Origin of the sequence: Roseateles sp. (genome assembly GCF_965262435.1) — a bacterium.
Taxonomy (GTDB): Bacteria; Pseudomonadota; Gammaproteobacteria; order Burkholderiales; family Burkholderiaceae_C; genus Paucibacter_A.
In genome coordinates, this window is sequence record NZ_OZ253537.1 from 2112234 (window position 1) to 2168742 (window position 56509).

Below are 56509 nucleotides of genomic sequence, written 5' to 3' on the forward strand. Positions count from 1 at the left end.
AATGCTGCCCACCAGCGTCTGCTGGTCTTGCTGCTGACCTTGTTCGCCATGGCGCTGACGGCCCGGCTTGGCTGGTGGCAGCTCGACCGCGCGGCCGAGAAGAAGGCCTTGCAGGCGGCTGTCGAGGCGCGTGGCCAGCAGCCCAGCTTGCTGGGCGCGGACTTGGCCGCAAAGGCTCCGGAGGCGCAGTTGCACCGGACCGTTCGCTTGCGCGGGCATTGGCTGCCGGAGCACACAGTCTTCCTGGACAACCGGCCGATGAACGGGCGTGTTGGCTTCTATGTCGTGACGCCTTTTCAAATCAGCGGCCGCAGCGAGCTGATTCTGGTCCAGCGCGGCTGGGGCCCGCGTGATGCGCGCGAGCGCAGCCGGCTGCCGCCGGTGCAAACGCCTGAGGGCGAGATTGAGCTGCTCGGGCGTTTGACCGCAGCGCCTTCGCGTGCATACGAGTTCAGCGCGGCGGGCGAAGGAGCGATCCGGCAGAATCTCGAACCGGCAGAGCTGGCGCGCAGTCTGGGCCGCGAAATGCTGCCCTTGACCGTGCTGCAGCTGTCCGATGCCGCAGCCAGTGGGCCGGCCGTTGACGGTTTGACGCGGGACTGGCCCGCGCAAGATGTCGGTCTGCAGAAACACTACGGTTACGCTTTTCAATGGTTTGCGCTTTGCGCGCTGCTTCTGGGTCTTTATGTCTGGTTCCAAACAATCCGCCCCCGCATCCGCTCCCGCCGCAGCCAAGCTCGCTCCTGAGGCGGAAGGCTTGACCCTGACGGTCCACAGCCTGCCGACATCGCAAGGCTTGGCCGAGGCGCAGCGCAAGCGCGGCGGCCGCCTCCGCATGCTGATGGTGCTGGCGGCCTGTGCCGCGCCGGTGCTGGCGTCCTATTTCACTTTCTATGTGGTGCAGCCTAGCGGCCGTGCCTATGCCGACCTGATCGTGCCCACGGTTGATATTCCGAGCACGCTGCATCTGCAGGACCTCCAGGGCAAGCCGGTCACCGCTGACAGCCTGAAAGGCCAGTGGCTGCTGACCCTGGTTCAGGAGGGCAGCTGCGACGAGGCCTGCGAGCGCCGTTTTTTCCTGCAGCGCCAGTTGCGCGAGATGCTGGGCAAGGAGCGCGACAAGGTCGACAAGCTCTGGCTGCTGCCTGAGGACTCGCCCCTTCCCCGGCCGGAGCTGCTGAAGGCGCTCAACCAGGGTGTGGGTGTGACCATCTTGCGTGCGCCGCGCGCCGAGTTGCAGGCCTGGCTCAAGCCGGCCGAGGGTCAGACCTTGCTGGATCATGTCTTTCTGGTGGATCCGATGGGGCGCTGGATGCTGCGGGCGCCGCCCCAGCCGGATCCGTCCAAGCTCAAAGCTGATTTGAGCCGTCTGCTCAAGGCCAATGCGGGCTGGGACAAAGAGGGCCGCTGAGGCTGCGACGCGCAATGACGACGGCAACGGTTGATCTTTCCCCTTTGTGGCAGTTGGCGGGCCTGGGTGTCTTGCTGGCTTGTGTACCCCTGCTCTGGTGGCATTTGCGTTCGCGCTCGGCCACGGCGCAGGAACGGCTGCGTGCCCTGACCCTGCTGACCTTGTTCCTGACCTTTGACTTGGTCCTGTTTGGTGCCTTCACGCGCCTGACCGATTCCGGCCTCGGCTGCCCGGACTGGCCGGGCTGCTATGGCAGCGCCAGCCCTCTGGGTGCGCGCGAGGAGATCCATGCCGCCCAGAGTGCCTTGCCGAGCGGCCCGGTCACGCATGGCAAGGCATGGATCGAGATGATCCATCGCTACCTGGCCAGCAGCGTCGGCTTCCTGATCCTGGTGCTCTGCGTGCAGAGTTGGCGTCAGTGGTGGCGGCAACGCAGTCAGGCTGAGGGCGTGTCTGTGTCGCCGGGCTGGGCCAGTCTGACCTTGGTCTGGGTCTGCATGCAAGGTGCCTTTGGCAAGCTGACGGTCACCATGAAATTGTTCCCGGCCATCGTGACCCTGCACCTGCTGGGAGGTTTGGGCTTGCTGGTCCTGCTGGCCTGGCAGGCACAGGGCTACCGACCGCAGCCCATGGTCGTGAGCCGTGGCTTGCGCTGGGCGGGCTGGGGCTTGCTGCTGCTGAGTGTCATGCAGGTCAGCCTAGGCGGCTGGGTCAGCACGAATTACGCCGTGCTCGCCTGTTCCGAGTTCCCGACCTGTCACGCCGGTCAATGGTGGCCGGCCATGGACTTCACCCACGGCTTCACCCTGTGGCGCGAGTTGGGTGTCGGTGCCGACGGCGGCTGGCTGCCGTTTGAGGCCCTGACCGCCATCCACATGAGCCACCGGCTCGGGGCCCTGGTGGTGTTCACGGCCTTGCTTCTGTTTGTCTGGCGCTTGCGCGCCTCCCCTGAGGCCGGCCACTGGCCGCGCCGGCTGCTGCTGGTGGCGGCCTGGCAGTTGCTCAGCGGCATGTCCAATGTGGTGCTTGACTGGCCCATCCTTGCGGCCTTGGCGCATACCGGCGGTGCGGCCATGCTCTTGCTGCTGCTGGGTTCCATGCTGGCCCAGATGCAGCAGGGCCGAGGGCTGCCGCAGCGCTCTGCGGCGTTCGCCAGCAAACAAACTGCCCTTGATTCAAGAATCTCGATACCCTGAGCCCTTATGTCTTCCACTCCCTCCGTCACTGCGCCCGGGCTCTCGAGTTCGCGTTGGCAGCAGTTCTACCAGCTGACCAAGCCTCGGGTGGTTCAGTTGATCGTGTTCTGTGCCGTCATCGGCATGGCCCTGGCCGTGCCCGGCCTGCCGAGCGCTGACCAGTGGCTCAGCATCCTGGCCGCCACCGCAGGCATCTGGCTGGTGGCCGGTGCGGCGGCCGCTTTCAACTGCCTGATCGAGCAACAGATCGACGCCAAGATGAAGCGCACCGCCTGGCGCGCCACGGCCAAGGGTCAGTTGAGCCGGGTGCAAACCTTGACCTTCTCTGCCCTGCTGTGCGGACTGGGCTCGGCCATTCTGTGGTTTTGGGTCAACCCATTGACCATGTGGCTGACCTTCGCCACCTTTGTCGGCTACGCGGTGGTCTACACCGTGATTCTCAAGCCGATGACGCCGCAGAACATCGTCATTGGTGGCGCATCGGGCGCCATGCCGCCGGTTCTGGGTTGGGCCGCGCTGCGCGGTGAAGTGGGCCCCGAGGCGCTGATCCTGTGCCTGATCATCTTTCTCTGGACGCCACCGCATTTCTGGGCCTTGGCGCTCTACCGGGTCGAGGACTACCGCAAGTCCGGCCTGCCCATGCTGCCTGTCACTCATGGCGGTGAGTACACCCGGCTGCAGATCTTTCTCTACACCTGGATTTTGTTGGCGGCCACGCTCTTGCCTTTCATGACCGGCATGAGCGGCTGGATCTATCTCATCAGCGCCTTGGCTCTGGGCCTGGGTTTTTGCGCCTACGCCTGGCAGCTCTGGCGCGAGTATTCCGACGAACTGGCGCGCGCCACCTTCCGCTTTTCCATCTGGCATCTGTCGCTGTTGTTCGCGGCGCTCTTGCTCGATCACTACCTGCTGCCTTGAACGGACCCGAGAGATGAAACCGATGTGTTCCAAACGCGCTTTGCTACGTCTGTCTGCGGGCGTTCTGTTGGCAGGCAGTCTGACCGCTTGTGATCAACTGGGCCTAGGCGGCGCCAGCAAGCCGGTGTTCAAGGGTGTGGACCTGACTGGGGCCGAATATGCGCGCAGCCTGAACCTGCCCGATCTGGATGGCCGCAACCGCAGCTTGGCGGACTTCAAGGGCAAGGTGCTGGTGGTGTTCTTCGGCTACACACAATGCCCCGATGTCTGTCCGACCACCATGGCCGAGTTGGCTGAGGTCAAACGCTCACTAGGAGCTGATGGTGATCGGGTTCAGGGCATCTTTGTCTCGGTCGATCCCGAGCGCGACACCGCTGCCTTGTTGAAGGCCTATCTGGCCAGCTTTGACCCCAGCTTTGTGGCGCTGCGTGGCAGCGAGGAGCAGGTCAAGGCGGCTGCCAAGGAGTTCAAGGTCTACTTCGCCAAGGTGCCAGGCAAGACGCCCGAGACTTACACCATGGACCACACAGCCGCCAGCTTCATCTTTGACACCCAAGGACGGGTGCGGGTGTTCTCGCGCTATGGCTCGGGCGCGCAGGCCTTGACCGACGACATCAAGATGCTGCTGGCCGAAAAGGGCTGATCCGCGCAGACAGATCCACCATGAGAAACGGCCCCGCAAGGGGCCGTTTGCTTTGGCAGGCGCCGCGCTCGATCAGGCCGGCGTCAAGGCCTTGCGCATCTTCTTCATGGCTGCCACTTCGATCTGGCGAATCCGTTCGGCGCTGACGCCGTACTCGGCTGCCAGTTCGTGCAGGGTCATGCCGCCCGAGGAGTCGTCGTTGACCTTGAGCCAGCGCTCCTCGACGATGCGACGGCTGCGCTCGTCCAGCGCCTCCAGAGCGCGGCTGATGCCGTCGCCAGCCAGCGCATCGCGGGCCTGGGCTTCCAGCACCCGGGTCGGCTCTTGGCTTTCATCCGCCAGATAGGCGATGGGGGCAAAGCTCTCGCCGTCCTCGTCGCTTTGCGGCTCAAGCGCCACATCGCCGCCGGACATGCGGGTTTCCATTTCCAGCACTTCTTCCGGCTTGACGTTCAGCTCGCGGGCCACATGGGCCAGCTGCGCTTCGCTGAGGCTGTTGCGGTGCGTTTGGTCGTCCGCCTGGTCTTCCTTCATGCTGTGCTTCATCGAGCGCAGATTGAAGAACAGCTTGCGCTGGGCCTTGGTCGTGGCGACCTTGACCATGCGCCAGTTGCGCAACACGTATTCGTGGATCTCGGCCTTGATCCAGTGCATGGCATAGCTGACCAGACGCACGCCTTGATCGGGGTCGTAGCGTTTGACGGCCTTCATCAGGCCGACATTGCCTTCCTGGATCAGGTCGCCCTGGGGCAGGCCATAGCCCATGTACTGGCGCGAGATCGACACCACCAGGCGCAGGTGCGAGAGCACCAAGCGACCGGCGGCCTCGAGGTCCCCGCTTTCGCGCAGGCGGCGGGCAGCCGAGCTTTCCTCTTCCGGGGTCAGCAGGGGCAGGCGGTTGACGGCGGAGATGTATGCATCCAGATTGCCCAAAGAGGGCACCAGCGCCCAAGGGTCGCGTACCGTCAAAGCAGTGGGTGTAGACAAAGTCATCGCTTTCTTTCGCAAGCCGAACCACTTCGGTTTCTTGGAAGCAATATTAGCACTCCCTTGAAGTGAGTGCCAATCGTCTGGGGCTATTCAAGAAACGATCGATTCACGGGGATTTCAGCGAGAGTGCTCGCTAACTTGATGCGAGAAGCTTGGGGTGGCCTCAGTCCAGCAGACCGAAATCCGGGCTCACGACCATGGTGTCAATGTCGAGCAGGATCAGCATGCGGTCGCCGATCTTGCCCAGGCCGGTGATGAAACGGGCATCGAGCGCGGCTGCCACCTCGGGCCGTGGCTTGATCTCTTCGGCCTTCAGTTCCAGCACATCTGAAACCGAATCGACGACCACGCCGACGATGCGCTGCGCCACATTGAGCACGATCACTACGGTGAAAGCGTTGTACTCGCCGTTCTGACCCAAGCGCATGCGCAGGTCGACGATGGGTACGATGACGCCGCGCAGATTGACCACGCCCTTGATGAAGCTGGGCGAATGGGCGACGCGTGTGGGCGGCTCATAGGAGCGGATTTCCTGCACCCGCAGGATGTCGATGCCGTATTCCTCGCCGCCGATGCGGAAGGTCAGGAATTGCTGGGTGTCATGCCGGGTTTGGTCGGTGGGCTGCAGGGCTTGTGCGCCAGAGGCGGGAACCAGTTCGTTAGAGCTCATGGATCGGTGGGCTTGTCTGCGGTTGAGGCGGGGAGGGCCGGGCAAAGTTAACTTCGTGAGGCCATTTTGCAGCCATTGTGCGCCGCGTCATCTCTCGATCTGCCGCCGCCTGGCCGGGTAATTTCCCCCATGGTCGCCCAAAGCGGCCGGCGAAGGCACGAAAAAAAGCCCCGCTGTAGCGGGGCGTGTCGGAGCGGGCGGTCGAGATCGGCCGCGTTCGGCGTCTGCGGCCGATCGATCAGACGTTGAACAGGAAGTTCAGCACGTCGCCGTCCTTGACCACGTATTCCTTGCCCTCAGCGCGCATCTTGCCGGCGTCCTTGGCGCCTTGCTCACCCTTGTAGGTGATGAAGTCCTCATAGGCGATGGTCTGGGCGCGGATGTAGCCACGCTCGAAGTCGGTGTGGATCACGCCGGCCGCTTGCGGGCCGGTGTCGCCCTTGTGGATGGTCCAGGCGCGCACTTCCTTGACGCCGGCCGTGAAGTAGGTCTGCAGGCCCAGCAGGCTGAAGCCCGCGCGGATCAGGCGGTTCAGGCCCGGCTCGTCCTGGCCCATTTCTGACAGGAACATGGCGCGGTCTTCATCGCTCATTTCCGACAGCTCAGCCTCGGTCTTGGCGCAGATGGCCACCACGGGGCCGTTCTGGGCGGCGGCGTATTCCTTCAGGCGGTCCAGGAAGGGGTTGTTCTCAAAACCGTCTTCCGAAACATTGGCCACGAACATGGCCGGCTTGGCGGTGATCAGGCACAGGGGCTTGAGCAGCACCAGTTCTTCCTTGCTGAAGTCGATGGTGCGCACCGGCTTGGCTTCGTTCAGCGCGGCTTCGCACTTCTCCAGCACTTTGACCAGGGCGATCGCCTCCTTGTCACCGGCACGCGCCACCTTGTTGTAACGGTGCAGGCTCTTTTCCACCGTGCCCATATCGGCCAGGCAGAGTTCGGTCTGGATCACCTCGATGTCGGAGATCGGGTCCACGCGGCCGTTGACGTGCACGACATTGCCGTCTTCAAAGCAGCGCACCACGTTGACGATGGCGTCGGTCTCGCGGATGTGCGAGAGGAACTTGTTGCCCAGGCCTTCGCCCTTGGAGGCGCCAGCGACCAGGCCGGCGATGTCCACAAACTCCACCACGGCCGGCAACACGCGCTCTGGCTTGACGATTTCGGCCAGGGCCTGCAAACGCGGGTCGGGCAGCTCCACCACGCCGACATTGGGCTCGATGGTGCAGAAAGGGTAGTTCTCGGCGGCGATGCCGGCCTTGGTCAAGGCATTGAACAGGGTGGACTTGCCGACATTGGGCAGGCCGACGATGCCGCATTTGAGGCTCATGGAGGGCTTTCTGGGGAGCTGGGTTGGGGGCCGCAGAGCGGCCGCTGAACAAGGCGGTCTGGGAGCCGGCTGCCGGCTGACAGCGGCGGGTGGCTCGAAGCTGGGCATGATTTTAGGCCATGACGGCGCCAGCGCTTGGCCCGACGGCTCGCAGGGCCGGCCCGGCGCCGGTGCGCCGTGGCTCAGAGCCTGCCTACAATGCCGCGATGCAAACATATGACGTCCTGGTGCGCGGCAGCGGTTGTGTCGGCCGCAGCCTGGCTCTGGCCCTGGGGGCCCAGGGCCTGCGCGTGGCATTGCTGGGCACGGTCGATGCCAGCGAAAGCCAGCGCGAGGACCTGCGCAGCTATGCGCTGAACGCGGCGTCAGTAGCTTTGTTGCGCAAGCTCAAAGTCTGGGATTCGCTGCCTGCGGCGGCCATCAGCCCGGTCTACGACATGAAGATTCACGGCGATGCTGCCGGTGCGCTCCTGGAGTTTTCGGCCTGGAGTCAGGGTGTGGCCGAGCTGGCCTTCATCGTCGACGCCGCGGCCCTGGAGCAACAGCTGGCCACCGCATTGCGCTTCGCGCCCCATGTGCAGGTGGTCGACGCACCGGTGCCGGCCGCCTTAACGGCCTTGTGCGAAGGGCGCGCCTCGGCCGCACGTGCCGAGCTCGGCGTGCGCTTTGACGTGAAGAGCTACGGCCAGCGGGCCATTGCTGCGCGCCTGCGCAGCGAGCAGCCCCACCAGGGCCAAGCGCAGCAATGGTTCCGGTCGCCGGATGTGCTGGCCCTTCTGCCCATTGAGGCGCCTGAGCCGGGGGCCTCCTATGGCCTGGTGTGGTCCTTGCCTGAGGCGCGGGCCGACGAAATGCTGGCCTTGGATGTCCCTGAATTTGAAGCGGCTCTGAACGAGGTCTGTGGCGGCGCTGTCGGGGGCTTGAGCCTGGTCAGCGGCCGCGCCGCCTGGCCTTTGGCGCTGGCGCGCGCCGAGCCCTTGCAAGGCCCTGGCTGGGTCCTGCTCGGCGATGCGGCGCACCTGGTCCATCCGCTGGCCGGCCAGGGCCTGAACCTGGGCCTGGCCGATGTGGCCGCGCTGACCCGGGTGTTGGAAGCGCGCGAAGCTTGGCGTCCTTTGGGTGACGAGCGGCTGCTGCGCCGCTATGTTCGCGAACGCCAGCTGGACACTTGGGCCATGGGTGAGTTGACCGATGGTCTGCTGCGAGTCTTCGCCAGCGAGGCCGCACCGCTGCGCCAGTTGCGCAACCGTGGCTTGAATGCCTTGAATTCTGTGTCTCCCTTGAAGCGCTGGTTGACAGCACGGGCGCTTGGCGCCTGAAACCTCGAATCTCGAACCTCTCTATGAGTCTGAATCACATGCTGAACACGAAGACCTTGTTCCTGGCCGGTCTGGCCCTCAGTCTGCCGCTGCTGGCTCAGGCCAATGAAGCCGTCATCCGCAAGAGCCTGGCGGAGAAGTTGGCCGGCTTGCCCAAGATCGAGGATGTGCGCCCCAGCGCCATGGCCGGCCTGTGGGAAGTGCGCATCGGCAATGAGATCCGCTATACCGACCCGACCGGCAACTACCTGATCGAGGGCGAGCTGATCGACCTGCGCACGCGCAAGAACTTGACCGAGGAGCGGGTCAACAAGATCAACCAGATCGACTTCGCCAGCCTGCCCCTGAAGGACGCTGTGGTTTGGAAGAACGGCAATGGCAAGCGCAAGATTGCGGTCTTCGCCGACCCCAATTGCGGCTACTGCAAGCGCTTCGAGCGCGCCCTGCAGGATGTCAAGGACATCACCGTCTACACCTTCCTGGTGCCGATTCTCGGCGGCGATTCGCCCGAGAAGTCGCGCTCGATCTGGTGCGCCAAGGACGCTACGGCCAGCTGGCAGGCCTGGATGCTGGAAGGCAAGGCACCGAGCAAGCCGACCGGTGCCTGCGATGACAGCGCGGTCGAACGCAATGCCGCCATGATGCGTCGCTACCATATCAACGGCACACCGGCCATCATCTTTGAAGATGGCAGCCGCGTGCCGGGTGCGCTGGGTGCCGACCAGCTGGAAAAGCGCCTGCAAGCTCTGCCCAGCAAGTCTTGATCGAAGCGGGCGTGGTCCGGGTGGCAATGCCCCAGCGGTGCGCCCGTTCGCTTGTTCCGTCCTTCTCAGTCCCGTTCAGCACCGGAGCATCACCGCATGTCCGCCGCCGTTTCTGCCGCACCGCCGTCGCCCTTGTCGCTCCACCCCGTGGCGCTCAAGCTCGGCCATCTCGGCTTGCTGCCTTTCGCCCTGGGTGCGCTGCTGATCTGGTTGATCGGTGACCGCAATCTCGAGGCGCATGCCTTCGTGACCCTGGGCACATCGGCCTATGCCGCCTTGGTGATCTCATTTCTGGGCGGCATTTACTGGGGCTTTGCCTTTCGCATGCCCGAGACCACAGCCCAGCCTTTCATCTGGGGCATCGTGCCCTCGCTGGGCGCCTGGGTGGCCGTGGTCATGCCGGCCTATGCCGGCCTGGTCTTGCAGGGCGTGATGCTGATCGTTTGCTACCTGGTCGATCGCCGGCTCTACCCGATGTACGGCGCAGCCGCCTGGCTGACTCTGCGTTTCCGGCTCAGCGCCGGCGCTGCCCTGTGCTGTTTCCTGGCTGCGGCGGGGAGCTGAGCGCGTGGCCGATATTCGCTACCGGGTCGAAATCGACTCGGCCCACGATCACCATTTCCAGCTGACGCTGACGATTGCCGCACCTGCTGCCGAGCAGCACATCAGCTTGCCGGCCTGGATTCCAGGGAGTTACCTTCTGCGCGAGTTCGCCCGCCATCTGAGTGGCTTGAGCGCCAGCCAGGGCAGCCGGCAGCTGGAGTTGGAGCAGTTGGACAAGGCCACCTGGCGCGTCGCCTGCAGCGGCCGCAGTGCCCTGGTGCTGCGCTACCGTGTCTATGCGTTTGACCCCTCGGTGCGCGCTGCATTTCTGGACGCGCAACGTGGCTTCTTCAACGGCAGCAGCTTGTGCCTGCGTGTTCATGGCCGCGAAGACCAGCCCCATGTGCTGGAGCTTGGACGTCTGCCCGAGGGTTGGCAGGTGGCCACGGCCATGCCGAAGCAGGCCGACGGCAGCTACCGGGCGGCCGATTACGACGAACTGCTCGACCATCCCTTCGAGCTCGGCCATTTCTGGCAAGGCCAGTTCCTGGCGGGCGGTGTTGAACACCAGTTGGTAGTCAGCGGGGCCATGCCGTCTTTTGACGGCGAGCGTTTGCTGGCCGACACCCAGCGCATCTGTGAGGCGCAAATCCAGTTCTGGCATGGCGCAGCGGCCAAGCGGCGCGGTCCCGTTCCTTTCCAGCGTTATGTGTTCTTTCTGAATACCGTGGACGAGGGCTATGGCGGGCTGGAGCACCGAGCGAGCACGGCCCTGCTGTCGCCGCGCCGCGATCTGCCGCGTCAGGGCCAGAGCGAAAGCAGCGATGGCTATGTGCGCTTGCTGGGTTTGATCAGCCACGAGTACTTCCACACCTGGAACGTCAAGCGACTGAAACCGTCCAACTATGTTCGCCTGGATTACGCCCAGGAAAACTACACCGAGCTGCTGTGGTTCTTCGAAGGCTTCACGTCGTATTACGACGAGCTGATCCTGGTGCGCGCCGGCCTGATCGATGAGGCCCGCTACCTGAAGCTGCTGTCGAGCACGCTCAGCGGTGTGCTGGCGACGCCCGGGCGCAAGGTGCAAAGTCTGGCAGAAGCCAGTTTTGATGCCTGGATCAAGTACTACCGCCAGGACGAGAACTCCCCCAACAGCAGCATCAGCTATTACGGCAAGGGCGCTTTGCTGGCGCTGGCGCTCGACCTCAGCCTGCGCCTGCGCCATGCCGATGGTGAGGCCGCGACCAGCCTGGACGAGCTGATGCGCGGGCTTTGGCTGCGCCATGCTGTGGGCGAGGGCGCCAGCGGCGGCATCAGCGAGGCCGATATCTTGGGCCTGCTGGCCGAGCTCGGTGGCCCGGCTCTGGCCCAGCAGCTGGGCGAGTGGGTCCACGGCACCGAGGACCTGCCGCTGCCGCCCTTGTTTGAGCGCATGGGCGTGCAGCTGCGCGCCGACAAAGCGTCGCTGGCGCAGCGCTTGGGCCTGCGCCTGAATGACAGCGCCGGCGGCCTGCTGATCAAGCAGGTGCTGGCCGGTTCGCCCGCGGCGGTCGCCGGCTTGTGCGCGGGCGATGAGGTCCTGGCCTGCAATGGTTGGCGCCTGCGTCGGCTCGATGAGGCGGTGCTGACCCTGGCGCCGGGCGAGTTCCAGCTGCGTCTGCTGGTGGCGCGCGATCAGCGCATCGTCGAGCTGCAGGCCGAATTACCCGCGACGTCCGCCCCCGGCGGCGCGGCCGTGGGGGCGAGCAGCACGCCGGTTCAACTCTGTCTGGCCGACAAGGCGCCGGCGCGCGCACTCAGCCTGCGCCGGGCATGGTTGGCCGGCTGAGTCCGCTCGGCACCGCCACGCCAGCTGCGCCTGCCAAGGCGCGGCGCCGTGCCTGGCTGCTGCTGGCCCTGGCCTTGCCGGTGCTGGCTTTGCATGCCTGCATCGGCGATGCGGTGTCCGAGCTGAGGCAGGGTTGGAGCGAGCTGGCCGAGATGCCGCCACGGCTCAGCGTCAGCTATGTGCGTGAGCTGCAGCAGAGCCGGCCGGCGCCTGCGTCACCGACCGCGCCGCCACGACAGCATCGCAGCGAGCCGGCGGCCCCGCCGGTCAGTCCGCCCGGTCCGGCCCGCTCGGCGTCGGCTGTCGAATCACCGCAAGTGCCCGAGGCGGCCGAGGCGGTCGAGCACGCTGCCAGTGCGCCCGAGCGAGCCCAGCCGTCGCTGGAGCCCGTCATGCCTGAAGTTGCCTTACCGGTCCGGCCTGCGGCCAGCTCTCCTGTGGACCCGGTCCCAGACACGGCAGCTGCGCCCGGCCCCGAGTGGCCGCCCTCGACCCGTCTGCGCTACGAGCTGACTGGCAATTACCGCGGTGCTGTCACCGGCGAGGCCCAGGTCGAGTGGATCCGTGAAGGCAGCCGTTACCAGGTTCACCTCGATGTTTCGGTGGGTCCGAGCTTCGCCCCGTTGATTTCGCGCCGCATGAGCAGCGACGGCCGCCTGACGACCCAGGGCATCGAGCCGCAACGTTACGACGAAGACACCCGCGTGTTGTTCAGCAGCCGGCGCCGTGTCAGCGTGCTGTTCCAGGGCGAGCAGCTGACCCTGGCCAATGGCCGGGTCGAGGCGTCCGCTCCGGGCATGCAGGACGCGGCCAGCCAGTTTGTGCAGCTGACCTGGCTGTTCCTGACCGGCCGCGAGACTTTGCGTGAAGGTTTGATCCTGGAGCTGCCCCTGGCCTTGCCGCGCCGCCAGTACCGCTGGCGCTACGAGGTGCTGGGGCGTGAAACGCTGGCCACGCCCATGGGTGAGTTGGAGACCTGGCATCTGAAGCCGACGGTGACGGCGGGCGGTGGCGACCTGACGGCCGAGGTCTGGCTTGCACCGACTCTGCAATACCTTCCCGTACGCCTGCGCATCCGGCAGGACGAGCAGACCTTCATTGACCTGATGCTCAAGGCGCCACCAGCCCAGGCCGCACCACCTATCGGTGTGCCGCCTATAGTGAAGCCCAGGATCGAAGCCCCGAACCCCCAAACTTCCCTGAAGGAGTGACCCAGCCATGAGCTACGAATGCATCATCACCGCCGTCCACGGCGAGGGCCCGCGCAAGACCGCCCTGATCACCCTCAACCGCCCCAAGGCCTTGAACGCCCTGAGCGACCCCTTGTTCGATGAACTCGGCGAAGCATTGCTGGCCTTCGACGCTGACGACAGCATCGGGTGCATCGTGCTGACGGGCTCCGAGCGTGCTTTTGCCGCCGGTGCCGACATCCCGACTTTGGCCCAGCACGACTTCCAGAGCGCCGTGCGCACCGACATGATCACGCGCAATTGGGAGCACATCCTGCGCGTCAAGAAGCCGGTGATCGCGGCCGTGGCAGGCTTCGCGCTGGGCGGCGGCTGCGAGCTGGCCATGATGTGCGATTTCATCATCGCCGCCGACACCGCCAAGTTCGGCCAGCCCGAAGTGAAGCTCGGTGTCACGCCGGGTGCCGGCGGTACCCAGCGCCTGCCGCGCGCGGTTGGCAAGGCCAAGGCCATGGACCTGCTGCTGACCGCCCGCATGATGGACGCGGCGGAAGCCGAACGCAGCGGCCTGGTCTCGCGCGTGGTGCCGGCGGACAAGTTGATGGAAGAAACCTTGGCCGCGGCCGAAACCATCAACGGCTTCAGCGCCCCGGCCCTGCAGCTGATCAAGGAGCTGGTCAATCGCAGCTTCGAGAGCGGCCTCAAGGAAGGCGTGACCTCCGAGCGCCGCGTCTTCCATGCTGTCTTCGGCACTGACGATCAGCGCGAGGGCATGGATGCTTTCCTGAACAAGCGGCCGCCGGTGTTTCGGCACGGCAAGCGCTGAACAGACTGTGAGCTAATAAAAAAGGGAGGCCGTGGCCTCCCTTTCTCTATTCGGCATGCCGGCCGATCAAGCTTCGCGGCGCAGCGCCGGGAACAAGATGATGTCGCGGATGCTGGGCGAATCGGTGATCAGCATCATCAGACGGTCGATGCCGATGCCGCAGCCGCCGGTCGGGGGCATGCCGTATTCCAGGGCGCGGATGAAGTCGGCGTCGAAGAACATCGCTTCCTCGTCGCCGGCGTCCTTGTTGGCCACTTGCGCGTGGAAGCGGGCGGCCTGGTCTTCGGCGTCATTCAGCTCGGAGAAGCCATTGGCGTACTCGCGGCCGGTGATGAAGAGCTCGAAGCGTTCGGTGATCTTGGGGTTGCTGTCCGACGCTCGGGCCAGGGGCGAGACCTCGACCGGATAGTCGATGATGAAGGTCGGCTGCCAGAGCTTTTCTTCCACCACGGCCTCGAACATGCCGAATTGCAGCTCGGGCAGGGTCCAGTGCTTGGGTGCTTCTTCACCCAGTTCCTTGAGCTTGGCGCGCAGCAGCTCGGCGTCGTCGGCCTCAGCCTCGCTCAAGCCGGCGTGCACGACCAGGGATTGGCGCACCGAGAGGCGAGCAAAGGGCTCGTCCAGATGCACGTCCTTACCGGCGTAGCTGACGCGGGCATTGCCGGTGGCGGCGCGCGCGGCGTGGCGCAGCACTTCCTCGGTGAAGTCCATCAGATCATGGTGCGTCCAGTAGGCCGCATAGAACTCCATCATTGTGAACTCGGGGTTGTGTCGAACCGAGATGCCTTCGTTGCGGAAGTTGCGGTTGATCTCGAACACGCGCTCGAAGCCGCCCACGATCAGGCGCTTGAGGTAGAGCTCGGGCGCGATGCGCAGGTACATCTCCTGGTCCAGCGCATTGTGGTGGGTGATGAAAGGCTTGGCGTTGGCTCCACCCGGGATCGGGTGCAGCATCGGCGTTTCCACTTCCAGGAAGCTGTGCTCGACCATGAAGCTGCGGATCGAGGACACGGCCTTGGAGCGGGCGATGAAGCGAGCGCGGGCGTGTTCGTCGGTGATCAGGTCGACATAGCGCTGGCGGTATTTCTGCTCCTGGTCGGCCATGCCGTGGAATTTGTCCGGCAAGGGGCGAAGGCTCTTGGTCAAAAGGCGCAGATTGCTGACGCGCACCGACAGCTCGCCGGTCTTGGTCTTGAACAGCTGGCCCTCGGCGCCGACGATGTCGCCCAGGTCCAGGTGCTTGAAGGCGTCGTAGCTTTCCTCACCGACGCCGTCCTTGGTGACGAACAACTGAATACGGCCGGTCGCGTCTTGCAGGGTGCCGAAGGAGGCCTTGCCCATCACGCGCTTGAGCATTAGGCGGCCGGCCACCGAGACGGCCACGGCCTGCGGCTCCAGGGCCTCATTGTCCAGATCGCCATAGCGCTGATTCAGCGGCAGGGCGCGGTGCTGGGGTTTGAAATCGTTGGGGAAGGGGACGGCGGTCTTGGCGCGCAGGGCGGCCAGTTTCTCGCGGCGTTCGGTGATCAGCTGGTTCTCGTCCTGGGCTGCAGGGGCGTGGTGCGGAGCGGGAGGGGTGTGCTGGGTCATCATCAACTCGTTGAATTTGCGCTGATTTTAGGCGCTTATCGAGCCGGGATTTCCGGCGCCCTAGAATGCCGACCATTCGCAACCACAGGTACCCGATGAGCGGGGGCCTTCCCATGAGCGCAACTTTTCCCATCCTGGATCGACCCATTCGATTTGCTTTGGTCGGCTGCGGCCGAATTGCCAAGAACCATTTTGAAGCTCTTGCCAAGCATCGAGATCGTGCTGAGTTGGTTGCAGTTTGCGATGTCCTGCCCGATGCGCTCGCTGCGGCGACGGCTGCCACCGGTGCCAAAGGTTTCAGCAACTACAGCCAGATGTTGGCTGAAAGCAATGCCGACATTGTGGTGTTGACCACGCCAAGTGGCTTGCATCCACTGCAAGCTATCGAGGCAGCGCGTGCCGGTTTCCACGTGCTGAGCGAGAAGCCGATGGCCACGAAGTTCGAGCAGGGCATGGCCATGGTGCAGGCCTGCCGTGACGCTGGCGTGAAGCTTTTCGTGGTGAAGCAAAATCGCTTGAACACGACAGTGCAGTTGGTCCGAAAAGCTATCCAACAAGGCCGTTTTGGGCGCATCTTTTTAAGCACAGTCAATGTGTTCTGGACGCGGCCTCAGAGTTATTACGACGCAGCGAAATGGCGCGGGCGATGGGATCTGGATGGCGGCGCCTTCATGAATCAGGCAAGTCATTACGTGGACCTATTGGATTGGTTGGTGGGCCCGATCGACAGCGTCCATGCCTACACGGCCACACTCGATCGTGACATCGAAGCAGAAGACACAGGGGTCCTGAGCGCTCGTTTGCGCCATGGTGGCCTTGCTTCGATCAATGTGACCATGCTGACCTATCCCCAAAACCTCGAGGGCTCCATCACCATCCTTGGTGAAAAGGGGACGGTCAAGATCGGCGGCACCGCGGTCAACAAGATCGATCACTGGCAATTCTCTGAGCCGCATCCGGACGATGAACAGATCAAGAACGCCAGCTATGACACTGGCAGTGTTTACGGCTTCGGCCATCCGCTGTACTACGACAACGTGATCAAGACTTTGCGCGGCGAAGCTCATGCAGAAGTCGATGGTTATGAGGGCTTGCGCTCGCTGGAAGTATTGGTTGCTGCCTATCGGAGTGCCCGGGACGGTCAGCGTGTCGGCCTGCCGTTGGTGTTCTGAGCATGAGTTACTGGAAACATGAAAGTGCCATCGTGGACGATGGAGCCGAGTTGGGAGAAGGCACCAAGGTCTGGCATTTTGCGCATGTAAGTCCGGGCGCAAGAATTGGCGCGCGTTGCGCATTGGGGCAAGGTGTCTATGTGGGCAATGACGTTCGCATCGGCGACAACGTACGCGTCCAGAACAATGTGTCGGTCTACGACGCAGTGACCTTGGAAGACGATGTCTTTTGCGGGCCCAGCATGGTGTTCACCAATGTCTATAACCCCCGAGCGGCTGTGGCGCGCAAGAACGAGTACCGCCGCACGCTGATTCGTCAGGGCGCGACCTTGGGCGCCAACTGCACCGTCGTGTGCGGCAACACGGTGGGGCGCTACGCCTTTGTCGGCGCAGGTGCCGTGGTGCAAAGAGACATCCCTGACTTTGCCCTGGTCGTCGGCGTCCCGGCCCGGCGCATTGGCTGGATGAGCCGCTTTGGCGAGCGCTTGAATCTGCCTTTGCAGGGCGAGGCGGAGACGATATGTCCGCACACGGGTGATCGGTATCGCTTGCAGGGTGAGCTGTGTGAACTGATTGAAGAGGGAACAAAGGAACAATGAGCAATTTGCCTTTCATCGACCTCAAGGCGCAGTACGCTGCCTTGAAGACCCGCATTGATGCACGTATCCACGCGGTGCTTGACCATGGCCAGTACATCATGGGCCCCGAGGTCAAGGAGCTGGAGACAAAGCTGGCGGCTTATGTCGGGAGCAAGCATTGCATCACCGTATCCAGCGGCACCGAGGCGCTGCTGATTGCGCTGATGGCCCTCGATCTGAAGCCCGGCGACGAGGTGATCACGACTCCCTTTACTTTTGCGGCCACGGCCGAGGTGATCGTGCTTCTGGGCGGCGTGCCTGTGTTCGTGGACATCGAGCCCGACACCTGCAATATCGATGTGCGCCTGATCGAGGCCGCCATCACGCCGCGCACCCGGGCCATCATGCCGGTCAGCCTGTATGGCCAGGTCTGCGATATGGACGAGATCAACGCCATTGCCGCCCGTCACGGCGGCATGGCTGTGATCGAGGATGCCGCTCAGAGCTTTGGCGCCAGCTACAAGGGCAAGAAGAGTTGCGGCCTGTCCACCTTCGGCGCCACCAGCTTCTTCCCCAGCAAGCCGCTGGGCTGCTATGGCGACGGCGGAGCCTTGTTCACCGATGACGACGCGCTGGCCCAAGCAGCGCGTGAGATCCGCGTGCATGGCCAGAGCCAGCGCTACACCCACACCCGGCTGGGTGTCGGCGGCCGCATGGACACGCTGCAATGCGCCGTCGTGCTGGCCAAGCTGGAGCGCTTTGATTGGGAGATTGAGCAACGCCTGAAGATCGGTGCACGCTATCAAGCTTTGCTGGCCGATCTGCCGGTGCAGCGTCTGGCCGTGCGAGCCGATCGTGACTGCGTGTGGGCCCAGTTCACTTTGCACCTCGATGCGCGTGAAGCCGTGCAGCAGGCCTTGCAGGCCGCTGGCGTGCCGACGGCGATTCACTACCCCAAGCCCATGCACCAGCAGCCCGCCTATGCCGCCTACGGCCGCGGTCAGAGCTTCCCTGAGGCGGAGAAGGCCGCACGCCGGGTGATGAGCCTGCCGATGAGCGCGGACTTGAGCGAGGCGCAGCAGGACCAGGTGCTGGCGGCGCTGCGCCAGGCGCTGAGCGCCTCGGTCTGATCGCACGCGGCAGGGCTGGCCATGCTGCGTGATGCCTTGCTGCATGCGGGGGCCAGTGCCTTGACCTTGGTGCTGGTGACCGCCTTGGGGCTTGCAGTTGCATGGCTGCTAGGCCCCGAGGCTTTCGGCCGCTTCGCGACCTTGCAGGCCTTGGGCGCGATGCTGGCACCCCTGGTGGCTTTGCGGCTGGATACGCGTGTGGCTGCCTGCGATTCCGCGACGGATCTTCAGGACGTATTGGCTGGCTCGGTCGGTGGAGCGCTGGGCTTCTCGCTTCTGGGGCTGATGGTGGCCGCCGCTTGTGCCGTGGCGCAGCCGGACGTTGTGTGGCTGGTCTTGGCGGTGCTGTCGATGGCTGTGCTCAGCTGCTTGTTGGATGCTTGGGTGAATGGTTTGGCTTTCTTAGGGCTGCGTAACCGTTTGATGGCCTATCGGACTGGCCGTCAGGTTTTGCCGGTGGCCGGCGCCTGCGCGGCAGTCGCCGTGAAGCCCAGCGTGGACGCAGCGGCCTTGGGTTGGGTGTTTGGCGCCTTCGTCTGCGCGGCATGGGCCTGGTTCTGCTTGCCCGTGCAGGGCCCACTGACCCTGGCGCGTTGGCGTCGCAGCTGGGTACAGCATCGTCATGGTTTGTCTGCTTCGCTGAGCTTGGGCGTGCTCAACACGGTGTGGCTGAATGGGCTTTTGCCCGCGCTGCAAGCGCTGGGGCTGTCCGCAGTGGCGGGGCAATATGCGCTGGTGCAGCGCTTACTGGGCGCGCCGCTGGGCGTTGTCTCCGTGACCCTGAATGCCCTGCTGATGAAGTCCAGCAATGTCCTGCATCGCCAGCCTTGGCGGCTGCTTGGGTTGGCGCTGGGTTTGTTCGTTCTGGCCTCAACGACGGGGGCGATCATTCATATGGCCTCAATCGGCGTCTTGCCCTGGCAGTTGCCTGAGCGGTGGCGCATGGAGGGTGACATGTTTTGGCCGGCGGTGTTCTTCTTGTCTGCCTCGTTTGCTGTGGGCGGTTTGAGCATCGTGAGCATTCGCTTGAAGGACGAATGGTTCCTCACCGGGTGGCAGGCCGTGGCCTTGGCATCTTGGGGTGGCGTGTTGCTTCTGATGCCCTCCGTCGAGGCGTTTCGATGGATGCTGTTGCTGGGTGGATGCGCCTATGGCGTGCTCCTGTTGCGCTGGGTCTGGCGTGCTCAGCCAGAGATGAGGCTCGTCCCATGAATGCCACGTGGAAGACGCGTTTGCGCGCATGGCAGAGGGCCTTGCTGTTGCGTCTGCCTTTCTTTCGCGCTTTTGCAGAAACGGCGGGAACCGGCTGCCCGGTGAATGCGCGCTATATGTTCTTTCAGAAGGTGCTCGGCTTCAATCGCCGGGTGCCTTGGCCGGTGCATTTCACGTCGGTGGTAAGTGGCTCCAATTACATGCGCATCGGCGTCAATACGGCGCCCGGCGCGTCCATCGGTAACTACATCTTTGCCAGCCCGGAGGCGCCCATTCACTTCGGTGACTTTTGCGTGATTGCGAGCAATGTCTGTATTGGTTCCTTCAACCACGACGCCTACAACATCAGTCGCTACACACACAAAGGCGGCATCACGCTGGGCAACTATTGCTGGGTGGGCGCCAACGCGGTGATCCTCTCGGGTGTCGCGCTCGGCGATCACACGGTGGTGGCCGCTGGCGCTGTGGTGACCCGCTCATTTCCCGAAGGCCATTGCGTGTTGGCCGGTAGCCCGGCACGCGTGATCAAGACCTTGGACCGTGATCGGGTTGAGCGCTTCCTGCCACCTTATCTGTACCGCGGCTATCGGCGCTTGGGGCCGACGCCGCAAGCCGTCTCGCGCGGCGCACTGGGGCAGGGCTGCCCGGACGGGGGCCACTGAGATGTGCGGCATTGTTGTCGTGCTGACCCCGCAGCAACCGACCCCGCTGGCGGCGGTGCAGGGGATGAACACGCGCTTGCGCCATCGCGGCCCGGATGACGAGGGCTATCTCGTGCTGGATGGCGACGGACTGCAATGCCTGGGCGGGCCAGACACACCGCCGGGTGTCTGGCAACTGCCCACCGGGTTTGAGCCGACAGCGTCTATTGCCGACCAACCGCGCCGTGCCGTGCACCTGGCCTTGGCCCATCGACGATTGGCCATCGTGGATCTCTCGCCTTGGGGGCATCAGCCCATGCGCAGAGGTGCTCGGTATGCCGTGGCCTTCAATGGTGAGATTTACAACCACGTTGAACTGCGTCTGGAACTGGAGGCCTTGGGTCACAGCTTCCGTTCGCACTCGGACACCGAGGTGCTGCTCGCGGCCTACCAGCAATGGGGCCCGCAGGCACTTTCGCGTTTCAACGGGATGTGGGCGTTCGCCCTGCTGGACCTGGAGCGCGGACAGCTATTCATCGCCCGAGATCGCTTCGGCGTGAAGCCGCTTTACTTCTGGACGGACGAAAAGGGTCAGGTCTTGCTGGCCAGTGAGATCAAAGCTTTGCTGATGCATCCCTTGGTTCGCAGCGACGTGGATCTGGCCGCCTGTCAGAACTACATCACCGAGGGTGCGCAGGCCTGGACCTCAGGGACCTTGTTTCGTGGCATCCAACGCTTTCCGGCCGGTCACTTTGCGACGGTGCAGATCGACAGGCCGCAAGCGCTGCAGCCGCAAGCGTATTGGCGCACGGATGCTGCCGATGAAGTGGCCTTGCAGCGTCCATTTGATGCCCGCGAGGCCGATGACTGGGCGCAGCGTTACCGAGACCTGATGCAGGACGCGGTGCGCTTGCGCATGCGCATGGACGTGCGCTTCGGCACGGCTTTGTCTGGTGGCCTCGACTCTTCTCAAATTGCCGCATGGGTGAATCAGGAACTGGCCAAGCGCGGCCAGGGTGAGCGGCAGGAGGTGTTCTCCAGCGTCTATGCGCAGCCCCAAGGCCAAGAGGGGCAAGACCGGGCCTTGCTCGCAGCGGACGAGAGCTTCTACATCGGCCAAGTGGCAGAGCGACTGGGCGTGCGCTCCAACACCATCCAGCCGCAGTGGCAAGGTGTTCCGGCCGCGCACGAGCGCATGATTTGGGCCCTGGACTTGCCGCCGGCCAACACCTTGATGTCCAGCTGGCACACCTATGCCTTGGTGGCCCAGCGTGGTGTGGTCGTGACGCTGGACGGGCAGGGTGCGGACGAGCAAATGGCGGGTTATTTGCGTTTCCTGCGCAACCATTTGGCGCACGCCCCCTTGGTGCGCAGTGTTGGAGAAGCCCTGGCCTTGGCTCGCACGACGACGGGTTGCTCCCGGACCGTCGCACTGGGCTTGGCAGGGAACTTGGCCCGCCACTTGGGGGGGCAACCAGCCATGAATGCCCTCGAAGCCCGAGTCGCTCGAGCTGTTGGCATGGGCATGACCTTGCAGCAGGCACTCACGGCGGATGTTCAAACCGGCTTGCAGACCTTGCTGCATTACGCGGATCAATCCGCCATGGCTTGGTCGGTGGAGTCGCGGATGCCCTTCATGGACTACCGCGTGATGCAGTTCCTCGCGCAGGTGCCGTATGCCTACCGCGTGCATGCCGGCTGGACCAAATGGTTGGCGCGACATGCCGCGAATGACATGCTGCCATCCACGGTGCTCTGGCGCCGTGACAAGCTGGGTTGGGCCATCCCGGAGCAGGCTTGGTTTGGGGCAGGCGCTCCTTTGGCGGGCTGGTTTGACGAGCAACTCTCGGGCAGCTCATTTGTCCAGAACTTGGCGCGGACGATGGGTCGCGATCTCCGCGCTGTACCCGCGGCGGAGCGCGTGCGCTGGCTCAACCTCGCGGTGTGGCATCGCTTGTATCAAGAAGAGCCCGATCGACCGGGCCGCAGTTTGGGGCGGGCGCAGGCATGAGTCAGCCGCGCATGGTGTTTCATCACCCCCACCCGGTGCGAGCCGGGGCGCAAACCGCGAGCGGCGTGCGGCCGTTTCGAATGTTGGAGGCCTTTGCCGCTCTGGGCTATGCCGTGGATGCAGTGGTGGGCACCGCGCGTGAACGAGCGCAGGTCATCGCAACGGTGCGAGCTCGTTTGCGCGCTGGGGAACGCTACGATTTCATGTACTCGGAAAGCTCTACCGAGCCGACGCTGCTGACCGAGCCTCATCATCTTCCCTTGCACCCGACGCTGGACTTTGGCTTCATGCGGCAACTCAAGGCCGCGGGTGTCCCGCTGGGGCTGTTCTACCGTGATGTGTATTGGCGTTTTCCTGGCTACGGCGTGAACCTGCCGAGGTGGAAGCGTGCAGCAGCGCTGTGGGCGTATCACCATGATTTGCGGCAGTACCGGTCTTTGCTGGACAGGCTCTACCTCCCGTCCCTGCCGATGAGCGCCTATGTCCCCGAGATTCCAATCGAACGCGTGCGCGCCTTGCCGCCAGGACATGGGGACTTGGCGCCGGTGGCCGCCCGCTCCAGGAAGTCGGGTGAGCCTTTGCATCTGCTGTATGTCGGCGGCATGGGGGCTAACTATCCTTTGCATCGGCTGCTTGAAGCCGTTCACCAATTGCCGCAGTTGCGCCTGACCGTCTGCACGCGGGAAGCGGAATGGCGGGCTGTGGCTGCGCAGTACCCGCTGCCAGACGGGGAGCGCGTGCGTATCGTTCATGCGTCGGGCGCGGGTTTGATTCCCCTGTACGAAATGGCTGACGTGTGCGTGCTGTTCGTGCAGCCCCAGCCTTACTGGACATTTGCGGTACCCGTGAAGCAGTTCGAGTACATCGGCATGGGTTTGCCCATACTGGCCAGCGAAGGCACCTTGAGTGGAGACTTCGTTCGTGATCACGGCGTGGGCTGGACTTTGCCCTACGACACCGATGCCTTGCTGCTGCAGTTGCAGCATTTGGTCCAGACGCCGGACGCAGTGGCCGCGCGCCGGGCACAAAGTTTGGCCTTGGCCCCGCATCACAGTTGGTTGGCTCGGTCTCAGCAAGTGGCGTCGGACTTGCGGAGGCCTGGGTGAGAGTCGCCCTTCTCGCGCCTGCCAACTCCATACATACCGTGCAGTGGGTGAATGGCTTGGCGAGTCGTGGGCTCTCGGTGCATCTGCTCAGCGTGCATCCGGCTTTGGCTGGCGTCGATCCGACGGTGACTGTCCATGCACTTCGGCCCCAGGGCGGGCTGGGCTATGTTGCTGCGGTTCCTGCCATGCGGCGCGTCTTGAAGCGCTTGCAGCCGGATCTGGTTCATGCCCATTACGCCACCGGTTATGGCGCCATGGCCGCTGCAGTCCGAGGGTTCCCTGTGCTGCTGTCCGCCTGGGGCAGCGATGTCTATGACTTCCCCGATCGTTCTTGGCTGCACCGCTGGGTGCTGATGCGGCATTTGCGCAAAGCGACCGCGCTGGCCTCGACGAGCCACTGCATGGCTGCGCGTGTGCGCCAGTTTGCGCCCGAGCGTGAGGTGTTTGTGACCCCGTTTGGAGTGGACACCGAGCGCTTTGTTCCCGAGCAGGCGCGCAATTCAGTCAGCGGTGCTGCGCCTGATGAGCGCCGAGTGCTGCGCATCGGTACGGCGAAGATCCTCGCACCGGTGTATGGCTTCGATATTCTGCTGCGGGCGTTTGCGCAGGTGCGCGCTCAAGGTGTGTCGGTCGAATTGGTGCTCGCGGGCGATGGCCCTCAGCGAGGCGAATTGCAGGCTCTGGTTCAGCAACTGGGCCTTGCTGATGCGGTGCAGTTTTTGGGGGCCTTGCCGCACTCGGAGGTGCCCCGCTTTTTGCAGTCGCTCGATGTGTTTGCAGCCTTGAGCCGTCAAGAGAGTTTTGGTGTTGCCGCGCTCGAAGCCGGCGCCTGCGGTGTGCCTGCGGTGCTCTCGGATGCGCCCGGGTTTGCCGAGGTGGCTGTGGCAGGCCATACCGCCTTGCTGGTGCCGCGAGACGATGTCGCGGCCAGCAGTCAGGCCATGCTTACCCTCCTGCGGGATGAGCCTGCACGCCGTCGCATGGGCGAGGCCGCACGGGCTCATGTGAATGCGCTCTACAGTTGGCCGCGGGTGATCGATTCCATGCTTCTTGTGTATCAAACAGTCCTTGCCAGGACCAGGCGTTCGTGAACATTCTGCTCATCAACCATTACGCCGGCTCCCCCCAGCATGGCATGGAATTCCGTCCCTTCTACCTGGCGCGCGAATGGGTGCGCATGGGTCATCGGGTGCTGATCCTGGGCTCGGTGAGGTCGCATGTGCGTGCCGCCGAGCCGCAGCCGGGCGTGCAAATCATCGACGGCGTGCATTACTGTTGGTACGACACGCCCGAGTACCAAGGCAACGGTGTGGGGCGCTTGCGCAATATCTGGTCCTTCTGCCGTCAGGTTTGGGGTGATGCCAAGAACCTGGCCGAGGGTTTTCAGCCCGATGCCGTGATTGCCTCCAGCACCTACCCCATGGACATCTGGGTGGCGCGCAAGATTGCGCGTCAGGCTCAGGCCAAACTGGTCTACGAGGTGCACGACCTCTGGCCACTGTCGCCGATCGAGCTCTCGGGCATGTCGCCGCTGCATCCCTTCGCCATGCTCTGCCAGAAGGCCGAGAACGACGCCTACCGGGACGCCGATGTGGTGGTGTCCATGCTGCCCAAGGTCCATGAGCACATGGCTGCCCATGGTCTGGATCTGCGCAAGCTGCACATCGTGCCCAATGGCATTGCGCTGGACGAGTGGTCGGACACAGCGCCGCCAGCTGCACTCGAAGGCGAATTGGCCGCGCACCTGGAGGCGCTGAAAGTCCAAGGACAGCTGGTGCTGGGCTATGCCGGCTCGCATGGCTTGCCTAACGCGCTTGATGTGCTGCTCGACGCCGCCCGGCTGCTTCAGCAGGCGCCCGAAGGCAGCACCGCTCGGCACGTGGCCATCGTCATGGTGGGCGGCGGGCATGAGAAGGAGCGGCTTCGGGCCCGCATCGAGGCCGAGGGCCTGAGCCAAGTGCGCTGCTTCGACGCCATCCCCAAGGCGCAAATTCCCGCTTTGCTGGCCCGTTTTGACATTGCCTACATCGGCTGGCAGCGCACGCCCATCTACCGTTTCGGCATCGCTCCCAACAAGCTGATGGACTACATGATGGCGCGCCGCCCGGTGCTTCATTCGGTGGAGGCCGGCAATGACCCCGTGCGCGAAGCCGGCGCCGGCCTGACCGTGCTACCCGAAGACGCGCAAGCGGTGGCGGATGGCGTGCTTCGTCTGGCGGCCCTGAGCGTGGAAGAGCGCGCGGCCATGGGCGAGCGCGGCCGCGCCTTTGTGCTGGCTGAGCACAGCTACCCCGTTTTGGCGCGGCGTTTTCTTGATGCCTTGGCGCAAGTCACCGAAACAGGACCGCAGCCATGAATCAAGGCCAGACGGAGCTGGACGCCATTGCCCAGCGCTATCAGCGCCGCGCCGAGGCCGGCCTGGGCGACCGCTACAGCCTGCTGCGGCCCGAGGTCTGGCAAATGCTGCAGGAGCGGCAGCGTGCTCTTTTGCGTGAGCTGGCGGCGCGGCCCGGGGCAGTGGCCGATTGGCGGCTGACCGAGGTGGGCTGCGGTGCCGGTGGCAATTTGCTGGAGTTTTTGCGCCTGGGCCTGCGGCCCGAGCATCTGCAGGGCGTGGAGTTGCTGCCCGAGCGGCATGCCGCTGCGCGCGCGTGCTTGCCTGAGGCGCTGCGCCTGCATCTGGGCGATGCCTCGACGGCCGCCATCGAGCCGCTGAGCCAGGATTTGATTCTGCAGTCCACAGTCTTCTCGTCCATCTTGAGTGACGACGTGCAGCAGTCGGTGGCCCAGGCCATGTGGCGCTGGCTGAAACCGGGCGGTGCCGTGCTCTGGTATGACTTCATCGTCGACAATCCACGCAATGCCGATGTGCGCGGCGTGCCGCTGCAGCGTGTGCGGGCTTTGTTTCCTGAGGCCGAATCGATTCGCTGGCAACGCTTGACCCTGGCGCCGCCGCTGGCCCGCTGGGTTTGCAGGCTGCATCCCCAGGCCTACACCTGGATCAACACCATTCCCTGGCTGCGCACCCATGTGCTGGCCGTGATCGAGAAGAAGCCTTTTGCCTGATATGTCCGCCATGAGTGAGTCGCCCCCCGTGTCGCCCCAGCCTTTTCTGCCCTTTGCCTTGCCCGAAATCGGCGAGGACGAAATCAATGAGGTGGTCGACACCCTGCGCTCCGGCTGGGTGACCACCGGCCCCAAGGCCAAACGCTTTGAGCAAGAGTTCGCTGCTTTCTTGGGCGAGCCCGAGATCGAGTGCATCGCCGTCAACTCTGCCACCGCAGGCCTGCACCTGGCGCTTGAGGCCATGGGCATTGGCCCCGGCGACGAGGTCATCACCACCACCCACACCTTCACAGCCACCGCCGAGGTGGTGCGTTACTTGGGCGCAGACGTGGTGTTGGTGGATATCGACCCTCGGACCCTGAACATCGACCCCAAATTGGTCGAGGCTGCCATCACTCCGCGCACGCGCTGCATCATCCCTGTGCATTACGCCGGCCTGGCGGTGGACATGATCGCCATCCTGGATATCGCCCGCAAACACGGCCTGCGCGTGCTGGAAGATGCCGCCCATGCCCTGCCCACCACGCTGGAGAAGGAGCTGATCGGCACCATGGGCAGCGACGCCACGGTCTTCAGCTTCTATGCCAACAAGACCATGACGACAGGCGAGGGCGGCATGCTGGTGACTCGCAATGCCGAGCTGGCCCAGCGAGCCAAAGTCATGCGCCTGCACGGCATGAACCGTGATGCCTTTGACCGCTTCAGGTCAGTCGTGCCCAGTTGGTATTACGAAGTTGTGGCGCCAGGCTTCAAGTACAACTTGACGGATCTAGCGGCCTCCTTGGGGCTGCATCAACTCAAACGGGTCCCTGTTTTTCAGGCACGGCGTGAGCTGATCGCCGCGACCTATAACAGTGCGTTTGCGGATCTGCCGTTGTCCTTACCTCCTCAGCCACCTGAAGGGGATGTGCACTCCTGGCACTTGTATGTGCTGCGCCTGGGCGACGAGGTCAGAATCAGCCGCGAAGCCTTCATAGAGGCCATGTTCGCAGCCGGTATTGGTTGCAGCGTGCACTACATCCCGCTGCATTTGCAGCCCTACTGGCGTGACCGTTACAGTTTGAAGGCCGAGCAGTTTCCGCACTCTCAGAAAGCATACGAACGCAGCATCAGCATCCCGCTGTACACCGCCATGTCGGATGCCGATGTACAGCGGGTGATAGCTGCGGTGCGCAGAATAGCCTTGAGCTGAGGCGAGTCGAGCTTCAATGGCCAAGCGGCTTTTCGATATCGTTTGTGCTGGCCTCGGGCTGCTGATCTTGCTGCCATTGCTGGTCGTGCTGGCGCTCTGGATCAAATGGGATTCACCCGGCCCGGTGCTGTTCAGGCAGGAGCGGGTGGGACGCTTCGGCAGACCCTTTCACATTCACAAGTTCCGCAGCATGCGCAAGGATGCGCCGGTCGTAGGTCCGCAGATCACGGTCGGTGACGATACGCGCATTACCCGCAGCGGGCGCTTGCTGCGTATGGCCAAGCTGGATGAGTTGCCCCAACTCTGGGACGTTCTGCGTGGCACTATGAGCTTGGTGGGGCCTCGACCCGAGGTGCCACGTTATGTTGCGCTGTACACGCCGGAGCAACGCGAACTGGTGCTGTCGGTGCGGCCTGGGATCACCGACCCTGCATCTTTGCAGTTCCGGAATGAGAGCGAGATCTTGGCCTGCGCCGCCGACCCGGAGCGTGAGTATGTGGAAGTGATCCTGCCCATAAAGCTCCAGATTGCTGGAGACTATGTGCGTCGGGCCAGTTTGCGGACCGATATAGGGTTGATCTTTGCTACGCTGAGACGAATTTTTTGAGACTCTTCCGCCCGACGATTGCGTCATCTGGGCCAGTGCCTGTTTCATGTTCACCCGGCCACGGTGTGTGGTGAACTCGTAACTTGCCTATGCGGACAACACGGCAACTCAGCCATGCGTTCAAGCGTGATGCAGTGAAGCTGATCAAGGACCGCGGCATGTCGATCACGCAGTCGGCGCTAGACTTGAATACATGCTTGGGACTGTGAACGACCCACCGAGTCGCATGGCTCGGTTGGTCGGGCACAGTGGCAGTCGTTGAAGAGCTGGCCTTACGGCCTGCACAGTTTTAGGTAACTGTCGGCAATTCCTCGCCAGCGATACCGTTCACGCAACACTGCAAGCTTGTCGTTGGCGATTTGTCCAGTGTCCTTGCCTCGCATGAGCCCAGCTAGGCCGTGGGCGTCGCGGAAGTACTCGCCCTCGTGATCCAGCGTAGAACGGTTGAACACGCAGTCATAGGCCAGCATCCGATGGGTGTGCTGGAGCGCCTCGACCAGCGATGGATTCGTGCCGCCGACACTGTGCCCATGCAGATAGCCGCTGGCCTTGCAGCGCAGCGCAGCGAGCCGAGCTACGTTGTAGACCGGATCCATCAGCATGATGCCTTCCCGGTCGGCATAGCGTGCTTTCAGTTCGTGGCCATAGCTGCTGGCTGCCCAGTTGCCGACAAAAACCAACCTGCTACCCGATTGAACCGCGGCCTCCAGAATCATTTGGCAGTTGTTTTCAGGCTCAATGCGGGCAATGGAAAGCCAGTAGCCTGGTGCCGGCGCGGGGCCTTCGGGTTCAACCAATGTGTGGTCACCGCCGTAAGCGATCAGTACCGGCTCAATGCCGTGCAACTCTCGCGCAAGTGACACAAGCGCTGCGTTGTCGGCAATGATGGTTTTGGAGAAGCGCGTTGCGCACCATTCGAGCCCGCGTAGCACTTTCTTCGCCAGTGTCCCAAACTTGTCCCGGCGCCATTCCATACCGTCGATGTTGGTCACGATGCGCATGCCAGGTCGAAGTAGGCGTAGCACAGGCAGGAACCAAGCGCCTGAATAACCGAGCACCAGCAGCGTGTTGACACGTGCAACGAGGGCCGCGTGAAGCATGGCCAACGGATCGTGCAACATGCTTTGCGCGCCATTGGCCCTGAGTGGAACGAAGACTCGTCTGTGCCCCGCGAAGGGCGTGGCTTCGGCGTCCTCTGGATAGGCGCTGCGTTGGCAGTAGAGGATCAGTTGCGCTTGGCTTGGCGTCAGGTTGCGAGCTAATTGCTCGACCAGGGTTTCGAAGCCGCCATATCTCGCTGGCACGCCCACGGTGCCGACAACACCGATCTTCTGCAGCTTCAATTGGCTACCCTGCTGGATTTGGCGTGGGCCAGAGCCGCCTCGTAACCACGAAGTGTGGCGGCTGCTGCCTTTTCCCAGGTGAACTCTCTGCGTATCCTTTGTTGCAGTGCCGTGGGCGCAGTTGCCGCAAGAGCTTGTGTCAACGCTGTGCGAATTGAAGGCACCGATTCCGGGTCAGCGTAGTACGCGTCAGCCTCGAAGTAGTCACGGGTGTCGCCCTTGTCTGTGATGACGAGGTTGCAACCCATTACTCCCGCCTCTAGCGACGACAAGCCAGGCGTTTCCATCCAACTGATCAGGGCATGGACTTTGGCTACTGCATAGTACTCAGCAAGCTGGTTGTGATCGACCTGTCCTATGAAATGAACGCGCGGCCCGGCTTCGCGCTGGACTGCTTCGTAGTAGCCAATGTTATTCATCGCAGGCTTGCCGATCAGTACAAGGTCGACTGGTAGATCACGCGCGGCGCGAATCAGTTCCAATTGACACTTTCGGCCCTCGATGCGCGCCGCGCTCACGATGCAACCGCGAAGACGCTCAATCTCTGGCCTCGGGCGAACTTTGCTCGGATCGAAAACTTCGATGTCAACGGCGTTTGGAACGATTTCGAATGGACGTGCGCGTGCAACGGGGAAATCGTGGTGAACCCGTTCCATTTCGCTGCCAGAGTTAGGCAGGAATACATCCACCAAGTCAACGAGCCTGGCGCACTGGTGGTGGTAGCCATACAGCGCGATTTGCCAAGCTCCCTTGCTCATGGAGCGATTCTTGACTCCCTTTGCAACGACTTTCAATCGCTCGATGTTCCAAGCGGAAAGATGCCTGCTCGCCACGCCTGCAAGCCCCCCTCGGGCTTTGCGCTCGAACTCGGTATAGAGCCCATAGATTGTTGACAAGGCGACGGGTACACCCTGCCGACGCGCGTTCTCAGCCTGCGTGAACACATCATCAGGACGCATCAGGTTGAACAGGTGGACGAGGTCGTAGCCTTTCAAGCTGGGCTCGTCTGTCGTACCAATGTCAACCTCTACGCCGAGGCGGCGTAGATACTCGGCGGTTTTTACCAGTTGAACCGTGTCACCGCCGGGCGCAGTGAACAAGGTCGATCGGGATTGAAAAAGTATTTTCACTTGGGACTGGGTGAATTCGGCGTATGGAGAATGGACTCAAGCACTTGGCGGATGCGCACGCTGGCTTGACCGTCTCCGTAGGGGTTGTGAGCCTCGGACATACCCCGGTAGGCTAGTTCGTCGTCGAGCAGTTTGACTGCCGCCGAGTAAATGCGATCGGCATCAGTGCCGACCAATTGCACCGTGCCCGCGGCCACGGCCTCGGGACGTTCGGTGTTGTCTCGCATCACCAGTACTGGCTTGCCTAGAGATGGAGCTTCCTCCTGGATGCCCCCAGAGTCAGTCAAGATCAGGTAAGAGGCCCGCATCAAGTAAGTGAAGGGCAGGTACTCGAGCGGCTCAATCAGGTGTACGTCCGTAGCGTCAGCCAGCAGTCGGTTGACTGGTTCTCGGACGTTGGGATTCAAATGCACTGGATACACGATGTTGACGTCACCACGTTCGGCAAGCCGTTTCAGTGCGAGGCATATGTTCTCAAAGCCACCACCAAAGTTCTCTCGGCGATGGCCGGTGACAAGGATTGTTCTCTTGCCGTTCGACAAAAACGGGAACTTGGCAGCAAACGCGGCCGTCTCCAAGTCGGGGCCGTCCAGTCGTTTAGCTACCTGCAGCAACGCATCAATGACCGTGTTGCCAGTGATGTGGATCGTGGACGGCGAACACCCTTCCTTGAGTAGGTTGGCTTGTGAAGTTGAGGTGGGCGTGAAGTGATATGCAGCGATGCGGCCGACGATGCGCCGATTCATTTCCTCGGGCCAAGGCGAATAGATGTCGTCCGTACGCAGACCTGCTTCGACGTGTCCGACAGGAATGCGAGCGTAAAAGGCGGCCAGCGCAGCCGCCATAGCGGTCGTGGTGTCGCCGTGCACGAGAACCAGGTCCGGCGCGCATTCGGCCAGGACTGGCCTCAGCTCTAGCAGCACCCGTGCCGTGATGTCGCTCAAGTCCTGGCCCGCGCGCATCAAGTTGAGATCGTAGTCGGGCTGGATGTCGAACAGGCCGAGAACCTGGTCCAACATCTGCCGATGCTGCGCGGTCACGCAGACTTTGACGTTCAGTTGTGCCGAGGCACGCAAGGCCGACACGACGGGGGCCATTTTGATGGCTTCGGGCCGTGTGCCGAAGACCAGTAGAACTGTGGGGCGGGTCATGGTTGGGGGGGGATTGGAATGGGTAATGTCGTGGTGTCGGCGTTGGCCGGCTCGGTGAAGGCGGCCCGCAGTGCGGGAGCAGTGGACGCCGCTACCAGGAGGAGGAGCAAGGTCATGACTTGCGGTGAAAACACGACGTGTCCGGCCATGAAAGCGTGTATGAGAACCCCGGCAACAGTAAGCCGTAGGGGCCAGGCCAGACGCTGTTGGGCAATCGATGCCATCCCGCGGTACAGCAGCAGGAAGTACAGCGCGGTTCCAGCGATCCCGTAGCAGGCGAGCAGATCAAAGCCGTCCATTTCGAATGTTGTTCCTTCACCGCGGGCCAGTAGCAGCGGCGCTTCCGAGATGGCCCTTACATGGAATTCTCCGGCCCCGAAGGTCCAAAGCAAGGTGTTGAGCTCATGGTCTGCTAGCTGTGGGTAGATCGCATCGATGTAATCTTGGCGTCCACGAAACAGGAATGCCACCAGGCCGTCATCGAAGAGCGAGCGGAAGAAGGTGGACTGCACGAGAACCATGATTTCGTCGAGGCGGCTCAGCACGACCAATGCGATACCGGTAGTAGCCGCGATGAGGGTCAGATAGCTGATTCGCGCCGTCCAGCCGCCGATGCGTTGGCAAATGGCGAGCAGAGTTGCCGCGCAGATGACTGGCGTGAACAGCGAAGACTTGGTGAAGACATGTGTGGCGGCCCAGCCGTAGGCCAGCAGGGACAGCGCTGCGACCAAGGCGGGCTGACGCAGGCGATTGTGCAAGTCTCCCACCACGACAGGGCAGGTCAGGAGCAGCATCAGGCCTACCTCGTTTGCACCGATCGTGAAACCTTTGCCGGCCTCCACGCCCCGGCCCCCGATTGAGCCACCCAGACCTGTGAGTTGGCCCAGCAGCAATGACAGCAGGATCAACCATCCATAGGTCAGGATGACGCGTCGCGCGTCTTCCGCTCGCAACAGGCCGCCAAGCATGCAGGCGCCCAGATAGCAGGCGAGTAAGGGCCCGTACAGAAGTCGCAGCGTGGCGCTGACCTCAAGAGTGACCGCAGCGCTGTTGAAGCCGAGTAAGAAGTGCAAGAAGAAGAATGCGCAGAAATACAGCAGCGAGGCGATGACAAGCCGACGGAGATCCGGGCTTACGCTCCGGCTCTCCAGGACCCAGCCAAAGAACAGCAGGATCAGCAGGCCTCGCACCAGCAATGCTGCTGGAAACACTTCCTGCACGGCGCCACCAAAGGTATCAACCAGTGCGGTCGCATACAGCGGCAATGCGGCCCACGGCCGCATCGTGGAAGCGCCCAAGGTGCTGTCGAACTGGGGGCGCTGTGAGACCGTGGTCAGGCCGAACATGCCAAGTAGCGCAAAAAGTGACTGACATGCGCGTCCAGTGAGTAGTCCTTGATCACGGCTCTGCTTGCCTGCACCTTTCGGATGTGTGTGGCCGGATCACTGGCGGCTGCAGCGAAGGCTGCGGCCAGGGCAGGGATATCGCCTTCGTTTACAAATATGGCTTCTTCTTCTCCCAATACCTGCTTAAAGATAATCGAGTCCCAGGCCACCACCAACCGCTGGGTGCCGATCAACTCGAGCAGTCCGTTGGACACGCCGCCGCCGCCCGATTCCTTCGAGTAGGTCAGGCAAACGCCCAGGTCGATGGAATCCAGATAGGCCGGCATGTCCTCGTTGCGGATCGCGCCGAGATAGCGTACCCGCTCTGCATGGCGGGATTCACAGGCTTCGGCAAGCTCCCGCAGCGGCCCATCGCCAGCGATTTCGAAGCGCACATCAGAGACGGCATTGGGCTGGGCCAGGAAGTGGTCGATGGCGCCGAGATATGCGCGTAGGCCTTTTTCCTCGCTCAGGCGGCCAATGTAGGACACGCAAATAGGTCGGCGCGTGAGCACGGGTCGAGTGGCTTGCGCGAAGCGCTGAAGGTCCAACGCATTGGGGATGGCTTCGACATGATGGCCGAGCAAGGTCTCGTAGATGGCCTTGGTGTCATGGCCGTTAGCAATCACCTTGTCTGCGCGGCGCATGAAGAAACGCTCCGCACTTGCAATGAGTCGACGCCCACCTTGCCCATGACGGTGGTTGATCTCCTTGACCCAGACGCCCCGAATCCACAGCACCAACTGCTGCCGACGCAAGCCAAGCAGGCTAGCCAGCGCGATGATGGCGCCCTCGTAAAAGGTGCCGATGCCGACGATGGCACTGCGGCTGTCGGTTCGGCTGCGCAGCGCTCTCGTCACACTCCAGCAAAACTTCGCAATTCGCACAAGGGATGCCAGCTTGTTGCGAGTCACCGGCAGCCGTGTCTCGATGAAAGTGATACGAGGATCGCTGAATGAACTGATCCGGTTCTCGCCTTCGCAAGTCGCGTCGGACATGTAGTACACGAACAGTGCAGGAGAGTCGGGGCGTTCCAGCAGTGCCGGAAGGATATTGTTGAGCCAAGTCTCTCTGCCACCCCCATGGCTGAGTAGATTGGAAAACATGACGAAGTGCAGGCTGTTGGGTGCCATATCAAGCCCCTTGCTCGGCTCGATGCGGCGTCATCTTGCGTATACGCGCAGGCATCCCTCCGACTCCGGAGAAATCGGGCGTCGATTGCGTGACTACTGAGCCCGCAGCCACGGTACAGCCGCGCGCGATCGTCACCCCGGGCAGGATGATGGCGCGTGCACCGATCCAAGCGTCGTCGAGAACCATCACTGGCGTTGAGGCCTCGCTTTGTCGGGAGTAGGTGTCGAGCACCGGGTTCCAGACATGGTTGGACGTGAGGATCATGATCTCCAGTCTCATTGGAACGAGGGCCTACAGGTCACTTGGACTGCACAGCTGGGGCAGCAGTTCAGGCCAATGCCGGTGTTGTCGCCGATGGACAGCTTGTGTGGGCTACCGATGTAGGCACCTGGCCGCAGAGGGACGCCCTGACCGCAGGAGCGGACCAGCCGTCGCGGCAAGGCGACCCTGAGCTGACACGGCCATGACTGTAGGCCACTAGAGGGGATGTGGCGCGCCGAGCTCAGGGCTAGGCGCAAGAGAGTGGTGGTAACGCGTGTCATGGACAGGACGGTATTGAGGAGCCAGCCCCCAGTCGCTTGGACAGCGGGCTGTGCTTGGCCGCGGCTGATGCAAAGGCCATAAGTGTCCCCGCAAGAGTTAGATGGCATTCGTCGAGGTTGCTTGTGCTCGATCGCGGATCAATTCGATCTCTCGAGCTACCGTGGCTTGCCAGCCGGTTTGAGCGAGGCTCCGTGCCCCGGCCTTGCGGGATTTCTCTAGGAACAGACTCGGTTGCTCATCAAGCGTTCGTATTGCCGTAGCGATCTCATCCGCGCCCCGTGTCAGATAGCCCTCCTCGTCGCTGACGAATTCGGGGATGGCCGTGTTGTCCGAAGTGATGGGGACCAGGCCGCTTGCCATGGCCTCGCACATCGAAACGCCTTGCGCGTCTTGACGGGTCGGGCAGAGGAACACGCCGTGGCGGTCATGCATGGCCTTGATCCCGTCGTGATCGAGCATCTGGTTCTGCAACTGGACATTGGGGTAGCTAAGTCCCTGCGTGAGCTCGTCCCATAGCGCACCTTGTCCAACCACAGTGAACTGCAAATTCGCAAAACCGGGGTAGGTCCGAGCCAGCTTGTGAATCGCTTCAATGGCTAAGTCATTGGCGTACTTGGCTGAGCCGAAAGACCGGATTAGCAGGATACGCCGCCGATCTTCCCCAGTCTTCTCGCAGAAGTGGAACTGTTCTGTGTTGATGTAGTTGGGTATTTCTAGCGCGCGCTGAAGGCGCTCGCCAACATCGACCTCAGCAATCTCCCGCATCCATCGCGAGACGAAGACGAAGTCAATCGCATCACCGGCGTTCGCGCGACGAAACAGTCTTCGCATGGCTGCGCGCTGTATGTGATTGCGCACCACATAGCGAAGGAACTGCGTCAGCGATAGCGTCTTCAAATAGAACAGGCGATTCGTCCAAGACAGGGCTTCCTCACCGTGGATCCAGACGATCAATGGTGCGCGCGTCAGGCGCGGCAGTTCATCGCACAAATGTGCCTGGATGAAATGAGCCAAAACCACATCAGGCGCAAAATCACGCACGGTGGAGGCCAAACGCGAATGGCCGACGCTGACTACACGGATACCGTTCAGTTCGTAGGCGGGTTCTCCTGAACCTCGCTTACTCAGTTTGACGACCTGAATGTCCGCCCCCAGCTCGCGCTTGTAAGCTTCCAAGCGCGTGCGCACGAACGCATCGGCGTATCCAGGTCCCGGCTTTGGGTAGTTGTCGCAGAAGACGAGAATCTTCATGGTGCCGTGCTTTGTCAACGCGAACGAAGCGAGCGAAGCGCCTTCAACGTGCGGGTGGCGAAGTCCCAGAGCTTGTCTTCGCTTGGGTACACATCATGCGCAATGGGCGGACGTGAGATGTACGCCTCCAGTTGAGCTTGAGTCCACCCCATCTTTTTCAAAAAGTACTGTCGGTCCTGGCTCAACTGCGCCTCGGACGGATAGGGGATGCCTTCCAAATCTCGGAGTGCAACTGCACGATCCAATTGCCCGGATGCTACGAGCGTTCCCAGATGTAGCTTGCGCTTGTCGATACCAAACTTAGTCGGGAGCAAATAGCCCTGGTAAAAGCGGGTGAAGATCGACTCGTAATGCTTGTACGGATAGGGTTTGTAGCCGTACTTCTCCTGCAGTTCCTTGAGTACTGCCGTCTTGTTGTAGGGCATCAGATCCAGCACGGAAACCCAGCGGATGCCCTTGATAAATCGGAATCTGAAAAAGTCCAGTGTTCCGATTGATGGGAAAGTGCGTAGCGCCGTATTGGTGAAACGCTTGCCGATCGCCTGGATGTTTCGCTTGTCGAACTTGTTCCAGTTCCATCCTTTGGGCATGGGCATGCCTTCGGTTGCAGAGTTAGTGCCTGCGAGCAAATGTTTGAGGCCAAATTTGGCTGCTTGCTGGTAGTTCACGGCAGCCATCGCGTTGTCGTAAAGCAGCTCCACGTCCAGCACGTCCGCATCGAAGAAAGCTTGCATCAGTGCTTTGTACTCGGGCCAGTCGATGACGTGGGTGTATAGGTCTATCCCCAAAGCCTGTACCAGGTTGGCGATGTTGTTTTGCGCAAGCTCGGAGTTCCAGCCGTTGTCCATGTGCACGGCAAGCGGGCGCAGGCCGAGCTCGACGCACCTCACCAGAACCCAGGAACTGTCCACGCCACCGGAGACGCCGACAATGCAGTCGTAGCGTTTGCCTTGGCCAGCCCGTTTGACTTCTGCGACCAATGCTTGCAGTTTCTTGGCCTTCACGTCGGACGTGTCGTCCAGTACATGCGCGCAGCGCTCCAGGAAGTCAGTGCAGTAATTGCAGTTGCCCACAGAGTCAAACTGAATATTGGGTACGCTGCTGTCCATAATGCAACGTGCGCAGATTTGCTTGGTTTTTTGATTCATGACTTGACGCCCAGCGTCTGCTCTAACTCTTCGTACTTGGGATAAGTGATCAACACGGCGCGATGAGGTCCGTGGAACACGAAAAAGGCCCCTGCAGCGACGGCAGATGCGCCCGCATCCACCGCTTTCTTGAAGTCGTCCAAGCTGGCTGCGCCGCCGCAAGCGATGACGGGGACGTTGACGTGGTGTGATGCTTCCGCGATAAGGGCGACATCGTAACCGCAGAGGTCTCCGTCCCGATCTACGGCGTTGATCAGCACCTCGCCTGCTCCGGCGTCTACCATGCGCTTGAGCAAGGCATCCAGCGGTTCCTTGAGCAGTTTGCCGCTAGCCGAAGCATAGACTTTGCGTCGACCCAGCCAGTCTTTTTTGACATCGATCGAGACTGTCACTGCTTGGCTGCCGTATTTTTGCGCTATCTCGGTGACTAAGCCTGGGTTGCGTAGCGCTGCTGTTTGTAGGCTAATTTTCTCCACTCCGCATTGGTAGATGCGGCTGGCATCTTCGAGTGAACCTACGCCACCGCCGTAACACAGCGGCATGAAGCACTCTTCTGCGATGCGTCCGATCGTTTCAAAGTCCGGACGGCGGTTCTCTCGGCTGGCATAAATGTCCAGCACGATCAGTTCGTCCACTTCCTTTTCGTTGAAGATACGGATTGCGTTGACGGCGTCGCCGACATATTTGGCCTGCTTGAATTTTCGGGTCTTGATCAACCCGCCGTTTTGCAGGAGAAGTGTGGGAATGACGCGGTTCTTAAGCATTGGCCGTGTGCTTTAGAAAGTTGGACAGGAGCTGCATGCCAAAGCGATGGCTCTTTTCTGGGTGGAATTGGGCTCCAAATAGGTTGCCTCTGCTGAAGATTGAGACAAAGTCTTCGCCGTAGTGGGTCTTGGCGACGATGTCTTCTTCGTGATCGCAGCGCACCTTGTAGGAATGCACAAAGTAGAAGCGGGTTCGAGCTTCGAGGGCGGGCAGCAGGGGGTTTTCCTTACACAGTTGCACCGTATTCCAGCCCATATGGGGCACCGCGAGGCGCTGCTCAGGTGCGAAGCGAAATTTCTCAACGCTCGCTTCCATCCAACCCAGGCCGCGACGTTCGCCTTCTTCGCTACTCCGGCACATCAACTGCATGCCCAGGCAAATGCCCATGACCGGGATTCGGCGCACCAGCGCTGCGTGATTCAGTTCGTCTACCAAGCCTCGTTTATGCAACTGATCCATGCCGTGGTCGAATGCGCCGACACCGGGCAAGATGATGCGCCGAGCGGCTGCAATTTCAGTGGGCGTTGAGGCTCGCACTGGTTTGGCACCGGCCTTTTCGAGCATGCGCAGCACTGAACCGATGTTTGCCGCTTCGTAGTCGATGACAGAGATTTCGTTGTCCATGGAGATCATTGATTGGTGTGTTGGCGCGCTTAGCCAACCGCCTGTGCTTCGCGGTGACGGAGTTGTCCGAAAATCTCAAGGAGAGCGTTGCGGTAGTGCCAGACGGCGCCTCCGAAAACCATCATCCAGAGCGCTTGCACGACGACTGGATGAGTCCGGCCGATGTGCGCGTGCATGATGGCCAATACGCCAACGATGGCCAGTGGCGCGTACACGCCGGCACGCGGCAGGCTTTGCCAACTCATGGCGCTGCTCTCGGTTCTCAGAATCAGCATGAGGAAAAAAGAGAGTGATGTAGCGGTCGCCGCACCGCCCGCACCCCACAGCGGTATGAGCCAGAAATTCAGGGCGACGTTGACTGCGGCAGTGATCACCGCAGATAACAGAACGAGGCCGCTGCGGTGGGCAATGGCCGCGCCTATGCCGGTGACCTCAGACACTGCATAGAACAGCGCAGGCAACATGCATAGAGCGAGCAGTTCGCGTACGGGCCCGTATGAGGCTGGAAGCAGCCAGTCGAGTACGAACGACAGTGAACCCGCTCCGGAGACGATCAGCAAGCTAGCAGCCACCAGTTTTCGCTGAAGCGCCGCGATGCGGGGTCCGCAGTTTGGCTCTTCTGCCCACTTGAAGGCAGTTGGTACCCATACGGTGGTGAAGATCGTCGACAGAGTCGCTGCGACTGAGGCTACGCCCATTGCGACGGAATAGTGACCTAGCTCGGAGAATGTTGACAGCGAGCGCAGCATGACTTTATCGACCGCCTCTAAGGTCCAGTAAGCAAGTCCTGCGGTCATCATCGGCAGGCCGTACCGCAAGAGCGTTGGCAAGCCGGGTGCTTTCGGCGCACCTGATGGTGGCGGGGCATCTTTTAGTAGCCAAGCAGATCGGGTGTTCCAGGCAAATATCGCTGACGCCGCCACCAGTGAAGCCGTTTGTGCAGCGAGTAGTTGGTCAAAGTGCCGCCTTGGGTCAAAAGCCAGCACTCCGAGGCAAGCGATGAGCAGCAGCTTGGGTAGCAACTGAGACATAGAGAAGGCGAGTCCTCGCTCGCCCATGCGCAGAACTAGGGATGAGAAACGTGAAAGGTATGCCGCAATGATGCCGAGCAGCGCAACGGCACTCAACGAGGTCGAGGCGATCCCGAACATTTGCTGCGATAGAAACTCTGGCCAAAGTGCCATCAACGCAAGCGCGACGGTCAGCAGCAATGCAAGGCCTGGCCAGGCTGTGGTACGCAACAGAGCGCCGCGCTGGTGGCTCTGGTGATACTGACGAGCGAAGCTTTGGTCAAGTCCGAGCGTGAAGGCAACTGTGCCGATGGCGGTGGCGGTCTGAAGCATGGATATCCGGCCAACGTCATCTGGCGCGAACAACCAAGTTGAGAGCGGCAGGCTGACGAAGCCAAGGGCAGAAGCGCCGATCGGTCCAACCGCGAACCCGAGGATGGACCTTCTATTCATGGCCCGAGAGAGTTCTGCACATGTGCTCGCCTGCGATCATGCGGCGGGCGAAGGGCGCTGTCATTTGATCTGGCTTCGTTCGGGCGGCAGTGCGCCAAAGTGGCGCCAAAGGACGAAGAGCGAACTGAACACCAGGCCGAACATGGCGAACATGAGGGTCATACTCACACGCTTGGGCTTGCTGCGACGTTCTGGTGGCTGCGCGACGTCGATGACTTGAATCACAGCGCCTTCTCTCGCCTCGTCCAACTTGGCTGCTTCGAATTGCTTGGCGTTGATTTCGAGCAGCATCTCCTGGTACTTGAAGTCTCGGTATGCGTTGATGTAAACCGCGTTACGCCCTTTTTCAGAAGGGCGTTCAAGCTGTCGTAACTGCGCTGATAAGCCTTCGACAATTGCGCGCTGTCGCAGCACTTCAGGAGTACTTTCAGTTCGGGTGCGGCGCAGGCTGTCAAGTTCAATCTGCGCATTGTCGACGCTCGCTTTGACTTTGGAGTACAAGTCTGCCGTGGCCTTGGCGTCGGCGCTCATCGCGCCGACATTAAAGCCAGCCAATTCCAGCGCCGCCTGAGTCTTGGTAAGTTGCCCCTTCGCTTGGGAGAGTTGCCGCTCAAAAAACATTCGACGTTGCTGAGCCTCTGTCAGGGCAAGAGATGACGTTACCTTTTGCAACTCCTCAATATAGGCATTCGCGATCGCCGCGGCTCTTTCAGGTGTTTCGTCATCAACTTCCACATAGATGAAACTGTCCTTCTTGCTTGGAATGAACCTGGCATTTTTCGCAATCTTTACGCGCACTTCGTCTCGAAATTGGGCGTCATACACCTCCATCAACTTGAAACGGTCAATGATGGCGTCGGTAATACGAGCACTTTCCATGAGTGACACATACTGGTCCGAAGGGGCCTTTATTCCAGCCCCTGCAAGCCCGCCCGTTAGGCCGCCTAAAGCAGCTAGTGCCGCAGACGTTGCTCCTTGCTGCTGTGGTGAAAGGAAGCTGGCCTTTGCTGTGTAAGTTGGTGGCGTCAATAGGCTCACAACTGCGCCTGCGGTTGCGAATGCCATGGTCGCCAAGACAAGAAGGCGCCGGCGATTTAGCAATATCTGGAAGACTTCGGCCAATTGACATCCTTATTTCGGGTGTTGCCCAACTTCTGGCGGTGTTGGTTTCGCAAGAAGTGGCTCAGTTTTTGATCGTCTTCAGTGCTGCAGCACCCAAGCCAAATTGATAGAGGATCTGTGTCCACTCTTTCGCCTCTTGGATGAACGTGGTCTTGTTCAATTCTTCCGGCACGAAGACGGTATCGCCGGGAAGCGCCGGAATGCTGCTGAAACCGGCTCCAAAGCTGAGCCAGCCGCCGCTGTTCTGGCGAGCGCTTATCACGCTGCCGTTTGCTCGAACTACGAAGGCACTCGATGCATCCGCACCGCGCGTCGGGCCGCCTGCCAAGCGCAAGACATCTTCAATGCTGGCGTCGTCTCGCAGCAAATAGCTGCCGCCGTTGAATACGCTTCCAAACACGCCGACCGTTGTCGGTCGAGCCGGAATCATCAGTCGATCGCCGTCCTCTAGAGCCAAGTCCGGCAAGCTGATAGTCTTCGGGCTCAGTTGCAATACGATTCGACCGGTCGGCCGGATTGCACGCAGGCGTTCGATCAATTTCGTCGATCCTTGGGATCTACTGGCTTGCGCCGCCGCTTCGTCCGCGCTCCCCGCTTTCTGGGTTGTGGTCGCGCGGGTGAATTCTGTTTCCAGGTCCCTGAGTGCTCGCTCGTAGTTATCTTGCTGAGCAATACGAACGCTTTCGCGACTGAAGTCTGTGCCGAAAAGGTAGGCGGCAGGTGTCAACCCTCCGGCCGCCTTGATTGCGTCGGAAATACCGCTGCTCGCGGGCAATATGAATTCGCCGGGCCGCTGAACTTCGCCTTCCACCTTGACGCGCTTACTCTGCTTGTGTTGCGGCAGGGTGACATCGACTGCGCTGAATGCGCGCAGCAAATCGCCGCTACGCGGCTGCAACTTTTCGCTTTGAGGCAAAGGCAATTCGCTGATCCGAGCGTCGTTGCGTGCATCGAGGTGCTCCACGGTCAGGCGGCTGCGGTCTGCCACGGCGGTAAAACCCCCCGCCATCTTCAGGACGTCATCCAGCGCTTCATGCGCCTTGAGTTCAAAGATGGCGGGCTTGTTGACGCTACCCACCAGTGCAACTTGGTTGCCGACGGGCCCAATGTGAATGACGTCTTCAGCCTGCAAGACGAAGTCGGCACTCTTGTCACCCTTTAGGAGCAGCTCGTAAAAGTCGAAGCTACTGATGGCCTTGCCGGCGCGTCGCAGCTCGATGCTGCGGAAGCTTCCGGCGGACGAGGGCCCACCGGCTTGCATCAAGGCATTGACCAAGGTTGACAGGCTGCTGACCGTGTAGGCACCTGGTCGAGACGTGAAACCTGTGACGTAGATTCGGATGCTGCGCAGGCGGCCTAAGGATGCGGACACCTTGAAGTTTCGAAACACTTGTCCCACGCGTTGGTCGACCGCCGAGTTCAGGTCCGCGTAACGAAGCCCGGCGACCAGCACGGGTCCGATGCGAGGAATGGTGATGCGGCCGCTGCGGTCTACGGTCAAACGCAAGTCTGCGTCAACGGATCCCCACAATGTGAGTTGGATTTCATCACCGACGCTGATCACGTAGTCCGACGGAATCTGGCCGTTTGATTCGTATGCCAGTCCCACACGTTTGCCTGGCTCCATGAGCTCGGCACCGAAGCGACGAACCTTGAAATCACGCTCTGGGTCGCCGGTGACTTCACCGGCCAAGGCCCGTTGCACGTAACGTTCGAATTCGCTGGGTAGGTAAGGCGCAGGCTTGGCCGCCAAGGGCGACGCGATGGTTGCATCATCACGTTCATGGCGCGTGTCTGCCTTCAGTCGAACTGGCGCCCCATCTTCTTGTGTTTGTGCTGACTGCTGCGCATCGACTGCGACTGAGTTCTGCGAGGCTAAACCGAGAACCAGCGCGGCAATCGATGTGAGTCGGGTCGCTCTGTTGCCCCGGGCGCGCGCAATGTGCAGTATCGGAAGGGGGCTCATACTCGGGGTCAAAACAGAGAAGCTCCTTGAGTGCCGGCTCCAAATTGCGCTGAATGTCATGAGCTCTCACAGACGTTGGTTGGCAGGCCTTCGCAAGGTGGCCGAAGGCGGGTTTGGCGGGCATTCTAGCGGCAGCACAACTGGGCTCATGACGTACTCTTAGAGGGTAGGGCCGGGGAGACCCTCGCTACACTTGTCCTCATGTCGCATCTGTTTGTCCCATTTTTCATCTCCTGCTTAATCACGCTCCTGGTCATTCGGTCGGCCCGTACGCATGGGCACTTCTCGGCCGATACGGACTTGAGTGGCCCGCAGAAATTTCACGCCAGACCGGTGCCTCGTATTGGTGGTGTCGGCATCTTCTTGGGTATGGCTGTCCTGGCGCTGTTGACCTGGAAGGTGGGCAGTGAATCGGATGCGCACTTGGGGCTTCTCTTGCTGCTCTGCGGGTTGCCTGCTTTCGCGGCGGGTTTGATTGAAGACATCACCAAGAGTGTGTCGCCGGCCAAGCGCTTGCTCGCGACGGCTGTGTCCGCGGGCTTGGCCTTTTGGCTTTTGGAGGCCCGCATCAGCCATACCGATGTGCCAGGCCTTGACTGGATCGTCAGCAGCACCCTTGGCGCGCTGGTGGCTACGGTCTTCACCGTGGCTGGCGTGGCCAATGCCATCAACATCATCGATGGCTTCAATGGGCTGTCGTCGATGTGCGTCAGCTTGATGCTGCTGACATTTGCCTATGTGGCCTACCAAGTCGGTGACCCTGAACTGGCCTTGTGGGCCTTGGCGGGCATCGGGGCTGTTCTGGGCTTCTTTGTCTGGAATTTCCCGGCCGGCCTGATTTTCCTCGGTGACGGTGGCGCTTATTTCATGGGCTTCTTGCTGGCTGAGGTGGGCATCCTGCTGATCGCACGTCACAGCCAGGTTTCCCCCTTGTTTCCTTTGATGGTCTGTGTCTACCCGGTCTTTGAGACGGTGTTCTCCATTTACCGACGCCGCTTCATCCGGGCCACGCCGCCGGGCCTGCCAGACGGCATTCATTTGCATTCGTTGATCTATCGCCGCCTGATGCGCTGGGCTGTCGGGGCTCGGGATGCACGTGCGATGACGCGCCGCAATTCCATGACCGCGCCTTATCTTTGGATGTTGTGCGTGTCGTCCCTGGTTCCGGCGCTGTTGTTCTGGGATTCCACCTTGATGCTGGCTGCGTGCATGCTGGTTTTCGGCGTGACCTATGTGGCGCTGTACTGGCGCATCGTCCGTTTCCGTACGCCCAAGTGGCTGGTGTTCAAAGGGGACGTGATGGGGCGCTCACCGCAGCGAACGGGCGGTAAATCCGAGTAATGCGCTCGGATGTCGGATAATCGGGGAATGACCGAACCCCAAATCATCGAAACCGCCATCCCTGATCCCACGCCTGCTCGCTTCGACACGCTGCCGCTCGACGCCAAGCTCTTGCGTGCTGTGGCGGATTCCGGCTATGCCTTGATGACGCCCATCCAGGCCAAAGCGATCCCGATCGTGCTGGATGGACGCGATGTGATGGGTGCCGCCCAGACGGGCACTGGCAAGACAGCTGCTTTTTCCATCCCTTTGCTGCAGCGCATGCTCAAGCACGAGAACGCGAGCGCTTCGCCGGCTCGCCACCCGGTGCGTGCGCTGGTGCTGGCGCCCACGCGGGAGTTGGCCGACCAAGTTGCCAACAACATCAAGGCCTATGCCAAGCATACCAATCTGCGTGTGACCTGCGTGTTCGGCGGCATCGACATGAAGCCGCAGACCCTGGTGCTCAAGGGTGGTGTTGAAGTGCTGATCGCCACGCCCGGGCGCTTGCTGGATCACATCGAAGCCAAGAATTGCGTCTTGAATCAGGTTGAGTACGTGGTTCTCGATGAGGCCGACCGCATGCTGGACATCGGCTTTCTGCCCGATCTGCAGCGCATCCTCAGCTACCTGCCCAAGACCCGTCAGACCTTGTTGTTCTCCGCCACGTTCTCGCCGGAGATCAAGCGTCTGTCGCAAAGCTATCTGCAGGAGCCTGTGCTGGTCGAGGTGGCGCGCCCCAATGCCACGGCCACCAACGTCGAGCAGCTGTTCTACAGCGTGACCGATGACGACAAGCGTGCCGTGGTGCGCCAGGTGCTCAAGCAGCGCGAGATTGGTCAGGCCATTGTGTTCGTCAACTCCAAGCTCGGTGCGGCGCGTCTGGCGCGTTCTTTCGAGCGTGATGGCCTTCGCACGGCAGCGCTCCATGGCGACAAATCGCAGGATGAACGCCTGAAGTCGCTTGAGGCCTTCAAGCGCGGCGAGGTGGATCTGTTGGTTGCCACCGATGTGGCTGCGCGCGGCTTGGATATTGCCGATCTGCCGGCTGTGTTCAATTTTGACGTGCCCTTCAACGCCGAAGACTATGTTCACCGCATCGGTCGTACCGGCCGGGCCGGTGCTTCCGGCATTGCGGTGACCCTGGTGGCCCGGTCGGATGCGCGTCTGGTGGGTGATATCGAGAAGTTGCTCAAGCGCACCCTGGACCTGCAAGCCTTCGAGCTTCAAGATGAGCGTGGCCCGCGTTCGGATCGACAAAGTGAGCGTGGGGAGCGTTCTGAACGCCCGGCTCGCCCGCGCCGCGAGTTTGAGCCGCAAGCCGAGGCCGTTGCGTCTGTGGCCGCGCCGCGGCCGGCCTATCGTCCGCCGGCTCCGGCGCGCGATGCATTTTTTGACAAGCCTTACGAGGCCAGCAGCCGAGATGAGCCGCCGGCCTGGGACAAGGGTACACCGGCAGCGCCGCGTACTTTGTCCAGCAACATCAAGCCCAAGAAGCGGGTGGCGGCTTTGTTCGGCGCCAAGGCTCCGGCCGAATCGATCGAATCCTGATCTGCACAAGGACTGCGCCGCCGAAGCATGTAGGCATGCTTCGGCGGCGTTTTTCATGGTCGGCTCAGGCGAGCAGGGCAAATACGGCTGGCACCTTGTCGGGCAGGCTTTCGCCCGAGCTGCGCCAGTCCGCCACTGTGGCGCTGCGCGTCCAGCCTTGTGCCAGGCTCAGCCCGCAGCTGATGGACAGGCGTGTTTGCGGGCGCAGATTGAGCAGCAGGGCCTGCAGCAACGCCGTGTTGCGATACGGCGTCTCGATCATCAGCTGGGTTTGCTGTTGGCGCGCGGACAGGCTCTCCAGTTCCTTGATGCGGATGGCGCGGGCCGGGGCTTCCACGGGCAGGTAGCCGACAAAGGCAAAACTCTGGCCGTTCAGGCCGCTGGCCGACAAGGCCATCAGCAAGGCGCTGGGGCCACTCAGTGGCAGCACCTCGATATCGGCATCGTGGGCTGCGGCGACCAGCAAGGCGCCCGGGTCGGCCACGGCCGGCAGGCCAGCCTCGGAAATCAAGCCCATATCGTGGCCAGCCAGGGCCGGGGCCAACAAGGCCTGCCAGGCTTGGTTCTGGTTGACCAGGTCGCCGCCACGGCCCTTGGGTGGGCGCGGCAGCTCCTTGATCTCCAGGCTTTGCAGCGCTTGGGTGAGTGGCACCACTTCATCCACTCGCTTTAGAAAGGCTCGGGTGGTCTTGGCGCTTTCTGCGGCCCAGAAACCGAGGCGAGCGGCAGTTTCGATCACATGCTGCGGCAAGACTTCCTGCAGCGCTACGGCTGCACCCTCGACACCGAAGTCCAAAGTGTTGGGGACTAGGTAGAGGCGACCTTTTTTCATGCCTTCACTCCCGCGGCGGCCAGAGCTTGCAAAGGGTCCAGGCCCGCCGCTCGCAGCAGCTGGCTGGTTCGAATCAAGGGCAGGCCGATCAAGGCTGTGGGGTCATCTGATTCGATAGCGGCAAGCAGGCTGATGCCCAAGCCTTCCGACTTGGCGCTGCCTGCGCAGTCATAGGGCTGCTCGGCGCGCAGATAGCTCTCGATCTCGGTTTCATTGAGATCGCGAAACACCACATGCACGGGGGCCAGGTCTTGCTGGCTGAATCCGGTGGCCTCACAGACGACCGCCACGCCGGTTTGAAACACGATGCGGTGGCCGCTCATGCGCCGCAGTTGTTCACAAGCGCGCTCATGGTTGCCGGGCTTGCCGATTGACTCGCCGTTCAGGTCGGCCACTTGGTCCGAGCCGATCACGATCGCTTGCGGGTGCAGGCGCGCCACCGCCTGGGCCTTGGCCAGGGAGAGGCGGGTTGCCAAGGCCGCCGGGGTTTCGCCGGGCAGGGGGGTTTCATCGACCTCGGGCGACTGCTGCTCGAAGGGCAGGCGCAGGCGCTCCAGCAGTTCGCGACGGTAGCGCGACGTGGAAGCCAGGATCAGTTGGCGGGGTGGTGTGAGGGCGGGGGGGCTTGTGTGCATGGTTCGATTTTCGCACCCTGCGTGTCACTGGCGAGGCTAGGGTCGGTTGGCGTGCAGCTCGGCTCGTACACTTGCGGGCATGAAAGCGCATGAATTTGATTCTCGAAAATTGGACGTCCCGGCCTTTGCTCGCGACGCGGGCGTTCTGCAAGGCGAGTGGCCGGCTGCGCAGCTGAGTCGCTTGGCCGAGTCGGCGGCCCCGGAAACGCCGGTCGGCAGCTGGCCGGCTGTGCAATGGTCGCTGCAGGGTGAGCGGCGTGAAGAGAGTGGGTCGACACCTCAGACTTGGCTTCACCTCGAAGCCTCCGCCGAGATCAGTCTTACCTGCCAACGTTGCTTGCAGCCGGTGCGCGAGGCCATGAGCTTGGCGCGCTCTTATCGCTTTGTGCGCGACGAGAAGGAAGCTGCCGAACTCGATATCGACAGCGAGGAAGAGGTCTTGGCCTTGACGCGCAGCCTCGATGTGCAGGAATTGGTCGAGGACGAGCTGCTCTTGTCTCTGCCCTTGGTGCCGCGGCATGAGCAATGTCCGCAGCCCTTGCATGTGCCTGCCGATGTGGCCGAGCTGAGCGATGAGGAGGCCGCGGCATCGGAGCGCCCCAACCCCTTCGCGGCGCTGGCGGCACTCAAGAAGAAGTGATTTGGGGCCCCGCTTGCTGAAAGCGGATTGAGTGTCTTCTTCATCGGTGCTACAATCGCGGGCTTTCCCCGGTCCGAGAATCAAAGTAGCGTGCCGTGAGTGCGAGCCAGTTCATAGTGCTGGTCAACGTGCTTGCAAACCGCTCGCGCATGGTGCGCTTGATGCTCGCGACGCTTGTGTACACAGCAATCGCGGCGCCCGGGGTGTGCAGGTCGCAGGTCTGCGTGGGTTGATCGCTTCGGTTCAACTCGTTTCCAGGCCACAGCGCCTCAATCACCGGAGCCTTAGGAGAATTTCATGGCCGTTCAGCAAAACAAGAAGTCGCCTTCCAAGCGTGGCATGCACCGTTCGCACAATGCCCTGGTTACCCCGGGTACTGCCATCGAGCCGACCACCGGCGAAGTGCATCTGCGTCACCACATCAGCCCCACCGGTTTCTACCGCGGCCGCAAGGTCCTGAAGACCAAGGCTGACGCCTGATCGACCCCGACTGGCGCGCCAGCCTTTGGGTGGCGCGTTGATCCAACGATCTGCTGTGATCACGAATTCCCGGCCTGTGCCTTGTTGCAGTGCCGGGTTTTTGTGTTTTCTGCGTGCCTTGTTGTTTGGCGTGTTTGTCGACCGCTCGGTGCCGCATGGCCTGACATATTGGCTTGATCCACTCGGCTGGGCGGGCGCGTGCGCGCCGCTGGGCCTGAGTTTTCCTGTCAGGCTGAGTTCGCTTGTCCGGCCTTCACCTGGGTTGCTGTGATGTCTTCTGTCGATTCCCGTCTGCCCACTCAGCCTTCGCCGCCTGCCCAGCCCCTGGCTGTGGTGCGCCTGGCCATCGATTGCATGGGTGGCGATCATGGCCCCTCGATCACCTTGCCGGCCTGCCAGTCCTTTCTCGCCAAGCATCCGCAGGCCGAGCTGCTGCTGGTCGGTTTGCCCGAAGCGCTGGCAGAAGCTGCGCAGTGGCCGCGTTGCCGTATCGTTCCGGCCAGTGAGGTGGTGGCCATGGACGACCCCGTCGAAGTGGCGCTGCGCCGCAAGAAGGACTCGTCCATGCGTGTGGCCATCAATCAGCTGAAGTCAGCCGATGGTGGCCTGCCGCAGGCCGACGTCTGTGTCTCGGCCGGCAATACCGGCGCGCTGATGGCGGTGTCTCGCTATTTGCTGAAGACCCTGGATGGCATTGATCGCCCGGCCATCGCCTCGGTCATGCCCAACCAGCTGGGCGGCTACACCACCATGCTGGACCTCGGTGCCAATGTCGATTGCTCGGCCGAGCACCTGCTGCAGTTCGCCCTGATGGGCAGCGCATTGGTGACTGCGGTGGACGGCAAGCCCGAGCCCCGTGTTGGCCTGCTCAATATCGGCGAAGAAGTCATCAAGGGCAGCGAGACCATCAAGCGCGCCGGCGAGTTGCTGCGCGCATCGGCGGCGGCCGGTCAGCTGAACTTCTACGGCAATGTGGAAGGCAATGACATCTTCAAAGGCACGGTCGACCTGGTGGTTTGCGACGGTTTCGTCGGCAATGTGGCCCTCAAGACGGCCGAAGGCCTGGCCACCATGATCATCACCATCATCCGTGAGGAGTTCGGCCGCAGCTGGCTCAGCAAGGCCGCCGCAGCCCTGGCCATGCCCGTGCTCAAACGATTCAAAGGCCGGGTGGACCACCGCCGTTTCAATGGCGCGGCCCTGCTGGGTTTGCGTGGGCTGGTCTTCAAGAGCCACGGCTCGGCCGACGCCTTCGCCTTCGAGACAGCTTTGAACCGGGCGTATGATGCCGCCCGCAACCGGCTGCTCGACCGGGTTCACGACCGAATCATTGCCACCCTGCAAGCCGCGCCCGGCCCTGACGCCGACGTTGTGGGCAGCGGAGCTGGCGACTCAGGAGACAAGGCGGCCTCGGTCGCCCAAGCTGCATGACCATCATTCCCAGCGCCACGAATACCCTCGCTTCTGCTTCTTTGCCCCCGGCTGCACGCTTCGCCCGCATCATCGGCACCGGCAGCTATTTGCCGCCCCGGCGCTTGAGCAATGCAGAACTGGCCGCCCAGCTGGCAGCCGATGGCATCGAAACCTCGGATGAATGGATCGTCGAGCGCACCGGCATTCATGCCCGTCATTTCGCGGACGACGGTGTGACAGCCAGCGATTTGGCTTTGCCGGCAGCCCAGGCAGCCATCGCCGCGGCGGGCATTGCCGCTGCTGAGATCGATCTGATCATCGTCGCCACGTCCACGCCGGACATGGTGTTCCCGTCCACAGCCTGCTTGCTGCAGCACAAATTGGGCATTGCCGGCGGTGCGGCCTTCGACGTCCAGGCCGTCTGCTCCGGATTCGTCTATGCGCTGACGGTGGCCGATTCGATGATCCGCACCGGCGCGGCCAGCAAGGCCTTGGTCGTGGGTGCAGAAGTGTTCTCTCGCATTCTCGATTTCAAGGACCGTACGACCTGCGTTCTGTTCGGTGACGGCGCCGGCGCAGTGGTGCTGAGCGCCAGCGACACGCCCGGCATCCTCGCCACCGAGCTGCATGCCGACGGCAAGCACTCGGGCATTCTCTGCGTGCCGGGCCATGTGTCGGGCGGCAAGGTCAGTGGCGACCCGCTGCTGAAGATGGATGGCCAAGCCGTGTTCAAGCTGGCCGTGGGCGTGCTGGAAAAGGTGGCGCGCTCGGTGCTGGAAAAAGCAGGCCGCAGCGAGGAAGACATCGATTGGCTGATTCCCCACCAAGCCAATATTCGCATCATGCAAGGCACGGCCAAGAAGCTGAAGCTGCCGCTGGACAAAGTGGTGGTCACGGTGGATCAGCATGGCAACACCTCGGCCGCCTCCATCCCGCTGGCGCTGGATGTGGCGGTGCGCGACGGCCGCGTCAAGGCCGGTGACACTGTGATGCTGGAAGGCGTGGGTGGCGGTTTCACCTGGGGCGCCGTGCTGCTGGACTTCTGATCCGGCAGTCCTCGCATCGCTCTTACGCCTCCGCTCCATTCCCGAGTTATTTCTTCTCTCTACATACGATCATGAGCGCAAAGTTCGCATTCGTTTTTCCGGGCCAGGGCTCGCAAACTGTGGGCATGCTGGACGCCTGGGGCGATCACCCTGAAGTCGTCCGCACCGTGGTCGAGGCATCCGAAGCCTTGGGTGAAGACATCGGCGCGCTCATCAAGGCTGGCCCGAAAGAGCAGCTGGACCTGACCACCAACACCCAGCCCGTCATGCTGACGGCGGGTATTGCCTGCTACCGCGCTTGGATTGCTGAGACGGGCCTGGTGCCCGCCGCTGCGGCCGGTCACTCGCTCGGCGAGTACACCGCCCTGGTGGCGGCCGGCGCCCTGAGCCTGGCCGAAGCCCTGCCTCTGGTGCGTTTCCGGGCGCAGGCCATGCAGCAGGCGGTGCCTGTGGGTTTGGGCGCCATGGCGGCCATCCTGGGTCTGGACAGCGCGGCCGTGATCGAGGGTTGCGCTGCCGCTGCCGCTGCCACCGGTGAGGCCGTGGAGGCCGCCAATTTCAATGATCCCAAGCAGACCGTGATCGCCGGCACCAAGGCCGGTGTCGACAAGGCCTGCGAGTTGCTCAAGGCGGCCGGTGCCAAGCGGGCGCTGTTGCTGCCGGTGTCGGCGCCGTTTCATTCCAGCCTGATGAAACCTGCCGCCCTGGCCTTGCAAGTTCGTCTGGCGACAACCCAGTTCGCTGCGCTGCAGTTCCCGGTCATCAACAACATCGATGTGGCCGCCGTCGGCGACGCCGCAGGACTGCGCGATGCCTTGTTCCGCCAAGCCTTCGGACCGGTGCGCTGGGTAGAGGTCGTGCAAGCACTCAAGGCGCAGGGCATTCAGCATGTGCTGGAATGCGGGCCGGGCAAGGTCCTGGCTGGCCTGGCCAAGCGTGTCGATGCCGAGCTGATCAGCGCCACCGTGCTGGATCCGGCCAGCCTGACCGAAGCACGCGCCCTGCTGGGCTGAGCGCTGCCCCGCCTGCCTTCTCCACAGAACCCGCAAGAAGATCATGACTGACACGACAAGCAGCAGCACCTCACAAGTCGCCCTGGTCACCGGCGCCAGCCGCGGCATCGGCCGCTCCATCGCGATGACCCTGGCCGAGCAAGGCTACAAGGTGATCGGCACCGCCACCAGCGAGGCCGGTGCCGCCGCCATCGGCGAAGCCCTGGCGCCTTTGGGTGGATCGGGGCTGGTGCTCAATGTCAATGATGCGGCTGCGGTTGATGCAGCCGTCGATGGCATCGTCAAGGCTCATGGCGGCCTGCATGTGCTGGTCAACAACGCCGGTATCACCCGTGATACCCTGGCCATGCGCATGAAAGATGACGATTGGGATGCCGTGCTGGACACCAATCTGAAGGCCGTGTTCCGCATGAGCCGCGCGGTCATGCGTACCATGATGAAGCAGCGTTATGGCCGCATCATCAGCATCACCTCGGTGGTGGGCGCCTCGGGCAACCCGGGCCAGGCCAACTATGCAGCGGCCAAGGCTGGCGTGGCTGGCATGACCCGTTCGCTGGCGCGCGAGCTGGGCAGCCGCGGCATCACGGTCAACTGTGTGGCGCCGGGTTTCATTGCCACCGACATGACCGAAGTGCTGCCCGAGGCCCAGAAAGCCGCGCTGCTGGCGCAGATTCCGGTGGGTCGCCTGGGCGAGCCGCGGGAAATTGCGGAGGCAGTTGCCTTTCTGGCTTCACCGAAGGCCGCCTACATTACCGGCAGTGAACTGCACGTCAATGGCGGCATGTTCATGAACTGATTGATTTGCGATGGCGGCAGTTCCGCCGCCATCCACCGGATTTGCCCGGCCGGTGAAGGTCCTCTGATCTGTCGCAACACCTAGTTTTAGGCGCGACTCCCTAGAGGCCTTAGAATCCTGGGCTGTTCCTAGCAAACCCCTCCTGGAGGAGTCATGAGCGATATCGAAGCACGTGTCAAGAAAATCATCGCCGAGCAACTCGGCGTGCCTGAGTCCGATGTGACCAACGAAAAGGCCTTCGTGGCCGACCTGGGCGCCGACTCGCTCGACACCGTGGAATTGGTGATGGCACTCGAAGACGAGTTCGGCATCGAAATCCCCGATGAAGAAGCCGAGAAGATCACCAGCGTTCAGCTGGCGATTGACTACGCCGTCAAGCACCAGAAGGCCTGAGCGCTGCGCGCTTGAGCCTTTGTTCAACTGAATTCCGTACCGCATGAGCCGTCGTCGCGTCGTAGTTACTGGACTTGGTCTGATCAGCCCCGTGGGAAACACGGTCGCTGAAGGCTGGGCCAACATCCTGGCCGGTCAGTCCGGCATTGATCGCATCACCCGTTTCGATCCGACAGCATTTGCCTGTCAGTTCGCCGGCGAGGTGAAGGGCTTCGATGTCGCCGACTACATGTCCAGCAAAGAGGCGCGGACCATGGACACCTTCATCCATTACGGATTGGCGGCGTCCATTCAAGCGGTGCGAGATGCCGGTCTGCCGACCGGTGATCAGTTGACGGAAGAACAGGCCGAGCGCATCGGCGTTCTCGTGGGTTCCGGCATTGGCGGTTTGCCGCTGATCGAAGAAACCCATGGTGAGTACGTTGCGCGCGGCCCGCGTCGGATTTCGCCGTTCTTTGTGCCGGCCTCGATCATCAACATGATCTCGGGGCACGTCTCGATCAAGTTCGGCTTTCAAGGCCCGAATTTGGCCATCGTGACGGCCTGCACCACGGGCTTGCACGCCATTGGTCAGGCTGGTCGCTTGATTGAATACGGCGATGCTGATGTGATGATTGCCGGCGGCGCGGAGTCGACCGTGTCGCCCTTGGGTATCGGAGGCTTTGCCTCGGCGCGGGCGCTGTCCACGCGCAACGACGATCCCAAGACTGCTTCCCGACCCTGGGACAAGGACCGTGACGGCTTTGTGCTGGGTGAGGGCGGTGGTGTGCTGGTGCTCGAAGAGTACGAGCATGCCAAGAAGCGTGGTGCCAAGATTTACGCCGAGCTCTCGGGCTTTGGCATGGGTGCCGACGCGTATCACATGACCGCGCCCAATGTGGACGGCCCCAAGCGATCGATGCGCGCGGCGCTGCGCAATGCAGGCCTGAACGCCGATCAAGTGCAATACATGAACGCCCACGGCACCTCAACGCCGCTGGGTGATGTGAACGAAACGAACGCCATCAAGTTGGCCTTCGGTGACCACGCCAAGAAGCTGGTGGTTAGCTCGACCAAGTCCATGACCGGCCACCTGCTTGGCGGCGCGGGCGGCATCGAGTCGGTGTTCACGGTGTTGGCGGTGCACCATCAGGTGGCCCCGCCGACCATCAATATCTTCAACCAGGACCCCGAGTGCGACCTGGACTACTGCGCCAATGAGGCGCGGCAGATGAACATTGAGTACGCCGCCAAGAACAACTTCGGTTTCGGCGGCACCAATGGCACGCTGATCTTCAAGCGGATCTGAGTCGCCGGCGCTCGTTGATCTACGGGCCTGAGCTGAACTTGCCGCCGCCCAGCTCGATATGAGCGCAGCCCAGCGTCATGCGCCAGCCTTGCGGGTCGAGGTGCTCCCACAGCCAGCTTTGCAGCTGGCTGTTTTGTTTCTGGCGGAGCTTGCTGTCGCGGCCTTGCTCAAGGCCCTGGTTGCCCATCAAGTCGATCTCCATGTGATTGGCTTGGCTGCGGTGCCACTTGCGGCGCTGCTCGCTTGGCGCGGTGCCCGCGTGCGCCCCCGACTCTTGCTGTGGGATGGGCAGTGCTGGCAATTGCAGGCGCTTGACGCGGCAGGCGCCCTGAGCGGCGCCGCGCAGGCCATTCAATTGCGTCCGGTGATCGACCTTGATCACTGGCTGCTGCTTCGTGCGCGTCTACAGGAGCCGGCTGCGCCCTGGTGGCGACGCCTGCATCACTGGGCTCTGCCGGTCTACCTGCCTCTGAGTCGTCGGCGCCAGGCCAGTGTCTGGCCGGCCCTGCGAGCCACCCTGTTTGCTGCACGAGAAGCGCGCGCTACGCCGCGCTGAGGTGCGGGAAGCAACACTCCGCTGACTGCCTGCTAGATCCGGGCTGTGACTTTCGCTAGGCCACCCGAGCGCCTGCCATCATCATCAGCATCAAGCGAGATTGATGTCGCATTGCCATTTGGGCTGGAGCCCCATCCGCTGTATTTGCTTCGTCGTTCTTTGCCTTTGCATTCGCCCGCTCTTGAAATCACCGCGGCCGGTCCCAAAATCGCCTGCTGTTGTCTCAGGTTCAACGCTTTGTTCGCGTTGGTCGGTTTTCTCCAGTGAACACTACGAGTCCAACCATGCCCTCTCTGACCTCCTTGTCTACCGCACGTCCGCTTCTGTCGCGCTGGTCGCGTGTTCTCTTGTCGGCCGGTGCCCTTTCCTTGAGTCTCAGCCTCTTGCCCGATCTCGGGCATGCGCAAGCGCGTGAGTTGCCTGATTTCACCGAGTTGGTCGAGAAGGTCGGCCCTGCAGTGGTGAACATCCGCACCTCGGAGCGTCTCAAGGCCAGTGCCCAAGGCATGCCGGAGATGGACGAGCAGATGCTGGAATTTCTGCGTCGTTTCGGCATGCCTGCGCCCAACCAGCGCCGCGGGGCGCCCCGCGGAGGTGACAACAACAACGACGATGCGCCGCAGCGCCGCGGTGTCGGCTCGGGCTTTGTGCTCAGCGCCGATGGCTATGTGATGACCAATGCCCATGTGGTGCAGGATGCCGACGAGGTCTTCGTCACCCTGACCGACAAGCGGGAGTTCAAGGCCAAGTTGGTCGGTGCCGACCGCCGCACCGATGTGGCGGTGCTCAAGATTGAAGCCACCGGCTTGCCCGCGGTCAAGATTGGCGATGTCAGTCGCCTCAAGGTCGGCGAATGGGTCATGGCCATCGGCTCGCCCTTTGGCTTTGACAACAGCGTGACCGCCGGCATCGTCAGCGCCAAAGCGCGCGACACCGGTGATTTCCTGCCCTTCATTCAGACCGATGTGGCCATCAATCCTGGCAACTCGGGCGGACCGCTGCTCAATATGCGCGGCGAGGTGGTCGGCATCAACTCGCAGATCTACAGCCAGTCGGGCGGCTTCATGGGCATCTCCTTCTCGATCCCGATCGATGAGGCCATCCGCGTGTCCGAGCAACTGCGCAGCCAGGGCAAGGTGGTGCGCGGCTTCATCGGCGTGACCTTGGAGGATGTGAGCAAGGATGTGGCCGAAGCCATCGGCCTGGGTAAACCGCACGGCGCCGTGATCCGCAGCGTTGTGGCCGGCGGCGCGGCCGACAAGGCCGGCATCGAAGGCGGTGATGTGATCACCAAGTTCGACGGCAAGACCATCGAGAAGGTCAGCGATCTGCGCCGTGTGGTGGCCGGGCTGAAGCCGAACAGCAAGGCCGTGGTTCAGGTTTTCCGCCGTGGCGCCTACAAGGACCTCAACATCACCGTCGCCGAGATGCCCAATGAAGAGGCGCGAGGCGTCGCCGGTGCCGATGGAGAAGGCAAGCCATCGGCTGGCCCCGCCAGCGCTCTGGGCTTGCAGCTGGGTGAGCTGAGCGAGGCGCAAAAGCGCGATCTCAAGCTCAAGACAGGCGTGCGTGTCGAGGCGGCCATTGGTGT

The 56509-nt window shown here is 62.2% G+C and carries 54 protein-coding genes (2 of these 54 only partly in view); 34 read left to right on the forward strand and 20 right to left on the reverse strand.

The genetic code is table 11. From position 1 onward, the window contains the following. The 5 genes in view from ACQY39_RS09140 to ACQY39_RS09160 are tightly spaced (at most 22 nt apart) and all read left to right on the forward strand, a layout consistent with a single transcriptional unit that may run on beyond the window. On the forward strand, positions 1 to 747 hold the 3' portion of the coding sequence (locus ACQY39_RS09140; RefSeq protein ID WP_428505463.1) for an SURF1 family protein. 12 nt of this gene lie to the left of the window's left edge; the window shows 747 of its 759 coding nt (coding positions 13-759); the start codon falls outside the window, past its left edge; its stop codon occupies positions 745 to 747. A gap of 10 nt (positions 748 to 757) precedes the next feature. Next, a complete protein-coding gene (locus ACQY39_RS09145; RefSeq protein ID WP_428505465.1) occupies positions 758 to 1411 on the forward strand; it encodes an SCO family protein in 654 nt (217 codons plus the stop codon). 14 nt (positions 1412 to 1425) lie between these two features. Continuing rightward, positions 1426 to 2607 carry a COX15/CtaA family protein gene (locus ACQY39_RS09150; RefSeq protein ID WP_428505467.1) on the forward strand — a complete coding sequence of 394 codons (1182 nt, stop codon included), beginning with the start codon at positions 1426 to 1428 and terminating at the stop codon, positions 2605 to 2607. Positions 2608 to 2613: 6 nt separating this feature from the next. Further along, complete coding sequence (gene cyoE / locus ACQY39_RS09155) at positions 2614 to 3525, forward strand: heme o synthase (RefSeq protein WP_428505469.1); 912 nt, start codon at positions 2614 to 2616, stop codon at positions 3523 to 3525. Between the two features lie 22 nt (positions 3526 to 3547). After that, positions 3548 to 4168, forward strand: coding sequence for an SCO family protein (locus ACQY39_RS09160; protein WP_428505471.1), 621 nt, complete (start codon positions 3548 to 3550; stop codon positions 4166 to 4168). A 72-nt stretch (positions 4169 to 4240) separates the two neighbouring features. On the opposite strand, the gene rpoH is transcribed toward ACQY39_RS09160, so the two are convergent. The 3 genes from rpoH to ychF form a co-directional block, all read right to left on the reverse strand. Then, the gene (gene rpoH / locus ACQY39_RS09165) at positions 4241 to 5161 is read right to left on the reverse strand and encodes an RNA polymerase sigma factor RpoH (RefSeq protein ID WP_263563599.1); all 921 of its coding nucleotides are present in this window, start codon (positions 5159 to 5161) and stop codon (positions 4241 to 4243) included. 160 nt (positions 5162 to 5321) lie between these two features. Continuing rightward, positions 5322 to 5828: a chemotaxis protein CheW gene (locus tag ACQY39_RS09170; RefSeq protein ID WP_428505473.1), complete on the reverse strand. Its 507-nt coding sequence runs from the start codon at positions 5826 to 5828 to the stop codon at positions 5322 to 5324. 238 nt (positions 5829 to 6066) lie between these two features. Next, positions 6067 to 7158: a redox-regulated ATPase YchF gene (gene ychF / locus ACQY39_RS09175; RefSeq protein ID WP_263517084.1), complete on the reverse strand. Its 1092-nt coding sequence runs from the start codon at positions 7156 to 7158 to the stop codon at positions 6067 to 6069. Between the two features lie 206 nt (positions 7159 to 7364). Here ychF and ACQY39_RS09180 point away from each other — a divergent pair, with 206 nt between their 5' ends. The 6 genes from ACQY39_RS09180 to ACQY39_RS09205 all read left to right on the forward strand — a co-directional run bounded on the left by ACQY39_RS09180 (position 7365) and on the right by ACQY39_RS09205 (position 13625). Then, positions 7365 to 8477 (forward strand): FAD-dependent monooxygenase, encoded by a 1113-nt coding sequence (locus tag ACQY39_RS09180; protein ID WP_428505476.1) that lies wholly within the window; start codon positions 7365 to 7367, stop codon positions 8475 to 8477. Positions 8478 to 8515: 38 nt separating this feature from the next. Beyond that, positions 8516 to 9241 carry a DsbC family protein gene (locus ACQY39_RS09185; RefSeq protein ID WP_428505478.1) on the forward strand — a complete coding sequence of 242 codons (726 nt, stop codon included), beginning with the start codon at positions 8516 to 8518 and terminating at the stop codon, positions 9239 to 9241. 96 nt (positions 9242 to 9337) lie between these two features. After that, positions 9338 to 9805: a DUF3429 domain-containing protein gene (locus ACQY39_RS09190; RefSeq protein WP_428505480.1), complete on the forward strand. Its 468-nt coding sequence runs from the start codon at positions 9338 to 9340 to the stop codon at positions 9803 to 9805. Positions 9806 to 9809: 4 nt separating this feature from the next. Continuing rightward, complete coding sequence (locus ACQY39_RS09195) at positions 9810 to 11612, forward strand: M61 family metallopeptidase (RefSeq protein ID WP_428505483.1); 1803 nt, start codon at positions 9810 to 9812, stop codon at positions 11610 to 11612. Further along, positions 11597 to 12823 carry a DUF3108 domain-containing protein gene (locus ACQY39_RS09200; protein ID WP_428505485.1) on the forward strand — a complete coding sequence of 409 codons (1227 nt, stop codon included), beginning with the start codon at positions 11597 to 11599 and terminating at the stop codon, positions 12821 to 12823. The genes ACQY39_RS09195 and ACQY39_RS09200 overlap by 16 nt, the downstream gene beginning before the upstream one ends. 7 nt (positions 12824 to 12830) lie before the next feature. Continuing rightward, complete coding sequence (locus ACQY39_RS09205) at positions 12831 to 13625, forward strand: enoyl-CoA hydratase (RefSeq protein ID WP_263537782.1); 795 nt, start codon at positions 12831 to 12833, stop codon at positions 13623 to 13625. Between the two features lie 66 nt (positions 13626 to 13691). Here ACQY39_RS09205 and lysS read toward each other — a convergent pair whose 3' ends face one another. Beyond that, positions 13692 to 15218, reverse strand: a complete 1527-nt coding sequence (gene lysS / locus ACQY39_RS09210; RefSeq protein ID WP_428505487.1) for a lysine--tRNA ligase — start codon at positions 15216 to 15218, stop codon at positions 13692 to 13694. 110 nt (positions 15219 to 15328) lie between these two features. Here lysS and ACQY39_RS09215 point away from each other — a divergent pair, with 110 nt between their 5' ends. Genes ACQY39_RS09215 through ACQY39_RS09270 form a run of 12 tightly spaced genes read left to right on the forward strand, consistent with a single transcriptional unit; the run spans position 15329 to position 27930 of the window. Continuing rightward, positions 15329 to 16387 (forward strand): Gfo/Idh/MocA family protein, encoded by a 1059-nt coding sequence (locus ACQY39_RS09215; RefSeq protein ID WP_428505489.1) that lies wholly within the window; start codon positions 15329 to 15331, stop codon positions 16385 to 16387. A 2-nt stretch (positions 16388 to 16389) separates the two neighbouring features. Continuing rightward, positions 16390 to 16986, forward strand: coding sequence for an acyltransferase (locus tag ACQY39_RS09220; protein ID WP_428505491.1), 597 nt, complete (start codon positions 16390 to 16392; stop codon positions 16984 to 16986). A 5-nt stretch (positions 16987 to 16991) separates the two neighbouring features. After that, positions 16992 to 18095: a DegT/DnrJ/EryC1/StrS family aminotransferase gene (locus ACQY39_RS09225; protein WP_428510767.1), complete on the forward strand. Its 1104-nt coding sequence runs from the start codon at positions 16992 to 16994 to the stop codon at positions 18093 to 18095. A 21-nt stretch (positions 18096 to 18116) separates the two neighbouring features. Next, entirely contained in the window at positions 18117 to 19307 is a 1191-nt protein-coding gene (locus tag ACQY39_RS09230; RefSeq protein WP_428505494.1) for a hypothetical protein, read from the forward strand. Continuing rightward, positions 19304 to 19969, forward strand: coding sequence for an acyltransferase (locus tag ACQY39_RS09235; RefSeq protein ID WP_428505496.1), 666 nt, complete (start codon positions 19304 to 19306; stop codon positions 19967 to 19969). The genes ACQY39_RS09230 and ACQY39_RS09235 overlap by 4 nt, the downstream gene beginning before the upstream one ends. Before the next feature lies 1 nt (position 19970). Continuing rightward, positions 19971 to 21959: an asparagine synthase (glutamine-hydrolyzing) gene (gene asnB, locus ACQY39_RS09240; protein ID WP_428505498.1), complete on the forward strand. Its 1989-nt coding sequence runs from the start codon at positions 19971 to 19973 to the stop codon at positions 21957 to 21959. Beyond that, on the forward strand, positions 21956 to 23065 hold the full coding sequence (locus tag ACQY39_RS09245; protein WP_428505500.1) for a glycosyltransferase: 1110 nt from the start codon (positions 21956 to 21958) through the stop codon (positions 23063 to 23065). Before asnB ends, ACQY39_RS09245 begins: the two co-directional genes overlap by 4 nt. Beyond that, positions 23062 to 24156 (forward strand): glycosyltransferase, encoded by a 1095-nt coding sequence (locus tag ACQY39_RS09250; protein ID WP_428510769.1) that lies wholly within the window; start codon positions 23062 to 23064, stop codon positions 24154 to 24156. The genes ACQY39_RS09245 and ACQY39_RS09250 overlap by 4 nt, the downstream gene beginning before the upstream one ends. Next, positions 24153 to 25421: a glycosyltransferase family 4 protein gene (locus tag ACQY39_RS09255; RefSeq protein WP_428505502.1), complete on the forward strand. Its 1269-nt coding sequence runs from the start codon at positions 24153 to 24155 to the stop codon at positions 25419 to 25421. The genes ACQY39_RS09250 and ACQY39_RS09255 overlap by 4 nt, the downstream gene beginning before the upstream one ends. Continuing rightward, a complete protein-coding gene (locus ACQY39_RS09260) occupies positions 25418 to 26131 on the forward strand; it encodes a class I SAM-dependent methyltransferase (protein ID WP_428505504.1) in 714 nt (237 codons plus the stop codon). The genes ACQY39_RS09255 and ACQY39_RS09260 overlap by 4 nt, the downstream gene beginning before the upstream one ends. 10 nt (positions 26132 to 26141) lie before the next feature. Beyond that, the gene (locus ACQY39_RS09265) at positions 26142 to 27323 is read left to right on the forward strand and encodes a DegT/DnrJ/EryC1/StrS family aminotransferase (protein ID WP_428505506.1); all 1182 of its coding nucleotides are present in this window, start codon (positions 26142 to 26144) and stop codon (positions 27321 to 27323) included. Between the two features lie 16 nt (positions 27324 to 27339). Beyond that, positions 27340 to 27930, forward strand: a complete 591-nt coding sequence (locus ACQY39_RS09270; protein WP_428505508.1) for a sugar transferase — start codon at positions 27340 to 27342, stop codon at positions 27928 to 27930. 272 nt (positions 27931 to 28202) lie between these two features. Here the strand turns inward: ACQY39_RS09270 and ACQY39_RS09275 are convergent, their stop codons facing one another. The 13 genes from ACQY39_RS09275 to ACQY39_RS09335 form a co-directional block, all read right to left on the reverse strand. Then, positions 28203 to 29273 (reverse strand): DUF1972 domain-containing protein, encoded by a 1071-nt coding sequence (locus ACQY39_RS09275; protein WP_428505510.1) that lies wholly within the window; start codon positions 29271 to 29273, stop codon positions 28203 to 28205. Further along, complete coding sequence (locus tag ACQY39_RS09280; RefSeq protein ID WP_428505512.1) at positions 29270 to 30373, reverse strand: glycosyltransferase family 4 protein; 1104 nt, start codon at positions 30371 to 30373, stop codon at positions 29270 to 29272. Before ACQY39_RS09280 ends, ACQY39_RS09275 begins: the two co-directional genes overlap by 4 nt. Before the next feature lie 26 nt (positions 30374 to 30399). After that, positions 30400 to 31554, reverse strand: coding sequence for a non-hydrolyzing UDP-N-acetylglucosamine 2-epimerase (wecB, locus tag ACQY39_RS09285; protein WP_428505514.1), 1155 nt, complete (start codon positions 31552 to 31554; stop codon positions 30400 to 30402). Continuing rightward, positions 31551 to 32900, reverse strand: a complete 1350-nt coding sequence (locus ACQY39_RS09290; protein WP_428505516.1) for a hypothetical protein — start codon at positions 32898 to 32900, stop codon at positions 31551 to 31553. Before ACQY39_RS09290 ends, wecB begins: the two co-directional genes overlap by 4 nt. Further along, the gene (locus ACQY39_RS09295) at positions 32888 to 34072 is read right to left on the reverse strand and encodes a glycosyltransferase family 4 protein (RefSeq protein ID WP_428505518.1); all 1185 of its coding nucleotides are present in this window, start codon (positions 34070 to 34072) and stop codon (positions 32888 to 32890) included. Before ACQY39_RS09295 ends, ACQY39_RS09290 begins: the two co-directional genes overlap by 13 nt. 1 nt (position 34073) lies before the next feature. Further along, on the reverse strand, positions 34074 to 34337 hold the full coding sequence (locus tag ACQY39_RS09300) for an acyltransferase (RefSeq protein WP_428505520.1): 264 nt from the start codon (positions 34335 to 34337) through the stop codon (positions 34074 to 34076). 375 nt (positions 34338 to 34712) lie between these two features. Further along, positions 34713 to 35867, reverse strand: a complete 1155-nt coding sequence (locus ACQY39_RS09305; protein ID WP_428505522.1) for a glycosyltransferase family 4 protein — start codon at positions 35865 to 35867, stop codon at positions 34713 to 34715. A 14-nt stretch (positions 35868 to 35881) separates the two neighbouring features. Further along, positions 35882 to 37015, reverse strand: a complete 1134-nt coding sequence (locus ACQY39_RS09310; protein ID WP_428505524.1) for an N-acetyl sugar amidotransferase — start codon at positions 37013 to 37015, stop codon at positions 35882 to 35884. Beyond that, complete coding sequence (locus tag ACQY39_RS09315; RefSeq protein WP_428505526.1) at positions 37012 to 37779, reverse strand: AglZ/HisF2 family acetamidino modification protein; 768 nt, start codon at positions 37777 to 37779, stop codon at positions 37012 to 37014. Before ACQY39_RS09315 ends, ACQY39_RS09310 begins: the two co-directional genes overlap by 4 nt. Next, on the reverse strand, positions 37772 to 38404 hold the full coding sequence (hisH, locus tag ACQY39_RS09320; protein WP_428505528.1) for an imidazole glycerol phosphate synthase subunit HisH: 633 nt from the start codon (positions 38402 to 38404) through the stop codon (positions 37772 to 37774). Before hisH ends, ACQY39_RS09315 begins: the two co-directional genes overlap by 8 nt. Positions 38405 to 38433: 29 nt before the next feature. After that, positions 38434 to 39867: a lipopolysaccharide biosynthesis protein gene (locus tag ACQY39_RS09325; protein ID WP_428505530.1), complete on the reverse strand. Its 1434-nt coding sequence runs from the start codon at positions 39865 to 39867 to the stop codon at positions 38434 to 38436. A gap of 60 nt (positions 39868 to 39927) precedes the next feature. Then, a complete protein-coding gene (locus ACQY39_RS09330; RefSeq protein ID WP_428505532.1) occupies positions 39928 to 40989 on the reverse strand; it encodes a Wzz/FepE/Etk N-terminal domain-containing protein in 1062 nt (353 codons plus the stop codon). Between the two features lie 61 nt (positions 40990 to 41050). Continuing rightward, complete coding sequence (locus ACQY39_RS09335) at positions 41051 to 42955, reverse strand: SLBB domain-containing protein (protein WP_428505534.1); 1905 nt, start codon at positions 42953 to 42955, stop codon at positions 41051 to 41053. A 201-nt stretch (positions 42956 to 43156) separates the two neighbouring features. On the opposite strand from ACQY39_RS09335, the gene ACQY39_RS09340 reads away from it, so the two are divergent. Next, on the forward strand, positions 43157 to 44296 hold the full coding sequence (locus tag ACQY39_RS09340; protein WP_428505536.1) for an MraY family glycosyltransferase: 1140 nt from the start codon (positions 43157 to 43159) through the stop codon (positions 44294 to 44296). A 27-nt stretch (positions 44297 to 44323) separates the two neighbouring features. Further along, entirely contained in the window at positions 44324 to 45826 is a 1503-nt protein-coding gene (locus ACQY39_RS09345) for a DEAD/DEAH box helicase (protein ID WP_428505538.1), read from the forward strand. 64 nt (positions 45827 to 45890) lie between these two features. On the opposite strand, the gene ACQY39_RS09350 is transcribed toward ACQY39_RS09345, so the two are convergent. Both ACQY39_RS09350 and ACQY39_RS09355 read right to left on the reverse strand, forming a co-directional pair. Then, entirely contained in the window at positions 45891 to 46658 is a 768-nt protein-coding gene (locus tag ACQY39_RS09350) for an SAM-dependent methyltransferase (RefSeq protein ID WP_428505540.1), read from the reverse strand. Then, the gene (locus ACQY39_RS09355; protein WP_428505542.1) at positions 46655 to 47293 is read right to left on the reverse strand and encodes a Maf family nucleotide pyrophosphatase; all 639 of its coding nucleotides are present in this window, start codon (positions 47291 to 47293) and stop codon (positions 46655 to 46657) included. Before ACQY39_RS09355 ends, ACQY39_RS09350 begins: the two co-directional genes overlap by 4 nt. A 109-nt stretch (positions 47294 to 47402) precedes the next feature. Here ACQY39_RS09355 and ACQY39_RS09360 point away from each other — a divergent pair, with 109 nt between their 5' ends. The 8 genes from ACQY39_RS09360 to fabF all read left to right on the forward strand — a co-directional run bounded on the left by ACQY39_RS09360 (position 47403) and on the right by fabF (position 54362). Then, positions 47403 to 47933, forward strand: coding sequence for a YceD family protein (locus tag ACQY39_RS09360; RefSeq protein WP_428505544.1), 531 nt, complete (start codon positions 47403 to 47405; stop codon positions 47931 to 47933). 297 nt (positions 47934 to 48230) lie between these two features. Beyond that, positions 48231 to 48413 carry a 50S ribosomal protein L32 gene (gene rpmF, locus ACQY39_RS09365; protein WP_009552540.1) on the forward strand — a complete coding sequence of 61 codons (183 nt, stop codon included), beginning with the start codon at positions 48231 to 48233 and terminating at the stop codon, positions 48411 to 48413. 330 nt (positions 48414 to 48743) lie between these two features. After that, the gene (gene plsX / locus ACQY39_RS09370; protein ID WP_428510771.1) at positions 48744 to 49844 is read left to right on the forward strand and encodes a phosphate acyltransferase PlsX; all 1101 of its coding nucleotides are present in this window, start codon (positions 48744 to 48746) and stop codon (positions 49842 to 49844) included. Further along, the gene (locus ACQY39_RS09375; protein WP_428505547.1) at positions 49841 to 50872 is read left to right on the forward strand and encodes a beta-ketoacyl-ACP synthase III; all 1032 of its coding nucleotides are present in this window, start codon (positions 49841 to 49843) and stop codon (positions 50870 to 50872) included. Before plsX ends, ACQY39_RS09375 begins: the two co-directional genes overlap by 4 nt. A gap of 71 nt (positions 50873 to 50943) precedes the next feature. Further along, positions 50944 to 51885: an ACP S-malonyltransferase gene (gene fabD / locus ACQY39_RS09380; protein ID WP_428505549.1), complete on the forward strand. Its 942-nt coding sequence runs from the start codon at positions 50944 to 50946 to the stop codon at positions 51883 to 51885. Between the two features lie 43 nt (positions 51886 to 51928). Next, a complete protein-coding gene (gene fabG, locus ACQY39_RS09385) occupies positions 51929 to 52681 on the forward strand; it encodes a 3-oxoacyl-ACP reductase FabG (protein WP_428505551.1) in 753 nt (250 codons plus the stop codon). 153 nt (positions 52682 to 52834) lie between these two features. Beyond that, positions 52835 to 53074 (forward strand): acyl carrier protein, encoded by a 240-nt coding sequence (gene acpP / locus ACQY39_RS09390; RefSeq protein ID WP_102767677.1) that lies wholly within the window; start codon positions 52835 to 52837, stop codon positions 53072 to 53074. 43 nt (positions 53075 to 53117) lie between these two features. Beyond that, positions 53118 to 54362 (forward strand): beta-ketoacyl-ACP synthase II, encoded by a 1245-nt coding sequence (gene fabF, locus ACQY39_RS09395; protein WP_263520313.1) that lies wholly within the window; start codon positions 53118 to 53120, stop codon positions 54360 to 54362. 19 nt (positions 54363 to 54381) lie between these two features. On the opposite strand, the gene ACQY39_RS09400 is transcribed toward fabF, so the two are convergent. Continuing rightward, positions 54382 to 54744: a hypothetical protein gene (locus ACQY39_RS09400; protein WP_428505553.1), complete on the reverse strand. Its 363-nt coding sequence runs from the start codon at positions 54742 to 54744 to the stop codon at positions 54382 to 54384. Positions 54745 to 55202: 458 nt separating this feature from the next. Between ACQY39_RS09400 and ACQY39_RS09405 the strand changes: the two genes are divergently transcribed. Further along, positions 55203 to 56509, forward strand: the 5' portion of a protein-coding gene (locus ACQY39_RS09405; protein ID WP_428505555.1) for a DegQ family serine endoprotease. It continues 178 nt past the right edge of the window; only the first 1307 of its 1485 coding nucleotides appear in the window; its start codon is at positions 55203 to 55205; its stop codon lies beyond the right edge, outside the window.

Coding starts and splice junctions, on each gene's coding strand:
- ACQY39_RS09180 (WP_428505476.1), top strand. CDS start 7,365: ATGCAAACATATGACGTCCTGGTGCGCGGCAGCGGTTGTGTCGGCCGC.
- ACQY39_RS09270 (WP_428505508.1), top strand. CDS start 27,340: ATGGCCAAGCGGCTTTTCGATATCGTTTGTGCTGGCCTCGGGCTGCTG.
- ACQY39_RS09160 (WP_428505471.1), top strand. CDS start 3,548: ATGTGTTCCAAACGCGCTTTGCTACGTCTGTCTGCGGGCGTTCTGTTG.
- ACQY39_RS09335 (WP_428505534.1), bottom strand. CDS start 42,955: ATGAGCCCCCTTCCGATACTGCACATTGCGCGCGCCCGGGGCAACAGA.
- ACQY39_RS09345 (WP_428505538.1), top strand. CDS start 44,324: ATGACCGAACCCCAAATCATCGAAACCGCCATCCCTGATCCCACGCCT.
- ACQY39_RS09310 (WP_428505524.1), bottom strand. CDS start 37,015: ATGAATCAAAAAACCAAGCAAATCTGCGCACGTTGCATTATGGACAGC.
- rpmF (WP_009552540.1), top strand. CDS start 48,231: ATGGCCGTTCAGCAAAACAAGAAGTCGCCTTCCAAGCGTGGCATGCAC.
- fabG (WP_428505551.1), top strand. CDS start 51,929: ATGACTGACACGACAAGCAGCAGCACCTCACAAGTCGCCCTGGTCACC.
- ACQY39_RS09300 (WP_428505520.1), bottom strand. CDS start 34,337: ATGATCCTCACGTCCAACCATGTCTGGAACCCGGTGCTCGACACCTAC.
- ACQY39_RS09340 (WP_428505536.1), top strand. CDS start 43,157: ATGTCGCATCTGTTTGTCCCATTTTTCATCTCCTGCTTAATCACGCTC.
- ACQY39_RS09230 (WP_428505494.1), top strand. CDS start 18,117: ATGCTGCGTGATGCCTTGCTGCATGCGGGGGCCAGTGCCTTGACCTTG.
- ACQY39_RS09305 (WP_428505522.1), bottom strand. CDS start 35,867: ATGAAGATTCTCGTCTTCTGCGACAACTACCCAAAGCCGGGACCTGGA.
- ACQY39_RS09375 (WP_428505547.1), top strand. CDS start 49,841: ATGACCATCATTCCCAGCGCCACGAATACCCTCGCTTCTGCTTCTTTG.
- fabD (WP_428505549.1), top strand. CDS start 50,944: ATGAGCGCAAAGTTCGCATTCGTTTTTCCGGGCCAGGGCTCGCAAACT.
- cyoE (WP_428505469.1), top strand. CDS start 2,614: ATGTCTTCCACTCCCTCCGTCACTGCGCCCGGGCTCTCGAGTTCGCGT.
- lysS (WP_428505487.1), bottom strand. CDS start 15,218: ATGATGACCCAGCACACCCCTCCCGCTCCGCACCACGCCCCTGCAGCC.
- ACQY39_RS09215 (WP_428505489.1), top strand. CDS start 15,329: ATGAGCGCAACTTTTCCCATCCTGGATCGACCCATTCGATTTGCTTTG.
- ACQY39_RS09355 (WP_428505542.1), bottom strand. CDS start 47,293: ATGCACACAAGCCCCCCCGCCCTCACACCACCCCGCCAACTGATCCTG.
- ACQY39_RS09170 (WP_428505473.1), bottom strand. CDS start 5,828: ATGAGCTCTAACGAACTGGTTCCCGCCTCTGGCGCACAAGCCCTGCAG.
- ACQY39_RS09260 (WP_428505504.1), top strand. CDS start 25,418: ATGAATCAAGGCCAGACGGAGCTGGACGCCATTGCCCAGCGCTATCAG.
- ACQY39_RS09315 (WP_428505526.1), bottom strand. CDS start 37,779: ATGCTTAAGAACCGCGTCATTCCCACACTTCTCCTGCAAAACGGCGGG.
- ACQY39_RS09245 (WP_428505500.1), top strand. CDS start 21,956: ATGAGTCAGCCGCGCATGGTGTTTCATCACCCCCACCCGGTGCGAGCC.
- fabF (WP_263520313.1), top strand. CDS start 53,118: ATGAGCCGTCGTCGCGTCGTAGTTACTGGACTTGGTCTGATCAGCCCC.
- ACQY39_RS09205 (WP_263537782.1), top strand. CDS start 12,831: ATGAGCTACGAATGCATCATCACCGCCGTCCACGGCGAGGGCCCGCGC.
- asnB (WP_428505498.1), top strand. CDS start 19,971: ATGTGCGGCATTGTTGTCGTGCTGACCCCGCAGCAACCGACCCCGCTG.
- wecB (WP_428505514.1), bottom strand. CDS start 31,554: ATGACCCGCCCCACAGTTCTACTGGTCTTCGGCACACGGCCCGAAGCC.
- ACQY39_RS09200 (WP_428505485.1), top strand. CDS start 11,597: ATGGTTGGCCGGCTGAGTCCGCTCGGCACCGCCACGCCAGCTGCGCCT.
- hisH (WP_428505528.1), bottom strand. CDS start 38,404: ATGGACAACGAAATCTCTGTCATCGACTACGAAGCGGCAAACATCGGT.
- ACQY39_RS09235 (WP_428505496.1), top strand. CDS start 19,304: ATGAATGCCACGTGGAAGACGCGTTTGCGCGCATGGCAGAGGGCCTTG.
- ACQY39_RS09185 (WP_428505478.1), top strand. CDS start 8,516: ATGCTGAACACGAAGACCTTGTTCCTGGCCGGTCTGGCCCTCAGTCTG.
- ACQY39_RS09325 (WP_428505530.1), bottom strand. CDS start 39,867: ATGAATAGAAGGTCCATCCTCGGGTTCGCGGTTGGACCGATCGGCGCT.
- ychF (WP_263517084.1), bottom strand. CDS start 7,158: ATGAGCCTCAAATGCGGCATCGTCGGCCTGCCCAATGTCGGCAAGTCC.
- ACQY39_RS09150 (WP_428505467.1), top strand. CDS start 1,426: ATGACGACGGCAACGGTTGATCTTTCCCCTTTGTGGCAGTTGGCGGGC.
- ACQY39_RS09265 (WP_428505506.1), top strand. CDS start 26,142: ATGAGTGAGTCGCCCCCCGTGTCGCCCCAGCCTTTTCTGCCCTTTGCC.
- ACQY39_RS09295 (WP_428505518.1), bottom strand. CDS start 34,072: ATGGCACCCAACAGCCTGCACTTCGTCATGTTTTCCAATCTACTCAGC.
- ACQY39_RS09190 (WP_428505480.1), top strand. CDS start 9,338: ATGTCCGCCGCCGTTTCTGCCGCACCGCCGTCGCCCTTGTCGCTCCAC.
- rpoH (WP_263563599.1), bottom strand. CDS start 5,161: ATGACTTTGTCTACACCCACTGCTTTGACGGTACGCGACCCTTGGGCG.
- ACQY39_RS09220 (WP_428505491.1), top strand. CDS start 16,390: ATGAGTTACTGGAAACATGAAAGTGCCATCGTGGACGATGGAGCCGAG.
- acpP (WP_102767677.1), top strand. CDS start 52,835: ATGAGCGATATCGAAGCACGTGTCAAGAAAATCATCGCCGAGCAACTC.
- ACQY39_RS09290 (WP_428505516.1), bottom strand. CDS start 32,900: ATGTTCGGCCTGACCACGGTCTCACAGCGCCCCCAGTTCGACAGCACC.
- ACQY39_RS09350 (WP_428505540.1), bottom strand. CDS start 46,658: ATGAAAAAAGGTCGCCTCTACCTAGTCCCCAACACTTTGGACTTCGGT.